Raw genomic sequence first — 57084 nt, forward strand, 5'->3', positions numbered from 1 at the left:
CCCGGCGTCGTCGGTCCACCTGCTGGTGAACACGCCCTCGGCGACCGGGGCCGACCGCGGCGCCGACCTCGACCGCTTCGTCGCCCAGGCCGCGGACCTGCTGGGCCAGGGCAAGAGCGTGATCGTGGACGACCCGGTCATCGTCAACAAGGCCGACCACGACCTGGTCACCCGGATGCAGGACCGCCTGCCCCTGCTCGACCTGCTCGGCTACTCCGGCTGGAACACCGGCGGCAACTCCCTCGGCCTCGCGCTGGCCGAAGGCCTGTCCCGGTACGCCTTCCTGGAGGCGACCCGCCAGCCGCTGCGCCACGGCATCACCCCCGCCATCGCGCTGACGGCCGCCGACGCGCACGTCGAGTACCTGCTGAAGCGCTTCGTCATCGACGACCGGTGGAAGAACGACGTGCAGCCGGCGGCCATCGCGTACGGGCAGTCGCAGGGCTGGAACACCAACAGCCTGACCGACGAGCAGTACACGCCGATGAACCAGTGGGTGGTAGACCACCTGACGCCGACCACCCAGGACTACTACGACCGCTACTTCGGCGGCCGCCGGGTCCTGGTCGGCTACCTGCTCGGCCACCCGGTCACCGCCCGCGTCGCGAGCCTGGACTCGGTGACGGTGCACCTGCCGTGGCCGCGCCTGTTCGAGACGGAACTCCAGGTCTCGACGAGCCTGAAACTGATCTGAACCGTACGGTTCAACCGCTCCCGAGCAGGGTCGCCGCCGTTCCTGGTGGCGGCCCTGCTCGGCCATCGCCGATCTCCGGAGTGGGACGGGCGCAGCGAGACAGAGTTCAGCGAGGCTCGGACAGCCCGATCGGCGGGCCGGTGAAGTCCAGCCAGTTCGCCCGTCCGAGATCGGCGATTCCCTCCGGGCCAACCGGTCCGGCCGCCTCGGCGAACTGCTCGAAGAACCGCTCGATGCCGGCCGGAGTAGTGACGATCAGCAGCCGGCCCGGCTCGTCGCCGACATTCTGGAAGGCGTGCGGGAGGCCCCGGGGGCCGAAGGCCAGACCACCTGCGGACGCGTACAGCATCTCGTCGCCTGCCTTGAACCGGAACTCGCCCGCGAGCACGTACCACAGCTCGTCTTCGCGCAGGTGGCTGTGCAGGCCGGGACCGGCCTCGGGTGGAACGAGGAATTCGAGCACCGTCATCGAGCCGTTGGTCCGCGGCGTGTCGGCCTTGATCGTCACCTCCCCGCCGATCGGCGCGGGCAGTGTCACGCCGTCGCCCGCAGCCACAGCGAACGCCCTGGTCATGAAATCAGGTTAACCGCAGGCCCCGCCGGAATGTGCGGGTGTTCGTCCATGAAGCGGCTACCCGTGGGAGCGGCCTTCGACCGGCAACAAGCTGGGCTGTGTCAGCCTGCCAGCCGGGCGAGAGCCAACGCGTACGCCTGGTCGAGTGCCTCAGCGGCAGCGCAGGGGACGTCCGGCTGCACACCGATGCCTTCCCAGTTCGCGCCCGAGACGGGGTTGACGGCTCGGCCCGTGGGGACGGTGACTTCCAGGTGCGGGTGCACGGTCCAGCCTCTGCACGGATGTGCGCCGCCGCGGGTAGGCTCGCCGACCACAACGGCGCGGCCGAGCTGCTGCAGGTCGTACGCCAGTTCCTCAGCGGCGGAGAAGGTGCTCTCGCTGGACAGCAAGTACAGGGGCTTGCTGCCGCCGAAGCGCGCGCCGGGAACGTGCGGCAGGCTCCAGGACTGCTCGCTGCGCTCGCCCGCGCGCCAGTACATGGTGTTGAGGTGGGTACGCTCGTCCAGGAGGTAGCTGCAGACGAAGGCAACCGTGTCCGGGTCGCCGCCCCGGTTGGCGCGGAGGTCCACGATCAGCGCCCGGGCGCTGGAGGCCAGCGTGAGCGCAGCACTCACCGGCTCGGCGGCCCACTCCAGCGGAAACAGCATCGGCGCCAGCTCCACCACGGCGACCCCACCGTCGAGCAGCTCCACCCGCGGCGCACCGCCCAGCGAGGTGTCGAAGTCCCGGCGCATGGACGCCAGGGTCGCCGCGCCCTGCTCGGGGGACACCGGGTCGGCGTGGTACTTCAGTCTCAGGTGCCTGTCCTCGTTGACGGACTGCAGGTCCGCGGTGACCAGACCAGCGAGCTCCTCAGGACCGTCGACGTCGTAGGCGCCTGCGGCGAGGCGTCGTTGCAGCAGGTCGGCGAGCTGCTCGGCGACCTCGGGGAAGACGTATTGCCCGGTCAGCAGCCGGGCCGTCTCCTCGATGACAGCGGCAGACTGTAGCTTCGTCAAGATCGTCACGGCAGGGAGTAGAACACTGCCTGAGGAAAAGGTCAAAAGCGTGGAACCTGCCGGCCTTCCTCCGACGGAACGGTCGCCGCCGTGCGGAGCAGGCTATGACGCGCGAACCGTTGGTCCCGGTCCAGGACGCTGCCGGCCGGCAAGGCGGCACGAAGCACCACATCGAGCACCCGATCAGGATCAGCCTGGTAGCAATCCACTGGCCCAGGCCGCGTTCGCCTCGATGACGGCCCACCCGTCGGCGGTGTCGCCGATGTCGATGACCACCGCGCTGGGAAGGCTCGCACCGACCTCGGCCAAGAGTTCCATACCGAAGGCGAGCGCATCAGCAGGCGCATCGGCGATGTGCAGGCGACCGTTCTCGGCGTACTGGCTGGCCGCGTGGATCTGCCCGTCGAGGACGAACAGCCGGTATTCGCTGGATAGATCGATCAGGTCGCTGACCAGCACCACGGTGTCCGCATCCACAGCGTCGGAGCCGGGCAGCCGGGTCCCGTCGCTGTAGATCATCGCCTTGATGCTCTTGTCGTTGGGCGACTTGATGAAGGCGGGCGAGCGTAGCTGCCACGCGCGGCTGATCGGCACCGCCTCGACTCGGCGGCGGACCAACGGGCGCGGCAGCCGGGCCAACCAGTCCATCGGCGCTTCCAGCAACGCGATACCCAGCTTGCCGGCGACGGCATCGGCGAAACCTGGTCCGGCGTGCACATGCTCAGCGGTCAAGCCAGCTGGAACGGCGAACGTCGGCAGCTGCACGGTCGCCAGGCCACGCTGTTGCGCAGCCGCTCGGATCGCGCCCGCAGATGCGGTCAGCCGGGGCGGAAACACCAAGGTCACCAGCCGCATCATGCCCAATCGGCGGCGTACTCACCAGGGAATTGATCAACTATCTTGTAGACATGAGCGGCGAAGTCCAATCCGTCGAGGTGACTAGACTTGACGCCGCCTGGAACAGCTCGTGGCCAGGCTCTCCGCCTGCGGCCGACCCGCTGCGCTACCAGTTCGCAGGGCAATGGGTTCGATTCCACACCCTCCCGAATGCGAAGCGGTACGCAACTTCGGCGGCCGAGCACGCCGAAATCTTGCGCCGCCATCACACATTGCTGGAAGCGCTCCTCGGCGACGCCATGCCCGGCGCCGGAACACTGGTAGCGGTCACCTGCTCGTGGTCGTCGACTTCGTCACCGACTCCGCGAGATCCGGCAGTCGCCGCGACCACCCCGGACGCCGTCCATTGGCGAAGCGACGACTTGGCAACAGAACCAGGCTTCCAGTCGTGGCAGCACCATTACGCCACCCCGCTCACCATGGCTGATCCCGCGCTTGACCGGCTTCTTTTGTGCGTGGCCGACGACATGACCGACGGCGTCATCCTGACCAACACCACCTGTGACTGGGTCTTCCACCCTTATGACGGCGGTGCAGACATTTTCACCAACAGCACCGAGGACCGTGACCGGCTCTCGGCCGCGTATGCCGATTGGCTGCCACCGAGCCCGTCAGGTGCATGATTCAGGAAAGTCCACTCTGAATATCCCTACGCCGAGGTGAGTCCAGGGCGGACCGGCGGCGACGGAGGCGCGACCGACCGCGGGTCGTAGCTGACACAGCCGGCCGTACCTGTGGCGAACAGCAGCGCGACGACCGTCCCCCGTACCTTCACGTGGCGAGCATAGGTGCCACGGCCCTCCTGCGGACCCACCGGTGCCGCGCCATGGTGACAAGGTCTGCGCGTGACCGCGAACTGGCCGGAAGCCGCAGTGCTTCCCACACGATCATGCGTGCCCCATGGAAGGATCACTGCATGGGCGAAAATCGGCGTCGCTGGGTGAACACCACGCACGACTGGTCCGCGCTGGTTGATCACGGGCATCTCGCCGATGTCCGGGTTCACCGTGAGCGGTACGCGCCCGGCGGTCTCGTCCACCTCGTTCTTGAGGTCGTTGCCTACGCCAATGACGAGGCCGAAGCGTCCGGCCGCACGGGTCGATGCGCGGTGACGCTGTTCCGCGACGGATCGGTGGCGGTGGCCGACGACGGCCGCGGTACCGAAACCCGCCTGGATGAGGACGGCAGGCCCGTCAGGAAACCGGTGATGGCCACCAAGGATCTGCGCTTCTTCGACGGCCCGCCGTCCGCCCACCTGCCGAACGGTGCGCCGCGGCGGGGAATGTCCATTGTGGCTGCGCTCAGCGAGTGGCTCACCCACACCAATCGGCGCCGGGCCGGGTCATGGACGCAGCGCTACGCGAACGGAGTTCCCGTGACCGGGCTGGTCACCATCGGCGAGGACGGAACAACGGGAACGACCGTGCGCTTTCTGCCCTGCGCCGCCGCGCGTCCCCGCAAGCCGGTGACGCCCGCCGAGCTCCGTGGCTTCGCAGCTGGCTTCCCGCATGTCGACGTCCTGTTCGTGACTGCTTGACCGGCCGCCCGCTTGATCATGTTTGACCCGCCCCGGGCTGACGCTTCGGTGGCCGCGTTAGTTGTCAAAACTGTGGATGCAGAGCACCATCGCCCGCGAACGGCTCAGTATGCTTGCGTGCGCGGCATTACATCGCGCAGTCCCTCCGCCGCGTAGTGAAACGCCGTAACAGCTTTGTGGACGGCGTGGAACGCTTTGTTCGCAGGTGACGGGATGTCCCAGGCCTGGAGCGTGGAATTGATCAGAAGTTCCCGTTTGCCCGCCAGCGTGACCTCGCTGACCCGAAACCTCGTGCTCCATCCGATGCCGTCCGGATCCACCAGGTCCGCTCGATAGATGTTCGGCTCTTCGCACTCGATCCTACGGATCTCCCACACGGCAACCTCCGGGTACTAGTTTGGCCCAGTTGGAGATCTTCGTACTCATGATCGTGGTGAGTTTTGGCCCCGGTCTTCGTGGACTGGCGGACCGTCCCACACCAGCCGATCTGGTCGTTCTCGGGGCGGAGTTCGTCCGGTAGCGGAAGAACGCCGGGCGCGCATCAGCTGCGGTCCTCGAAGCTGATTTCGATGAGTCCGTCGTCCGCCCACCGCCTGAGCAGCATAGCCAAGAGGTGCCAGAATGCCTCAATCGCCTGTCGGATCCGATCCAGTATGTCGTTCACCAAGTCGTCACGAACGACACTTTCGATCGCCTTTGCAGCGTCGACCTGCTCTAGGAACTGGCTGACTCCGGCCCGCAGATACTCAAGATCTTGAACTATCGCTGCGGCGAAAGCGGCTTCCCCTCCTGTGCCGGATGGGCGTACGAGCCTCCCGCGCAGAGAAGATGCGGTGATCCGCATCTTCTCTGCTATCTGGTCCATCTGGGCCCGGACGAGGTCGTCCCGGATGCCGTGAAAGCAGGTCGCAAGCTCGGCTACGCCGGCTTCCGCATAACCCAACGACGTCCCCATCTTGCCGATCAGTCGGTTGGACTGCGGCGAAGCCAGCGAACGGTCGTGGGAGCCGTGGTGTTCGTTTCTCATGGCCAACATCTTTAGCCATGTGGCCGCGCTCGAACATCCGCACATCGGCAATCCTCGAGGTCGTCGAGGTCCCAGCTGATGCCAACCGGAGGACTCAGCGATGGTACCGGGCCGTCGTACCAGCGGCCGGTCATCGGCAGATCCGAATAGGCGAAGCGTTGGTCAGAGCGTGATCGACCCTGGCCGTCGTGCGATGCGGCAGTCACTCTCACTCGGGTACCAGCAGGCACGAAAGGGGCCGGCGCGCATAAGCTCGGCCCGGACCGGCGGAATCGCGCGACCCGGAGGGCAGGGCATGGACCAGGGCACCCGTGACGAGATGCTCTACTGCCTGGCGGAGGCTGTCGAAGCCGTCTCGGTCGCGCACCCCACCCGGGTCGCCGTCGACGGACCGCCCGCCGCCGGCAAGACCACCCTCGCCGACGAACTGGCCAGCATCCTGCGTGCGCAGGGCCGCGAGGTCATCCGCGCGACGATCGACGACTTCCTCTTCCCTCGGGCGCAGCGCTATCCACGCGGCGAGTACTCGGCCGAAGGCTGCTACTACGACACCCACGACTACAACGCGCTGAACAAGGTTCTCCTCGATCCGCTCGGCCCGGGCGGGGATCGACGCTTCCAACCGGCGATCTACGACCACGACGCCGATACTGTCCTGTCCCCGCCGGTCACTACCGTCCCGGCCGACGCCGTGCTGCTCTTCGACGGCGTCTTCCTCCTGCGCCCGGAACTGCTCGATCGGTGGGAGCTGCGCGTGTTCGTGTCGACGGCACTGGAGGACACCGTGGACCGAGCCGTGATCCGGGAACGCGAAGTGTCCTCCCGGGCCGACGTCGAACGGCGCTGGCGCGAGCGTTACATCCCGTCCCAACAGCTCTACCTCGCCACGGCCCAGCCGACCCGGCACGCCGACATCGTCGTCCACAACGATGAACCCCGCCGGCCGCGCTGGGAGATCCGAACACGCTGACGTACGCGACCGTCCAGCCGACGGCCCGTGCTCAGCGGAAGTCGGACACGTGGTCGGCCGCCCACTGGGCGAACGTTCGCGCCGGCCGGCCGAGGACCACCGCCACGTCGTCGGTCACCGGTTCCGGTGTCTCGATCAGCGTGGCCCACGAACGCAGGGCCAGGTCCGCGAACGCCGGGCTGCCCATCGCGGCGGCCAGCATCGGGCGTAGCTCGTCGGCGGTGATCTCCTCCCAGCGCAGGTCGCGGCCGATCGACTCGCCGATGAGGCGTACCTGGTCGGCCTGGGTGACCGTCTCCGGTCCACTGAGGACGTAGGTGCGCTTGTCGTGGCCGTCCGAGGTCAGGGCCTCGACGGCCACGGCCGCGATGTCGTCCTCGTGCACCATCGACCGGGCCGCCGCGCCGTACGGCCACCGCACCACGCCCTCGGCCCGGATCTGCGCCGCCCAGCCGAGCGCGTTGGTCGCGATGCCGGTGGGGCGCAGCATCGTCCACGGCAGACCGGCGTCGTCGACGGCCCGCTCCACCAACGCCCAGAACGACTGCGGATCCGCCTCGGCGGAAGCGGCCGACACGTACGCCACGTGCGGCGAACCCGCCTCGGCAAGCACTTCGGCCACCCGCGGGGCGAGCTCGGCCGTGGTCGCCGGGTCGACGAACGGCCAGACCAGGAACACCCCGTCGACGTCCGCCAGGTGCGGCCGCAGCGAGGCTGGATCGGCCAGGTCCGCCGCGACCACTTCCACCCCTGCGGGCAGCTTCGCCCGGCTCGGATGGCGGGTCACCGCGCGTACGCCGTGGCCCGCGGCCGCCAGCCGCTCCACGACCCGCCGCCCGACGTTGCCGGTCGCTCCGGTCACGAGAATCATGGTCTCCTCCAGGGAATTCGGGTGAACTCGATGCAGTCGACGCTAGAACTTCAACATTTGTTGAAGTCAACGGAGCGCGGGCATACTCGGAGCGTGAAGCTCGACACGTCCTTCGACTGGCACGAGCCCGGCCTGACCATCGGCGAGGTGTCCCGCCGCAGCGGCGTCGCCACGTCGGCCATCCGGTTCTACGAGGCCAACGGGCTGCTCAGCAGCGACCGCACGGCCGGCAACCAGCGCCGCTACCACGGTGACGTGATGTGCCGGCTCGCGATGATCGAGGCCTGCCAGCGCGTCGGCCTCACCCTCGCCGAGGTACGCGACGCGCTCGCCCCCCTCCCGCCCCGGCACGCCCCGACCCCGGAGGACTGGAAGGTGCTCGCCGAACGGCTGCGTACCGAGGCGCAGTCCCGGATCGACCAGCTGAGCCAGGTGCTGCGGGAGCTCGCTCCGCAGTAGCCCGGCCTGCCGTGATGTCGGTGAGATGTTGCGCGCGTTGTCGTGGCGTGGCGGCCTGCGAAGGTCGACCATGTGGTGATGACCTCTTCGCCTCGCCGGCCGGACGGCGGCCGACTGGATCCGACCGGCGCGCCGACACCGCCTGGCGGGGAGTCCACACCCGACCGCGGCTATCTGCTGGACAACGCGCGCACCGAGGCGGGCGAGCGGTTCGCGTGGCTGGCCGAGCTGTTCGACGGCGTGACGCGTACGCATGTCGAACGGCTGGGGATCGGAGCCGGCTCGCGCTGCTGGGAGGTCGGCGCCGGGGGCCGCAGCATCCCGGCGGCGCTCGCGGCGGCCGTCGGCCCGACCGGGTACGTGCTGGCCACGGACATCGACGTGTCGTGGCTGGCGGAAGGCGACGGGTACGAGGTGCGCCGGCACGACGTCGCCGCCGATCCGCCCCCGGAGCCGGGGACGTTCGATCTGGTGCACGCCAGGCTCGTGCTCATCCATCTGCCGGACCGGGCCCGGGCGCTGGCCACGATGGCGGCGGCGCTACGGCCCGGCGGTTGGCTGCTGGTCGAGGACGCCGACACCGCTCTGCAGCCATTGGCGTGCCTGGACGCCGTCGGCCCCGCCCAGCTGCGGGCCAACCGGATGCGCGCCGCGGTCCGGGAGTTGCTGACGCGCCGCGGCGCGGACCTGCGCTTCGGCCGGACGCTGCCGCGGGTGTTGCGGGCGGCGGGTCTGGTGGACGTCGCCGCGGCGGGCTCGTTCCCCGTCGGCGGTCTGGCCTGCGACCGGTTGGAGGCGGCGACCCTGCGGCACGTGCGCGGCGAGCTGCTCGCGGCCGGGCTGGCCGACGAAGCCGAGATCGACGCGCACCTGGCCGCCATCGACGCCGGCGAGCTCGACCTGACCCTCGCGCCGCTGATCTCGGCCTGGGGACGCCGCCCGGCCTGACAGCGCAGGATCTGCGGCACACGCGCGCCGGCCGCTGCGCTGTGACAGGACTGTGAACTGGGCGGCGCATCCTCTGCGGACGGGCACTAATCGAGTGCGGCAGAGGAGGTGAGCTGCTCATGGTGATCGTCATCACGAAGGTCGAGGACATCGAGGCAACCGCAATCCACCAGCGGGACACCGACCTGGCCTGAGCCACGCGCGGGGCGGCCCGCGGCCGCCCCGCCTGCCGAGGATGAGAGGGGAAGCGCTGTGACCGCCCGGCCCATGCTCAAGGGCATCATGGTTCATCGCGGCGAGGGCCAGGTGGTGCTCTGGCCGCGGGCTCTGCGACGGATGTACCTCCAGGACCACGACGGCAGCCTCGCCGTCCTGCTCGGACTGCTCGCCGAGGCCCGGCCCCGCCACGAACTCCGGGCGGCACTGGCCGAGCACGGGTTCGACGTCAGCGACGAGCAGCTGGCCGCGGTGCTCACGAGCCTCGACGAGATGGGCGTCCTGCTCGACGCGGACGGCGACGACGCCCTCGACGAGGCGACCCGGGAACGCCACCAGAGCAACCTGCGCTTCTACGACCTGTTCGCGGGCCTGGAGCGCACCAGCGCGAGCATGCACGCGGCCGCCCAGCGGTCGCGGGTGCTGCTCCTCGGCGCCGGCGGCATCGGCACCGGCATCCTCCAGTCCCTCGTCGGGCTGGGAGTGGGCCAGGTGACCGTCGTCGACCAGGACCGGGTGGAGACCAAGAACCTGGCGCGGCAGTTCGTCTACGGCCTCGCGGAGGTCGGCCGGCCGAAGGTGTACGCCGCGCAGGACTGGGCGAAGGCGTACTCGGCCGGGACTTCGGTCGTTCCCGTCCACGCGCGGGTGACCGATGTGGCGACCGTGCTGGAGCTCGGTGCCGACGCCGACATCGTCGTGTGCGCGATCGACTCGCCGGAGGACATCCGGCTCATCGTCAACGAAGCGTGCTTCGCGCTCGGCGTACCGTTCGTGGCCGGCGGGCTGAACTACTCCACGCTGTCCTACTGGTCCGTCGAGCCCGGCCGATCGCCGTGCTGGCAATGCCTCGCCCTGCACCGCACCGCCGAGGCGGCCGCCCTCCCCGAGGTTCTCCGCCAGGACGCCTATCTCGCGCCGCCGTCGGTCAACCGCGCCACCGGCCCGATGGCCCAGCTGATGTGCGGGCTGATGACGATGGAGATCATGCGGTACCTCACCCGCAGCGATCCGCCCGTCGCGGCCGCCACCTACCAGGTCATCGAGGTCGCCGACCGGCTGGCGATGAGCAGCGCCGCCTGGCAGCGGCACCCGGACTGTCCGATGTGCGGGGCCGTCCGATGACGTACGCCGTGACGAACCGGTACGCCGACCTGAGCCTGGTACGCGACGGCGACGGATACGTCATCGGCAGCCGGGGCAGCCGCACGTTCGTGGCGGTGCCCGAGATCGGCGGCACCGTCGTGGAGTGGCTGCAGGACGGCTGCACCGTCGAGGAATGCGCCGAACGGGCTGCGCAGCTGATGGGCGAGCCCGTCGACGTTGCCGGCTTCGTGGACGGGCTCACCGCCGCGGGTCTCCTGTCGGCGGCGGCCTCCGTGCCGGACGGCCCGGCGGTGTGGACCCGGCGCGTGGGGCGGGTCCTGTTCGGGCGTACCGGGCTGATCGTCCAGGGCGTGCTGGCCGCCGCCGGCGGGGTGGCGCTGATCGCCCGGCCGGAACTGCGGCCGCACTACACCGACGTCATCGTCGGTCACGTGGCGCTGCTGAGCATGGTGGCCGTCGCCGCCCTCGCCACCGCCTCCGGCCTGATCCACGAATGCGCGCACGTCCTCGCCGCCGCCGCGCGCGGCGTTCCGTCGCGGGTGTCGATCAGCCGTCGGATGATCACCATCGTCTACCAGACCGACCTGACCCGGCTGTGGTCGGTGCCCCGCCGCCAGCGCATCGCCCCGCTGGCCGCCGGCCCGCTGTCGGACGCCGCCACGCTCGGCCTGCTGCTGGCCGCCGAGCCGGCGATTCCGCCCGGCGTGGCGCTGTCCCTGGTCCGGGCGCTGGTCCTCATCAAGATCTCCGGCATAGCGTTCCAGTTCGAGGTGTTCATGCGGACGGACTTCTACGCCCTGTTCGTCGTCGTGACCGGCTGCCGCAACCTCTGGGGCGCGAAGGGCGCGGTGGCGCGCCGCGCGATCCGCCGGGCCACCGCCGACGACCTCAGCCTGCTGGCCTCGGTACGCCCCCGCGAAATCCGCTGGGCCTGGTTCTACCTGTTCCTGTACGTCCCCGGAGTGGCGTGGACCGCCTGGTACTTCTTCACCTTCGCCCTGCCCGCCACGATCAGGCTGGCCCGCATGTCCGTCGACGCCATCGGCAGCCACGGCGTGGCGAGCGTTCTCGGTCTGGCCGCGGTCGCGGCATTGGCGATCACCGCGACCACGACCGCGTTCATCCTGCGCGGTGTGGCACGCACGGCGGCGAGGCTGGTGAGAGACATCCGGCCCGCGGCCGCCCGATGACAGTCGCGACAAAGGTCAGGGGTGAAGGGTGAAACCGCGACCGAACCGCGGTGAATGATGCTTCGCCCCGGAGACCTGGCAGTGGAGTCCCCGGAGCGCAGCGACAGGGGCGGAACGGTCTCCCGCGTGAGGAGCGGAGGTGAGATCGACGGACCCGGGACAAAGTGATCTTGATCTTGAGCGTCAACCCACCGCGACCGGGCTTTCCTTTCCGGTACGCGTCTCGGCGGTCACGGGCACCCGTCGCCGGGCGAGCACCGTGGCGGCGATCAGCACGAGCAGTCCGGCGAAGCTCATCCCCGCCCCGGCCCAGAGCGTCGAGGCGTACCCGAGACCGGCGGTGATCGTGACGCCGCCCAGCCACGCCCCGAGCGCGTTGCCGACGTTGAACGCCGCGATGTTCGAGCCGGACGCCAGCGTGGGCGCCTGGCCGGCGTACTGCATGACGCGCATCTGCAGGGCGGGTGCGGTGGCGAAGCCGAACGCGCCCATCAGGATCAGCGAGGCCACGGCGAACGCCTGGTGCGCGGCGGTGAGCGCGAAGAGGACCAGGACCACCGTCAGCCCGGCGAGCACCACCCCGAGCGTGCGCGGAATCGACCGGTCGGCGGCGCGGCCGCCGAGCGCGTTGCCGATGAACAGGCCCACCCCGAACAGGACGAGCAGCCACGGGACCGTACTGGTCGCGAAGCCGCTCACGTCGGTCAGCGTGTACGCGATGTAGGTGAACGCGCCGAACATGCCGCCGAACCCGAGGACGGTCATCAGCAGCGAGAACCAGACCTGCGGCTCGGCGAAGGCGCGTACCTCCTGGCGGAGGCTGACGGCGCGGTTCGCACCGGTCCCGGCGGGGACGAGGGTGATCATGCCGATCAGCGCCGCGACACCGATGGCGGTGATCACCCAGAAGGTGGCCCGCCAGCCGTACTCCTGGCCGATGAAGGTGCCGAACGGTACGCCGAGCACGTTCGCGGCGGTCAGCCCGGTGAACATCATGGCGATGGCGGCGGCCTGCCGGGACGGCGCGACCAGGCCGGCGGCGACGACCGAGCCGATGCCGAAGAACGCGCCGTGGCTGAGCGCGGCCACGATCCGGCCCGCCAGCATCGCCTCGTAGGACCCGGCCAGGGCGGAGGTGAGGTTGCCCGCGATGAACAGCACCATCAGGCCGATCAGGACGTGCTTGCGTTCGAAGCGGGTGACCGCGGCGGTCAGCCCGACCGCGCCGACCGCCACCGCCAGGGCGTATCCGGAGATGAGCCAGCCCGCGACCGGCTCGGTGACGCCGAAGTCGGTGGCGACCTCCGGCAGGAGGCCCATGATGACGAACTCGGTCAGGCCGATGCCGAAGCCCCCGACAGCGAGGGCGAGCAGGCCGAATGGCGTCTTGCGCGACATGACCAGATAGTTGCACGCGCGCTATATACGCGCAAGCGTGCTCTTGCTCACCGCGTTACACTAGGCCGCATGAGCATCGGCGACGACGCGGTCGAGATCCGCGCGGAAGGCTGGCGGACGCTGGCCGCCCTCCACGCGCTCATCGAGACCGCGATGGAGAAGGCGCTACAGGCGGAGCACTCCCTGTCGGTCGTCGAGTTCACCGTGCTCGACGCCCTGTCCCGCCAGCACGGCTGGCACATGCGCATGCAGCAGCTCGCCCGGGCCGCCGCCCTGTCCAGCAGCGCCACGACCCGGCTCGTGAACCGGCTCGAAGACCGGGGGCTGCTGACCCGGGTGCTCTGCAAGGACGACCGCCGGGGCATCTACACCGAACTCACCGCCGCCGGATCGGCCCTGCTTCAGAGCGCGCGCCCGACCCACGACGACATCCTCGCGCGTACGCTCGCCGAGGCCGAGACGCTGCCGGAACTGGCACCGCTGGTGGACGCCCTTCACGCGCTGCCCGCCCGCACGGTCGCGTAGGGCGCATCAGCACGGCGTACCCACGACGCGAAATACTCGTGCCCGCGGGTCAACAGGATGCGCAGAGGTGGCGTTTCCTCCTGCGTGCTGACAACATCCGCCGAGATGAACGTGCTCGACTTCGACGACTTCGTACGCGACCGCGGCCCGGCCCTCATCCGGCTCGCCCGGCTGCTGACCGGCGATCCGCACCGGGCCGAGGACCTGGTGCAGGACACACTGGCCCAGGCGTACCCCCGTTGGAAGCGGATCGCACGGACCGAACGCCCGGACCTGTACGTGCGCCGCATCCTGGTCAACCTCAACATCTCCTGGTGGCGGCGCCAGACCAACTGGAACTTCCGCGGCGGCGGCCCTGGTGACCGGCCCGATCCCGCCGACGCGATCCGGCACACGGCCGACCGGCTGACGTTGTGGGAGGAGGTCGCCGCGTTGCCGCCCCGGCAGCGGGCCGTCGTGGCGCTGCGCTACTACGAGGATCTCGACGACAACCAGATCGCCGAGATCCTGGGCTGTTCGCCGGTGACCGTGCGTACGCACGCGATGCGCGGGCTCGCGGCCATCCGGTCCCGGCTGGACGACGGCGATCTGCCGGTCACGACCGACACCGGCCGGCTGGCGACCGCGGCCGCCCGGGACGGCCGCCGCCGGCAGCGCACGCGCCGCGCCACGCTCGCCGCCTTCGTGGCCACCGTGATGGCGGCGACCGCCGTCGTGGTCTGGGGCAGCACCGATGTGCCCCCACCCGTTCCGCTTCAGCCGAGCCCCGACCCGGCCCTGGTCGCGTTCGCGCCGCCCGCCGCCGGTCGCACCGCCGCCGAGGATCCCGCCGTGATCGGTTCCGATCCGACGCTGCTGCACATCGCGGTCGGCTCGCTACCAGGACCGCAAGGAACCCTGATCTGGACCACCGGCCCGGGACAGGAGACGGTCGACTTCCTCCTCCGGCCGGCGAATCGCGACGACCCGGGCATGGACACCGCCCGGCTGCAGGTCAGCGCCGCAACGACCGTGTCCCAGACGGGCCAGCGCGTACGGCTGCCCGGCGGGCAGACCGGATGGGCCGTCGTCGGCGGCGACCACACGACATTGTCATGGGCACCCACGTCCGGCACGGTCGCCCGATTGACCACGCCCGGACCGCCCGACCCGTCCGGACAGCCCGCCACCATGAGCCTCGCCCGCCTGCTCACGGTCGCCGGCACGATCAACCTCGACCACAACCACCGCTGCTCGGCGCCCTTCCGGCTCACCAGCCCCGCCGTCCGGCTCCGCTCGTGCGCCTTCACCCAGCGAACGACCGCTCCCCCGATTCCCGGCCTCCCGTCCGTGCGGTTCTTCACCGACCTCACCCTCGCCGCCGGCCACCACGAGCTGACCATGCAGTGCTCCGCCACCGCCGCGACCAGTCCGGAGCCCGGCGATGTCACCACCGACCACGACGTCGCGTACGCCGTCCGCACGGACGAGACAGCCCGGCAGATCGGGTTGCGGGCTCAGATCCGGCGCCCGTTCACCTGCGACATCAGCGCACCGGCAGCGGTCTCGACCACGGACCTCGTGACGTTCGTGAACGGGGTGGTGCCGGTGGGCCGAGCCGACGATCCGCAGACCTGGCCGGTGGACCCGAGCCGCTGACCAGATCGCAGCGGAACGGGACCGACCGCTCATGGCCGGACATCGATCCAGCGCATAGCTCCTAAGTAGCCGAAGACGGCGTTGTCCGAGGCGGCGTACGGCGCTGAGGAGCTCGGTCGGTCTGCCCGGGATGGCCTGCTCGTGCACGGGCAGTCCCTGACGACATCGGCTCAGGCCGGGGCGGGCAGCTGGATCGCGGCGAGTTTGGCCGGGTCGACGACGATGTGGATACCCGTGATCCGGCCGTCGGTGACGGTGAAGGCGATGACTGAGAGCGGCGTTCCGTCGGCGCGCCAGGACATGTGGCCGCGGACGCCGTTGACCAGCACGGGTCGGTGGCGGGCGACCTCGCCGGAGAACATGCGGGCGCCGGCGGCGACCTTGGTGGCGCCGAGGGTGACGACCACGCCGTCCGCGGTGTCGACGGTCAGCTTCACGTCCGGGTCGAGGACACGCAGGAGCGCGTCGAAGTCGCCGTTGAGGGCCGCGGCGCGGAATGCCTGGACGACCTCGCGGTGCTCGCGGCCCGGGCCCGCCGGCCGGTCCGTGGCTCGGACCTTGCGGCGGGCGCGGCTGGCGATCATCTTGGTGGCGTCGGCGGACTTGCCCAGGATCGGGCCGATCTCGTGGAACGGGACCGCGAACATGTCGTGCAGGACGAACGCCAGGCGCTCGCTCGGGGTGAGCGAGTCGAGCACGACGAGCAGGGCCAGGCCGACCGATTCGGCCAGCGCCGCCTGCTCGTCCGGCGCCGGTTCGTCGTCGGGCGTCACCACGAGGCCCGCGAACTCCTGCCCGTAGGCGGTTTCGGGGTGGGCTTGGCGCGATCTCAGGAGGTCCAGGCTGATGCGGCCGACCACGGTGGTCAGCCAGCCCGCCAGGTTGCCGATGGCCGCCTCGTCCTGGCGGACGAGGCGCATCCAGGCTTCCTGGACCACGTCCTCGGCGTCGGCGTGCGAGCCCAGCACGCGGTACGCGACGGCGCGCAGCCGGTCGCGCTGGGCTTCGAACGCCTCGGTCACGAGGCCGGACGGGTCGGTGGTCACGGCTTTCGCTGCTGGCGGAGCGAGATCCGGTTGCCGTCCGGGTCCACAGCCTCGATGCGGACCCCGAACGGATAGTTCTCGGGTTCGGACCCTTCGAAGGTGACCCCACGTTCGCGGAGGATCGCGAAGTCCTTGCGCAGATCGTCGGATTCGAGGATCAGCGGACCGGGCGCGGCCTGCCGGCCCGCATCGCCCGGCTGTCCCGCGGCCGCCGCATGCGACCACAGGATGATCTGCACCGGGCTGTCGGGAACGCCAACCGTGAGGAACCGTCCGTCTGGCCCCGGGTAGTCGATCCGCTTCTCCAGGCCGAGTCCCTCGGTGTAGAACTTCAGCGCGCGGTCCTGATCGGTGACGTAGACCGTCACGTACATGATGTTGGTCAGCATCCTGCTCTCGATTCACTCGTGGGTGCGGCGACCGTTCGTCTTCGGTCGTCGCCCCTATGACGAGTGCCTGCGGGAGAAGGTAACAGGACCGTTCCGGGTCGCCGCGAGCCGTTGCAGAGCCGCGGCAGCCGGTGGCGCCCAGCTGGCTTTGCCGCCCGGCCGGCCGTGGATTCCGTTGTCGCCGATGAGGAGGCAGGCGAGCGCCTTCATCAGCGCGCAGCCGCGGGCGCGGCGCATGGTCGCCGCATCGGCCGCCGGCAGGTAGCCGCGCTGGAAACGGTCGACGGCACCGTCGGGCAGGAGCAGCCAGGCGCCGGCGAGGTCGTAGGCGGGATTCCCGGCGCACAGATCGCCGAAATCGACCACCCCGCAGAGATTGCCGTCGCCGGTCAGTACGTTCGCCGGGTGCAGATCGCCGTGCAGCCAGACCGGCGGGCCGTTCCACGCGGGGGCGGTCACCGCGTCGTCCCAGACTTCGCGAAGAGCTTGCGGGTCGGCGATCAGTCCCCGTTCGGTCGTCGCCGCGATCATGTCGGCGATGCCGTTGTCCAGCGCGGCAAGCGGGCCGCCTCGGCGGTGCCGGCCCACCGGCGCGCCGTCGGGCGCGGGCTGGTGCAGCGCGGTCAGAAAGGCCGCCAGCAGGTCGGCCGACTCGGCGCCGCGCGTCACCGGCGCGCGGTCGGCGGGCTCACCGGCGACCCAGGTCGTGACGATCCAGGGGCGCGGGAACCGATCCGAGGGCCGGCCCAGACGCTGCGGGACGGGAATCGGCAGCGGCAGGCGCGGCGCCATGCCCGGCAGCAGGGTGTACTCCTTGACGAGCAGCTCCTCTTCGTCCCGCGTGTGCCAGGCCAGCCGGACCGCCAGGTCGTCGCCGAGCCGCCACAGCTGGTTGTCCCAGCCGACGGCTCCGAATTTCAGCGGCAGCCCGGCGAGGTCAGGGTGCTGGTCGTGGAGCAGTTCGGCGATCAGGTCGGCGGTGATCTCGACGTCGGGGCTCGTCATCGGAGCGACTGTACCCCCGACGATCGGGTCAAGATCAACCGGCGGCGAGGGGCAATCGCCGGCTCAGGTGGCCACAGCAGTCCGGCCGTCACGGGCCGGCTGCCGAAACCGGCTGGCTCACCGCCAGCGCCGGCCGGTACCGTGCTCCGGCCAGGACGAAGGAGGCGGCGATGCCGGAGACGACGACCCTGTGGCGGCCGACCGGCCCGCAGGAGCTGGAGCTGGTGCGCGCCTCCGGCTGGCGGGCGTGGCCGCCGCGGCTGCCGGATCAGCCGATCTTCTACCCCGTCCTGAACGAGCAGTACGCGGTCATGATCGCCCGGGACTGGAACGTGCCCGCTTCCGGCGTCGGCTACGTCACCCGGTTCGAGGTCGACCGGGAGTTCGCGTCCCGCTATCCGGTGCGGCAGGTGGGCGGGCGCGACATCCTCGAACTCTGGGTGCCGGCCGAGGAACTCGACGATTTCAACCAGCACATCGTCGGGCTGATCGAGGTCGTCCACGAGTTCCGGCCGGACGGCGCCGCGACAAGCTGAGTGGCGCCGGTCGTCATCGAGCGGCGGGCGCGGGCGCGCCACTTGACTTCGAGCACACTCCAGCTCCTACGCTCGGTCTCGCTCATGATGATCGACAACAGGGGGAACGGCATGCGCTACCGACCGCTCGGCGGCACCGGCATGGAGGTCAGCGTCTACTGCCTGGGCGCCATGATGTTCGGCGCGATCGGCAACGCCGACCACGACGACAGCATCCGGATCATTCACACGGCGCTCGACGCGGGCGTCAACTTCATTGATACGGCCGACATGTACTCGGCCGGAGAGTCCGAGACCATCGTGGGCAAGGCGCTGAAGGGCCGGCGCGACGAGGTCGTCCTGGCCACGAAGGTGCACTTCCCGATGGGTGAGGGCCGCAACCGCGGCGGCAACTCGCGGCGCTGGATCATGATGGAGGTCGAGGAGAGCCTGCGGCGGCTCGGCACCGACTGGATCGACCTGTACCAGATCCACCGGCCCGACCTGACCACCGACATCGAGGAAACCCTGTCGGCCCTGACCGACCTGCAGCGCCAGGGCAAGATCCGGGCGTTCGGCAGCTCGACCTTCCGGCCCGAGGACATCGTGGACGCCCACCACGTCAGCGAGCGCCGGGGCCTGGGCCGGTTCCGCACCGAGCAGCCGCCGTACTCGATCCTGGCCCGCTGGATCGAGTCGTCGACGCTGCCGCTGGCGCAGAAGTACGGCATGGGCGTCATGACGTGGAGCCCGCTGGCGTTCGGCTTCCTCACCGGCCGCTACCGCAAGGGGCAACCGGTCGACCTGACCGCCGGCCGGGCCGGGCTGGCCCCGTCGCGGTTCGACCCGGCGCTGCCGGACAACCAGGTCAAGCTCGACGCGGTCGAGCGCCTCGTGGAGGTCGCCGACCAGGCCGGCCTGACGCTGCCCGAGCTGGCGATGGCCTTCCCGCTGGCCCATCCGGCCGTCACCTCGGTCATCCTCGGCCCGCGTACGCTCGACCAGCTGACCGGACTGCTCAAGGGCGTGTCGGTGACGCTCGACGACGCGACGCTGGACCGGATCGACGAGATCGTCCCGCCGGGCACGAACCTGGTCAAGGAGCACGGGCCGTGGACGCCGCCGACCCTCGCCGACGCCGGTACGCGACGCCGCCCGGTCGGGGACCGTTCCGCTGCCTGATCAGGGGCATCCGCCGTCGCGCCGACCGCGCGACGGCGGGCCCTCGGTCGGGTGACTTCCCGCCCCTGTCGGCTGACGTCCTGTTCGGCCGGTGACAACCGATCGCGTGGTCCGTCGGCACCTATGGGTCGAGGAGGTGCCGATGCGCAGCGGAGATGGGCAAGCCCAGCAGGAGTTTCGCGAGTACTTCGCGGCTCGCCGCCGCGCTGGACCGAGTGCGGCGCGGATCTGTCCATTCCGGACCCGGCGAAGCCCGTCGATCCCTACGACAACTGCCTGCTCGTCGCGGTCGACCCGGCCACCGCACGGGCGACCGTCCTGGCCCACCAGCCGGAACTGGACCTCCCGTCCCTGGTCCCCGCGCCCACCGCGGTCGGGATCTGGGTGACCGGCCGGTCCCGCGGCCAGAACGCGTACGCGGCCGCGGCTGTGAGTCACGACCGTGGCCGGACCTGGTCGGTGAGTACGCTCGGCGCCGGCGAGACGGTCTCCGCGACCGCGTCCGACTGGGGCGAAACCGGAGTGCTCACCGTCGAGGGGACCGCCGCGTACGCGCTCGTCACGATGCCGGTGACGGCGGACCTGGGATCGCGTACCGGTGACGGCCGGCGCTGGATCCGCAGCGTCATCCGCGTACACCGGTAGTTCCTCCGGGGTGCAGGCCCGCGTACGTCAGACGATGTACGCGGGCCGGCTATTCGGCGGCGGCGGACAGGACGCCGGCCAGCTCGGACCGCGAGCTCACGCCGAGCTTCGGGTAGATGCGGTAGAGGTGGGTGCTGACCGTGCGGGGCGACAGGAACAGGCGCCCGCCGATCTCCCGGTTGCTCAGCCCGACCGCGGCCAGTTCGGCGATCTGGACCTCCTGCGGTGTCAGCCGGTCGCGGGCGTCGTCCGGACGGCGCAGCGTCTCGCCGGACGCCCGCAGTTCCCGCCGGGCGGACTCGGCCCACGGGGCGGCCCCGAGGGCCTGGAACGCGGTGGCCGCCGCGCGCAGGTGCGAGCGCGACTCGGCCGGCCGGCGCTGGCGGCGCAGCCAGGCACCGTACGCGTGTTGGAGCCGGGCCCGTTCGAACACCCACCCGGCCGGGGCGTCGGCCAGTGCCGTCCGGAACAGCTCCTCTGCTTCGTCCTCGTCGGCCAGCATCGCCGCGGCGTACGCGAGCGCCACCCGCAGGACCGGTGAGCCGGACTGCGCCGCGATGGGCGTCATCTGCTCGACCAGGGCCCGCACGGCGTCGTGGCGTCCACAGCGGACACCGGCCTCGACCAGCGGCGCCAGCGTGACGAAGCGCATGTAGGGGTGGTACGCGACGTCGGCCGGGTCGAAGACGCGGCTGAGGTGGTCGAACGCCTCCTCGTGGCGGCCGGCGCCCAGCGCCGCGACCCCGCGTGCCTGCATCACCAGGGAGAGCTGCGGATGCGCCCCCGCGGAGAGCAGCACGCGTTCGCCCTGCTCGGTCAGCGCGGCCGTGGTCGCCGTGTCGCCGCGCAGCGCGGCGACGTAGGCCTGGGCCAGGCCGGCGACCGGGATCCACAGCGGCTGGCTGGTCTCGCGGGCCAGCGCGGCCGCCTCCGCCGCCGCGGTCAGGCCGAGCCCGGTGTCGCCCAGCCAGGCGGCGTTCCACGCCTGGGTCACCAGGGCCTGGGCGAGGCCGGGCAGCCGGCCCTGGTCGCGCAGGCCTGCCATCGATTCGGCGAGGAACAGCGCGGCCAGGTCGAGTGCGCCGAGCATCGAAGCCCCGCTCCCGAGCTCGTGCAGGTCGCCGGGATCGATCCCGAGCCGGGTGCTCAGCTGCGCCAGGCTGCCCAGGACCAGCCGGCCCTGCCCGATCGGGTCGACAAGCGCCAGCATCGCCACCAGCCGGGGGTCCAGCGGCGGCCGGTCGAGCCGGCCGGCGGCGGTGACGAACGCCTGCCGGAGATGATCCTCCGGGTTGGACCACGCACAGCGCAGGCTGATCTGGGCCAGCATGTCCAGCGCCAGCTCCGGATCGCCGTCCCGGCCGGCCTGCTCGGCGATCTCGATCGACGCCAGCAGCCGGGACGAGCCCGACCAGCCGGCGCCGCCGTACACCTCGCGCAGCCAGGCCGCGTAATTGCGGTCGCCGGGCCGCATCTCCTGCTCCTCGGCACTGCGCAGGAGGCGTACCACGGCCGCGTAGTCGCCCACCTCCGACGCCGCCACGGCGGCCGACACCAGCCGGCCCGCACGGTCGAGGCCCGGCTCGGTCAGCTGAGCCGCACGCTCCCACGCCGTCACCGCGGTGGCCGGGGCGCCTCGCCGCCGCGCCCGGCGGGCCAGCTCGTCCACCTGCCGGGCCAGCTCCTCGTCCCGGCCGAAGGTCGCCGCCGCACGATGCAGCACCCGCCGCTCCGGGTCGCCGACCACATCGGCCAGAGCCGCGTGTACGCGTCCCCGCTGGGACAGGCCGGCAGCCTGCCGGACGGCCGAACGGACCAGCGGGTGGCGGAACCGGACCCGCAGCGTACCGTCGACTTCGAGGACGCCGGCCGCGATCGCCGGTTCGGCTTCGGCCACCGTGACCTCGCCCGCCTCGATCGCCGCGCCGGCCGCCAGCATCTCGTCCAGCCCGTCGCCGTCGTTGAACGCCGCCACCAGCAGCAGCGACCGGGTCGGCGCGGGCAGGCCGGCGACCAGGTCGCCGAAGGTCCGTTCGAGACGGGTGGACAGCGGCAGCCATGCGGGCAGCAGCCCCTGCTCGCCGAACCGGGCCGCGACACCGGCCAGCTCCCGCAGTCCCAACGGGTTGCCGGCCGCCTCGGCCAGCACCCGCGCCCGCAGGTCGGCCGCCAGGGCCGGCGCCTGCGCGTCCAGCAGCGCCGCGGCATCCGCCTCGGCCAGCGGACCCACCGCCAGCTCGCGCAGTCCCGCGCGGGCCACCCGTTCGTCGGCCTCCTCGCCGTCGCGTACGCCCAGCAGCATGACGACGGCCTCCGCGTCGAGCCGGCGCCCGCCGAACGCCAGCACGTCCCAGCTCGACCGGTCCAGCCACTGTGCGTCGTCGATCACGATCAGCATCGGTCGTTGCGCCGAGACGGCCGACAGCAGCCCGACCATCGCCAGAGCCACCTGGTACGCCGCGGTCGAGCCGGAGCCGGTGCCGTCCGCGACGGCCAGCAGATCCTCGCCCAGGGGGCGCAGCAGCACCTGCAATCCGCTGAACGGCACGTCGAACTCGGTCTGCACCGCGGTCGTCCGCAGCACCGTCACATCCGCCGCGGTCGCCTGGGCGACGGCCGCTGCCAGCAGCGCCGACTTGCCCACACCGGCGGCACCCCGCACGACGAGCGCGCCGCCGCGATCGGGCAGGCCGTCCAGCAGGCCGCGCAGGTGTCGCAGTTCGGGTTCCCGGCCCCACAGTTCCGCCATGACGCTCCCCCGACCGGTCCGCGCCGGGCGTGGCCGACCCGGCGCGGCCAGTGTCCCCCTGATCCACCTGTCGATCTCCGCTGGCCCCCGGCGGTACCGGCAGCCGGACGCCCGACGACGGCGAGCTCCACCGGCAAGGACGGTCAACCGCGCGATGCCCAGGAGGGATTACTGCGCCGCATCCTCGGTCACGCTGAACGAGCAGGTGGGAATCCATAGGCTGGCTCGTCGATGCCAGGCGAGAAGACCGATGCTCGCTGCTGCCCGCTCGGAGGGATCGCCCCGTCGCCGGCATGCTCACCGGTCGGAGGGCGTCGCGAGCCCGCGGTCGGTCGCCGCGGCGGCGAGTTCGGTCCGGTTGGTCGTGTGCAACTTGGCGAAGATGTGCGACAGGTGCGTCTTGACGGTGCCCCTGCTGATGAAGAGCCGCGCGCCGATCTCCGGATTGGTGAGGCCCTCCGCGACGAGGCGTACGACATCGAGTTCCGTCGGGGTCAGGCTCGACCATCCGGTGGCGGGCCGTCCGCGCCGCCCGCGGGCGCGCCGCACGTAGGCGACCGCCTGGTCGAGCGCGAGGTTTCGCCCCTCCGCCGCGGCCGCGTCGAAGTCGGGCTCGCCCAGCGCCTCACGCAGGTCGGTCACGGCGATGTCGAAGACCTTTTGCTGGTACGCCGTGCGGGGCAGCCTCATCGCCGTACGTGCTGATTCGGCGGCGTACAGGGTGCGGACGTCGTCGAGGGTCGGTTGGATCGTCGCACCGTGCCGGGCGAGCGCTTCGAGACTGTCGAGTTGAGACGATCGGAGTCGATGCTCGACGCGGATGGTCAGCGCCGCATGGTGGAGGTCGACGGCGCGGGCGAGTCCGTCGGGGTCGGCCGCGGCCAGCTCGCCTTGGGCGGCGTACACGTCTGCCAGTGCGCTGGGTAGCTGCAGGCGTTGCGCGACGGCGAGACCCGTGTCCAGTGTGGACCGCGCTTCGTCGCACCTGCCGGTTACGGCCAGGGCCGCGCCGAGTTCGGGTAGGGCCTGGCCGGCGATCCAGGTCGCGACACCGCGGTCGGTCGAGGTGGCGGCTGCCCGCAGCCGGGTGATCGCGGCCGCATCGTTGCCGCGGCGCGTCTCCAGGACTGCCACGGCCTGGTCGAGGAAGGGTATGAACACACCATCGGCGAAGCGCAGCATCGGGTCGATCAGCTCGCTCGCGGCGTCGAGGTCGCCGGTCAGCGCGCTGATCCGGGCAAGCACCGAGCGTGCCATGCCGACGCGCAAGTGGTCGCCGAGCGGTTCGGCGACGTGCAGCGCCTCGGCGGCGAGGGCGTGGGCGCGGGCGGGATCGCCCGTCGCCAGGGCGCCGTTCGCCTGGTACAAGAGCACCGTCGACAGTACGCCGCGGTGGTGTCGGAGGTGCCGGCGTACGCTGCCGTCCACGATCGCCTCGGCGTCGGCGTGACGGTCGCGCAGGTGCAAGATGATCGCCTGGAGCGCCCGTGCCGCGCCGAGCCCGAAGGCGTCGCCGCCGGCCGTTGCCGCCGCATGGGCTTGCTCGCAGAGTTGCCAGGCTGTGTCGAAGTCCGTGTAGAAGGCCCCGACCGCCGACAGGTTCAGGCACAGTGCGCGCAGCCCCTCGTCGCCGACCTCGGTGGCCAGGTCGAGCGCCCGCGTGGAGGCGGCGTACTCGACGTCGAGTGGGTCGGCGGTGTCGGCCACCAGCGCGACCCCGGTCAGCAGCCGCGCCTGGAGCCGGGAGCGGTCGGTCGGGGCGCGGTCGACCGCGCGGCGCAGGTAGCCGAGTCCTTCCTGACCACGCTGGCCGAGGTGCCACAGCCAGGCGAGCGACGCGGCCAGCCGTCGTCCGGCGTCGGGGTCGTCGGCCGCCAGCCCCCGGTCCAGCGCGGCGCGCAGGTTCTCGTACTCCGTCAGCAGCGCCTGCCGCCACCGGTCGGTGTCCTGCTCGCGATCGGTCTCGGCGGCCTCGACGAACCCGAGGTACCAGTCGAGATGCCGGTCGCGCCGGTCTTGTTCCTCGCCGGCCTCGACCAGCCGGGCAGCCGCGTACGCCCGGATCGTCTCTAAAAGATGGAAGCGCAGCTCGCCGGGATGTTCCTCGGCGACCACCAGCGACTTGTCGACCAGCCGCCCGAGGGCGGGCAGAACCTCGGCGGACGCGACGGCGCCGGAGGCGGCCAGCGCCTGCGCCGCGGGCAGCCCGAATGATCCGGCGAAGACCGCGAGCCGGCGGAAGACCACGCGCTCGACCTCGTCGAGCAGCGCGTGGCTCCAGTCGATCGACCCGGCGAGCGTGCGTTGCCGCCGCTGCGCGCCGCGCGGACCGCGCACGAGCAGCGCGAACCGGTCGTCCAGGCCGGCCTCGATCTGCTGCGGGGTGAGGGTACGCACCCAGGCCGCGGCGAGTTCGAGGGCGAGCGGGATCCCGTCCAGATGCGCCGCGATCGACCGGACGGCGGCTTCGCTGGACTCGTCGAGCGCGAACGAGTGCTTCGCCAGTCGCGCGCGGTCGGTGAACAGCGCGAACGCGTCGTCGTCCGACAGCGGCGGTACGCCCAGGACCGCCTCCCCCGGCACCCCCAGCGGTTCCCGGCTGGTGACCAGGATCGTGACCGCCGGACAGCCGCGCAGGACCGCCGCCACCGTGTCCGCGACCGCGTCGATCAGGTGTTCGGCGTTGTCGAGGCACAGCAGCACCCGCCGGTCGGCCACGTGTGCGATGAGCGCCGGCAGCGGCCCGCCGAGGACCGGTACCCCCGCCGCCACAGCCGCCGCTTCCGCCACAGCCGTCCCGTCGTTGAGCGGTGCCAGATCGATCCACCAGATGCCGTCGGGGTAGCGGTCGCGCTGCCCGGCGGCCACCTGAGCGGCCAGCCGGGTCTTGCCCGCGCCGCCCGGTCCGGTCAGCGTCACCAGCCGGTGACCGGCCAGCAGCTCGCCGGCGAGCGTGCTTTCCGCGCCGCGCCCGACGAACGACGTGAGCTGGCCCGGCGGGGCGGATGATCGGACCGGCATGGCTACCACAATGCCAGGTACGGCCGAGGCATCGGCCAGGTGGCAGATGTTTCCCGGCACCGGGACGCGCAGGCTGACCCCATGACGTCGATGCGACAGCCCGCTGACGGGCCCTTGATGGTCTCGGACCGGAATCCGCGCTACTTCACCCCGGCACGCGGGCCCGGCGCCGGACGCGCGGTCTACCTGACCGGCTCGCACATCTGGAACAACCTGCACGACGGGATGGGCCCGGGTCCCGGCGTCGCGGACGAACCGGAGCGGATGGACTACGAGGCCTACCTGCGGTTCCTGACCGAGCGCGGGCACAACTTCATCCGCCTGTGGCGCTGGGAGCAGGTCCTGTCGCAGGCCGCCGGCGGCAACTACCACCTCAACATGACGCCCCAGCCGTGGGCGCGGACCGGATCGGGCCCGGCGAAGGACGGCAAGCCGCGGTTCGACCTGGAGCGGTTCGACGACGCCTTCTTCGACCGGCTCCGTGATCGTGTCACCCTGGCCGGCGCAGCGGGCATCTACGTGGGCGTCATGCTGTTCGACGGCTGGGCGCTGCACCTGAGCCCGCCGCCGGACCATATCGAGGGACACCCGTTCCATGCCGGCAACAACATCAACGGCATCTCCGCGACCTCCATCAACGACCTGCAGGTGCTGCCGCTGGATCCGCGGGTCGAAGCGCTTCAGGACGCGTACCTGCGCAAGGTCGTCGACACCCTCCACGACCTTCCGAACGTGCTGTGGGAGGTGGCCAACGAGTCCTCCGGCGACGGCACGGTGACCAAGGAGTTCGCCGCCTACCTCGGCATGGACGAGGCGCCGGTCTGGGGCGACTCGACCGAGTGGCAATATCGCGTCATCGACGTCGTCCAGCGGCACGAGTCCGAGCGCGGCTACGACGCGCACCCGATCGGCATCACCATGCAGTTCCCGGTCGCCGATCAGACCAGGGTCAACGAACCGCTGCTGCGCAGCCGCGCCGCATGGATCTCACCCGGCTACGACGATGAGCTGTTCACCGGCGGCCGCCACCCCATGGCCCCGGGTTCACCGCCGTCCCGGTGGTACGCCGATCCGCCCGTCGCGGACGGCACCAAGGTGGTCATCAGCGACACCGACCACTACGCGCCCGGACACGGCGACGCGTTGTGGGCCTGGAAGTCGTTCCTGCGCGGCCATCACCCGATCCTCATGGACTTCGGGCTGATCGCCGGTCTGCAGCCGACCGGCGAGGCGGCCGCCGACACCGGTGTCCCGCCGTTCGAGTTCTACGAACCGGCGCGCTGGGCCATGGGCGACACCCGCAAGTACGCCGAGCGCATCGACCTGGTGCACATGCAGCCGCGCAGTGACGTCGGTTCCACCGGGTACGCCCTGGCGAACCCGGGCTCGGAGTACCTCATCCTGGAACCCGAAGGCGACGGCCGATCGATGACCGTCGAGGTGCCCGCGGGCGCGTACATGGTCGAATGGTTCGACCTGTCATCCCGCGAAACGGAGTCGGCCGGCGAGCTGAAGGTGGAAGAAGCCGGACCCGCGGAGTTCTCGTCGCCGTTCCCGCACGGTCCCGCAGTCCTCTATCTCCGCCGGATCTCCTGAACCGGCCCGGTACGCCCCGTCCGCCTGGCAACCTCTGGTGGACAACCCTTGATACGCCACGTCGACAAGGAACCGAAACGATGTCCTCGACCGTGCTCTACATGTCCATGTCCCTCGACGGATTCGTCACCGGGCCCAACGACGGCCCGACGAACGGGCTCGGCGACGGCGGCGAACAACTGCACGAGTGGATCTTCCAAGGCACCGGCGACCATCCAAGGGACGCCGTCGGCGGCCTGGGTGGCGTCAACCGCCAGGTCGTCGACGAGTTCATGACCACGGGCGCCGTGATCGCCGGCCGGGGCACCTTCGAGCCCGCCGAAGGCTGGGGCGGCGACCACCACGACGGCGTACCCGTCTTCATCTTCAGCCGGAACCCGGCCCCGGCCTGGGCGGCCGCGTGGCCCACGGTGCGCTACACGAACGATCTTGACGCAGCGGTACGCGAAGCCAAGCACGCTGCCGGCGACAAGAACGTCCTCGTCCACGGAGCGGGCACCATCGTGCGGCACGCCCTGGCCGCAGGACTCCTCGACGAGATCCAGATCCACCTGGTGCCGATCCTCCTCAACGACGGCCGGCGGTTGTTCGAGGGCGGCATCGACCAGCGTCGACTCGAACGGATCCAGGTTCTCGAAGGCGAGGACGGCGTCACCCACATTCGCTACCGCGTACGCCGCTGATGTCGGATCACCGCACTGCACGATGCAGCCGGCACAACACGAAGAGGAGGACTGATGGCAGGCGACGAGGCACGGCCGGAACCCGCCGGCGCACCGACCCCGGTGGCGGCGCACGAGGCCGCTCAGCAGACGATCCGAACGTCGATGTGGGCCACCGTGCCGCGCCTGCTCGCCCGACATCGGTACCTCGTCCTCGGCACCGCCGACGGCGAGGGTCGCCCTTGGGCCACCCCGGTGTTCTACGCACCCGACGGCGACCACCGAGTCCTGTGGGTTTCCGCACCCGACAGCCGGCACTCCCGCAACATCGCCAGCCGTCCGGACGTGGCGATCACCATCTTCGACAGCAACGCGCCCATCGGCGGGGCCGAAGCGCTCTACCTGGAGGCGACCGCCGAGCCGGTCGCCGATGACGCTCAGACCGCGGCCCTCGCCGTACTCAACTCCAGGCTGCCGGCCGGTCACCAATTGGGCCTGGAAGACCTGAGACCGGCTGGGTCGATGCGGATCTACCAGGCCACGGTCGCCCAGCACCATGTGCTCATCCGCGGCGGTGACGCCCGGTTCGACAACGTCACCGACGGCCGGCTCCCTGTCACCCCGGCCTGATCCGAATACCGCTGCGACCCAGACCAGGCCTGCCATGCGTCGCCGAGGTGCCTCGACGCCTCGGCCTCGCCGTGCCGATCACCCACCTCGCGGAACAGATCCAGCGCCTGAGGGAGTCGCTGAGCCAATGGGCTACCGCGTTCGACGACGTGCCCACTCGCCGTCACCGCGGCGACCTCGACCGGCTCGACTTTGAAGGTCCCCTATTCGATGAAACCCCCCGGAGCGCTCAGGCGGACGTGCCGCTCCGATATCCGGGCGTTCGGGAACGTCTCCGCCAGCCGTCTGCAGGTCTCCGACCAGGACGGTTGTTCCCGCCCCGCGTCTCCAGAGTCGGGCAGGCTCTGATCTCGCGTGGTGTACCAGGTCAGGCCGGTTCGAAGCGTCATACGGACGAGCGCATAGCTGTGCCACTCGCCCAGCTCGCCGGGGCGCTCATTGAGGTATGAGCCCGAGGTGCTCACCAGGCGGATCCTCCTGACGCGTGCCGGGTTCAGCGTCCGCGCCGCGCCGTCAACGCGACGCAGCAGCACGACACGCGGCCGGCTGGGATCGGTCCAGACGCGCAGGATCTCCCGGCGACGCGTCTTCAGCAGGTGCAAGAGCACCAACCCGGTTCCGGCGAACAACGCGAGGCCGAAGAGTCCATCGAGGGCAGACGGCCGAGCGCGGACGACTGTCCAAACCAGAGCAACGATGAGCAGCGCCAGACCCGTCAGAAGGAGCCGAGGCCGCCCCGGCGGCGGGATGTCGGTGTAGTGGCTCCACAGCACGTGCTCCCCATCGGTCGGCATGGGCTCCATTATCGACGGCCGCCACTCGTTGCGCCGCATCCTCACGGTCCTGGGTCAAGAGCTTCGTCGTCCACGGCGTGATCACCTGCGCCTGCGCGGTCGAGCCCGGCGGTCAGCGTCGAGGTCTGGCTGTCGGGATATGGCGGACACTACAGTGATAGCGCCGCACCGCGCTTCACCACGGTCGCGGAAGGTTGATTCGGGCGGGGTGCGTAGCGAGGAGGACCCAGACGTGTGGGGGACCATTGCGCTGATCATCTGTGGTCCCGTCATCTGGTGGACGTTTCGTGGGACCGCTGCTCCCCGTACTGCGGCATCGGCCGTCCTCAGCTCGTGGGTGATGCGCCTGAGCTTGCTGCTGTACGTGGTGGCCGACGTGATCCTGTTGCTGTCCGATGTGTACAGCACGGCCAACACCGTCGGCGCGGTGATCTGGGTCATCGCGGGAGTCCTTGCCTTCTGGGCGACGACGCGGTGGCGCTACGGGCTTCCGGCCGTCGTCGACCGCGTGTCAGCCAAGCATGAAGCAGCCTGGCAGGTCGACGCCGAAGCCGGGAACCCGCAGGCGGCACACATGTTGGGGACCAGTCTCAAGGTGCGCGGCGAGCTGGAGACTGCGCGCCGGTGGCTGCAGACGGCGGCCGAGGCCGGGTTGGCCGACGCGCAGTGGGACCTGGCACGCCTCATCGACCAGATGGAGGGCGCTGCCGCGGCGAGGCCATGGTTCGAGGCCGCAGCGGCCGGCGGGCACCCCGGCGCGCGGCACCTGCTGCGGCCCGGCGGGGCGTACGAAGTCACCGAAGACGCGGGCTGACCCGGAGACGACCTCACCGCTCGTCCTTCCTCATTTCACCATCGCCCTGTACGCCTGGAGCCCGAACGGGACCGGGAATACGTAGCGCCGTCAAACGGCGTTCGCGTCCTCGATCGCGTCGCGATGGAGGATCGGCTCGGTGGTGTACGGCTGCCCGGACAGCGGAAACAGCAGCACGCCGCACATCTTCGTGTCGGCCCAGACGCACACTCCCGAACCGTCCTCCTCACGGATGCCGCAGCGCGCGTACATCGGCAAGCGGTTGGCGGACACCGGCGACGAGAGGGCGCGCTGCCAGGTGTCGGCGTACTGGGGTCCGGAGTAGTGCCGCTCGACGGACGTCACCCAGGCTGTCGCGTCGGGCATGGCGACGCCGAAGACGACGACCTCCACGACGTTGTCGTTCGCTTCGTCACCGTACGCACCGGACACCGACGGGACGCCCTTCGGCAACATGGTGGCGGCCCAGGTCAGTTCGGTGTGCGCGGCGGCGGCGTAGGTCGCGGGCGCCTTGGGCCGCCCGACCAGGCGGTCCGGCAGAATGAGCCGGTCGCCCACGATCATGTGCGGTGAAGGCGACGGTTGCAGCGGCAACGACGACTCCGTCGGCATCGGCGGGTAGTCACCGGGCAGTCCGATCGGCTGGGCGCCGGTGCCCCGGTGCGACCAGGCGATCAGGCCCGCCCCGCAGCCGAACACGACCGCGAGGGCCATCACTACGCCGGCGATCGTGACGGGAATCCAGATCCGTGACTTCGGCGCGGCCGGCCGGGCCGCAGGCCGCATCGGCACCGGGGCACCGTACGCGGGAGGCGCCGCATACGGTTGCGGCGCAACGGGTTCCGGCCGATCGTCCGGTGGCTGCCATGGCCCGGCCATAAAACGCTCCTCGGTTGAGGAAGCCGATCCTAACGGTCGCGGGCAACTTCCACGGGGTCAGTAGAGCAGGTACGGCCGCCGTCGCAGCTCGAACGCCGCCAGTTCCCCGGCCCACGCACCTACGACCTCGTCGACCTCGGCCCCTGCGTCGATCATGGTACGCAGCCGGTCCGAGCCGGTGAGCTTGTCGACCCAGTACGGCCGGACAGGATCGTACGAGTCGGCGCGCCAGGCGAACGCCGGATACCGGCGCGCTTCCACGAGCATCGCGACCGCGGTGCGGATGGGGTCGTACGCCGCCCGGTCCACCACCTTGATCTCGACACCGGCGCACAGCCGATTGAGCATGGGCGGGTGCTGGCCGGCGACCGCGGGGACGAAGTACGCCTCCCGGAACCGCACGCCGGGCAGGTCGCGGTCGTTGAGCCGGTCACACCAGCGGTGGTCGAAGTCCGTGGCCAGACCGCCGATCAGCTCGAAGGGACGGGTGGTGCCACGGCCGTCGGTGATCGAGGCGACCCCCTCGAACAGCCCGGTACCCGGGTAGACCAGGGCCGTGTCCGGAGTCGGCATGTTCGGGCTGGGCATGACCCACGGCAGGTCGATGTCGGCGGCGAACATGGTGCGCTCCCAGCCGCGTACGGTCACCACCTCCAGCTCGACCGGGCGCCCGGCCTCGGCCGGGAGGAACTCCGCGTTGAAGTAGCGCGCCAGCTCCCCGACGGTCATGCCGTGCTGCTGGACGATCGCCTTCAGGCCGACCGCGGAGGCGTACGGCGCGGTCAGCATCGGCCCGTACGCCGTCCCGCCGATCGGGTTGGGCCGGTCGAGAACGACGTAGCGCAGGCCGAGCCGGGCCGCCGCGACCATGGAGACGTACATGGTCCAGATGTAGGTGTAGAAGCGGACGCCCACGTCCTGGATGTCGAAGACGACGGTGTCGGCCCCGGCCGCGGCCAGCAGCTGTTCCCATCGGGCGCCGGATGCCTCGTACGCGTCGTAGACGGTGATGCCGGTACGGCGGTCGACGGAGGTTCCTTCGCTGCCGCCGTCCTGCGCCGAACCCCGGAAGCCGTGCTCGGCTCCGAAGACGGCGACGACATTCACCTTCCCGGACGCGTGCATGAGGTCGACCAGATGCCGGTACTGTGCGTCGACGCCGGTCGGGTTGGACACCACCCCCACCTTCCGGCCCGCCAGGAGCGCGAAGTCGTCGGCGACGAGCCGATCCAGTCCGGTGTCCACGCGACGGGCGGTTGGCCGCGGGTGCCTGTCGTGCAAGAGCGTTCTCCTACCGGGTGGGGCGGGACGTGCGGCCCGCCGGGCGACAAGAAACCTATCTTCCGGCCGGTCCCAGCGTTGCTGAGGCCTCGGCAACGATGCTCAGGCGGCCGATCAGAGTTCGATCATGGGCCGCTCGTTTACCGCGGGCGGTGGCCAACGCGTGTTGGAGGTAGGAGGTGGGTGTGGATACCGACGATTTCGCGGAGTTCGTCGCGAGCAGGTCGGCGACGCTGCTGCGGGCGGCGTGGTTGCTGACCGGTGATGCGGGCAAGGCCGAAGACCTGCTTCAGACCGCGCTGATGGCGACCTGGCGGCGGTGGGCACGCGTCGCGGCGGGCGGCGATCCGGAGCCTTACGTGCGCCGAGTGCTGTTCTCCACGTATGTGAGCTGGTGGCGGCGCCGGTGGCGAGCCGAAGTGCCCACCCAGGTCCTGCCGGACGGCATGAGGCCCGACGATGTCGCCCAAAGCCAGGCCGAGCGGGACGTGGTGCGGCGCGCGCTGAACAAACTGACGCGTCAGCAACGGGCGATCGTCGTCCTGCGCTACGTCGAGGACCTGTCCGTCGCCCAGACGGCGGAGATCCTTCAGACCTCGCCCGACACGGTGAAAGTCCAGGCAAGTAAGGCATTGGCGAAGTTGCGATCTGATCCGCAGCTACGCATGGCCGAGATGGGAGCAATGGGAAATGTCCGATGAGGAGCATCTACGGGCGATACTGCTCGACGCCGTGCCGCCCTTGACCGGGCCGCAGGACTGGTCCACCGTCGTGGCCCGGCGTGTTCGGCGGACCCGCCGCCGCGTCGCGCTGGCCGCGGCCGTCAGCACGGTGGTCGCGATGATCGGCAGCAGCATGACCGTCCAGTTGATCGGCAACACCGCCACGCCACCCCACCGGCCGGCACTGACGTGCCCCGAGGTGCCGGCGGACTGGCTGCAGACCGTACCCGACAGCGATACGCCGGGTAGGTTCATCGACCCTTCCGGTGTCGCGTCGGTGTCGATGTGCCTCAAAACCGTGAGCGGGCCGCCGCGCGAGGAGACCGTCTGGACGCTGGACACCCGTCTCCCGCAGATGCTGGACGTGTTCAACGCCATGCCGACCAAGGCGAACTTCAACGAACAGCGCAAGCGGAACCACCCCGACGCGAACATCCCCTCCGAGTGGATGTGCGACGCCGTCGGCTACTTCCAGGAATTCGCCTTCGCGGTCACCTACACCGACGGCCGGGTCGTCACCGTCCTGACCGATCGCAACTGCGGCCTGGCCTACCTCGACGGGCACCTGCGAGTCATGCAGCCGTCGCCGGTGAACACCTTCAAACAGCTCTACCTCGGCCAGCAGATCAGCCGCACCGACCCCGCCACGGTCGCGACCCCGTCGTGCCCGTCGACCACGTCGGGCGCCGGTGAGTTCATCGACCAGATCAGCGCGATGCGCATCGCGACCCTGACGTCCGACGACCCGTTCCTGCCCACCCCGCTGGTGGCCGTCGCATTGTGCCGCTACGCCGACAACGGAACCGGACTGCGCCTGACCGCACACTACGAGGCGCGAACAACCGGCGACCCGCGACTGCCTGGTCCTGTCGACACCTGGCGACAGCGGATCAACGCCGCGACCGCACGCCGCGAGGGCGCGGCCGGCTGCCACGGCGCCTCAGACCTCGCCAACGCCACCGCGCTCGACGTGATGTGGGCGGCTGACGAGAGCGGAGCAGTCTCCGCCGTCCCCGTCGAATGGGGACCGTGCCGTCAGGTCGTCGCCCGGAACGCGACCATCCCCCCGTCCGAGAGCTTGAAGGAATACCTGGACCAGGTACTCGCTACCAGATGACCGCACCGATCGGCATCGCCTGGTGACGACCGAGCACCAGGCGATGCCGCGCGCCGACGTTGCAGTGTCGGCGCGTCCGCGAGCGAATCCGCGTTGCCCACGTCGGCAAAGACTCGCGTGTGGCGGGTGTGGTTGCACGGACCCCACCCGCCAGGGACGATCACCCGACCGAGAGCCGGTCGAAGTTGGGATTGCCGTCCGCTCCGGTGGCGGTGACCCGGATCAGGTTCGAGCCGGTCGTCAGAGTGGCGGTGAAGCTGACCGTCGCCCACGTGTCCCAGTTGCCGGTGGTCGGGAACGAGAGGCCGGGCAGGGTCACGCCGTTGACGCTGACGTCCGCCGTGCGGGTCGCGGCCGTGCCGTTCGCGTACCGGATGGTGATGGTCGTTGCGGCCGTGCTCGCCGAGCTGACCGACCACTGGACGTAGGGGCCGGCGAGGTTGTCGCCGTTGACGAAGCCGGTGCCGAAGAAGCCGGTGTGGTTGGACTCGACCACGCCCTGCACGATCGTGGCGTCCTCGGCCTCATAGTTGGCCACGGGGGTCGTCGCGGTGGTGACGTCGAGGTAGTCGAGGTTGGCCACGCCACCCGCACCGGTCGCGGTCAGCCGGATCAGATTCGTGCCCGCTACCAGGTTGACCGTCGCGACCTGCGTCTTCCACAGCGACCATGCCCCGGTCGGCGGGAACGCGAGCGTCGTGGCGCCGGAACCGTTGACGGTCAGCGTCGAGGGCCGGTCTGCCGTGCCGCCGTTGCCGTAGTCGAGGGTCAGCCGGGCCTGCCCGGCCGCCGCTGCCGTGACCGCGAACTCGACGTAGCTGCCGGCGGCGTTGGCGGTGTTGACGAAGCCGGTGCCGGAGAAGCCGGACCAGTTGGCATCCACCGTGGAGCCAGTGCTGGTCGCCGCCTGCTCGGCCTCGAAGCGCGTCGTCGTGCCCGCCCGCGACACCCGGTAGACGACGGTCGCGTGCCCACCGACCGAGGCGCTGATCGCACCGCTGCTCGTGGTGACGGCCTTGGACCACAGGTCCTTCAGCGTGTAGGAGGCTGATCCGCCGATTCCCGCCGCGGCGGCGGTCGTGCTGATCGTTGCGCTCGTGGTGGTCTCGTTCGACAGCGCCACGGCCCGGTCGCCGTTGGCGAGGGTCTTGACGTACGCGACGTGGCCCGCGCCGTCGTTGCTCAGCACGGTGCCCTGGCGGCCCAGCGGGTCCTGGTCGACCGCGATGACGTCGGCGTTCTTCAGGATCGTGAGCGTGTCGGCCGAGGCCGTACGCAGATCGGAGCCGATGAGCAGGGGCGCGGCCATCATCGCCCAGAGGCTGAAGTGGCTGCGGTACTCGGTGGCGGTCATCCCGCCGTTGCCCACTTCCAGCATGTCGGGGTCGTTCCAGTGGCCGGGGCCGGCGTACTGGGCGAGGTCGCGGTCGATCTGCGCCTTGCCGATCATGCTGGTCCAGCTGTCGCTGATGTCGCCGGTGGTACGCCACAGGTTGCCGACCGGGCCGCCCCAGGTCCACACCTTCGGGTCGGTACGCCCCCATTCGCAGATCGAGTAGACGATGGGCCGCCCGGTCGCCGCCAGCGCGTCGCGCATGGTCGTGTACCGCTGCTGCGCGTCGACGTTCTGGTTGTTGCAGTTGTCGTACTTCAGGTAGTCCACGCCCCAGGAGGCGAAGGTGGCGGCGTCGGTCGTCTCGTGGCCGAGGCCGCCGGAGAAGCCGAGGGTGTTGCACGTCTTGGTCCCGGCGCTGGTGTAGACGCCGAGTTTGAGACCCCGGGCGTGGGCGTAGTCCGCGAGGTACTTGATGCCGTGCGGGAACCGGGTCGGGTCGGGGATGAGAACGCCGTTGGCGTCGCGGGAGTTGGGTGCCGGCACGGCCCAGCAGTCGTCGAGGTTGACGTACTTGTAACCGGCGTCGCGCAGGCCCTGGTTGACGAAGATGTCCATGATCCCGAGGACCATCGACTCGTTGAACTCGGCCCGGCAGCCGGTGGAGTTCCAGTTGTTGAAGCCCATCGGTGGCGTACGGGCGAGGCCGTTGTCCAGCGCCAGCGCCGGTTGCGGGCTCGCCGCGACGATCGCGACGAGGGTGGCGGCGGCGGTGCCGACCAGTGCCAGGGTTGCGCGGAGGGTGCGAGCGGTACGCACAGCGTCTCCTTAGCTGAGGGTGATCTTGTCGAGGTTGGGGCCGCCGTTGGCGGTGGTCGCGGTCAGGCGGACCGTGTGCGTACCGGCGGGCAGGGACACCGTCTTCGTCGTGGTGGCCCAGGTGGTCCAGGCCCCGGTCGGGGGGAGGCTCACCGTGCCGAGGGATGTGCCGTCGACGGTGAGGGTCATCGGGCGGTCGACGGTGGTGCCGTTGGCGTACCGGATCGCGATGGCGGTGGCCTGGCCGACGGCGGTGAACTGCACGTAGGCGCCGGAGATGTTGTCGGTGTCGACGTATCCCGACCCGGTGAACCCGGCGTGATCGGACTCGACGGCCCCCTGCGAGATCGTCGCGTCCTCGGCCTGGTAGTCCGCCGGACCGGACACCAGCTGGACTTCGAGGTTGTCGAGGTTCGGGCCGCCGGACGAGCCGGTGGACGTGGCCCGGATCGCGTTGGCGCCGGGCCGCAGCCGCACGCCGGCCAGGGCGCGGGTGTCCCAGTCCTCCCATCCGTCGGTCGGCGCGAAGGCGAGCTCGTCGGCGGCGAGCGTGCCGTTGACCGTGACGTCCAGGGGACGGGCGGCGGTGGTTCCGTTGGCGTACCGGAAACTCAGCGTCGCGATGCTCGCCGTGGCCGCGTTCACGGTCCACTGCACGTAGGAACCGGCGACGTTGTCGAGGTTGACGAAGCCGGTGCCCGTGTAGCCGGCGTGGTTGTTCTCGGCCGCGCCCTGGGAGATGAGGGCGTCTTCGGCCTCGTATCGGGTACCGACGGGTGGTGGTTCCGCCCCGCCCCACTTGTACGCGCGCAGCGTGTTGACGAGCAGGTAGCAGTCCTGCAGCGAACCGGACGTGTCGCCCAGTGAGCGGTAGATGCCCCACTTCGGCCGCACCCGGTCCTGCAGGAAGGTGTCGACGCCGCTGCGGGTGACGTCGATGACGGTGGTGGCGCCGTCGCGCAGCACCCAGCGCACCCGGCCGGTCGGCGCGTCGCCGATGACCATCTCCAGTTCGACGTCGATCCACTTGTTGCGCAGCGGCACCAGGTCGACGTTGCCGACGGTGACGCCGCTGACGACCAGTTCGACCTTCTCCACCCCGCTATAGCGGCGCAGCGACATGGTGATCATCGGCAGTGTGTCGGTGCCGGGCGCCTTGGTCTGCATGATGTGGGTGAAGGTGGTGGTCGCCTTCAGCGAGCCGGGGATGAACATCCGATGGGTGAGCCGCCACGTCTCGCCGGGCAGCAGGATCAGGTCGGCGCCGCCCCACACCATGCCCCGGACCTCCTGGCGCTGCCGGTCGGTCATGGTGTCGCGGTCGACCATGTGCATGTTGAAGCGGTAGTCGTTGCCGGAGACGAAGATGTGCGGCTGCCCGGCCGGGTGCGAGTTCGCCCGGTCGTCTTCCACTCCTTCGAACGCGGCGAGGCCGTGCGTACCGGCCTCGGGCGCCCAGCGCAGCTGCCAGGCGTCGGCGGCCTGGGCCGCACCCGGCCGCAGGCGCGCTGCGCCCGCGGTCGCGCCGACGACTGCGGCGCTCGCGAGCAGCATCTTCCTTCTGTTCATGAACGGCTCCTGGGGGGTGAGGGTCAGGTCCGCGGACGCCACGGCCCGCGCCGGCTCCCGGCGCCCGCGGACCTGAGTTCGGGGTCAGCCGACCGTGATCCGGTCCAGGTTGGGTCCGCCGTTGGCGGTGGTCGCGGTCAGCCGGACGAGGTGCGTTCCGGAAGAGATCGAGATGGGTACGCCGACCGAGCCCCATACCGTCCAGTCCCCGTTGCCGGCGAAGACCGGTGTCGCGACAGTGGACCCGTCGACGGCGACGGTCATCGGGCGGTCGGTCGTGGTGCCGTTCGCGTACCGGATGGTGACCGCCGTCGCGGGTCCGGTGACGGCGCACTCCAGGTAGGCGCCGACGGCGTTGTCGCCGTTGACGAAACCGGTGCCGGTGTATCCGGCGTGGTTGGATTCGACGACGCCGCCGGAGATGGTGCAGTTCTCGGCCTGGTAGTCGACCGGCGGCGGGCCGCCGGCGGCGAGGTTGAGGTAGTCGAGGTTCGCCGCGCCGCCGGCGGTGGTGCCGGTCACCCGGATCGTGTGGACGCCCGCGGTGAGGGTGGTGTTGAGGCCGGTGGTGGCCCAGGTGGTCCACGCTCCGGTCGGGGCGAAGGCGGGTGTGGCGACCGTGGTGCCGTCGACGGCCACCGTGGACGTGCGGTCGGCCGTGGTGCCGTTGGCGAAGCGGAAGGTCAGCGCGTAGGTTCCGGCGGCCGGCACGTCGACCTGCCATTCGGCGTACGCGCCGGCGGCGTTGGCGGTGTTGCAGAAGCCGCTGCCCGAGTACCCCGCCTGGTTGCTGTCGATGGTGCCGTCGCAGAGTGCGGGCGGGGTTTCCGCTTCCAGCAGGCCGGGACCGGGCACGGCGACGCTGCCCGGCGTGGCGTAGTCGGAGCCGATCCATGCCTCGTCGACCCGGAGCTGGTCCGCGCCCTGGGTGCTGGTCTTCTCCAGCCGCACGTACCGGGTCGTCACCTTGGTCAGGTCGATGATCTGTACGCCACGGGCGTTGGGCAGGGTTCCGGACTTCACCTGGGTCCAGGTCGACCCGTCCGGTGACGTGTAGACCTTGTAGCCGTTGATCCGCGCGGATCCGCTCGCCGGATACACGGTCGAGTCCTCCCGCTGGTTGATCCCGATGTACTGCACCGCCTTGGCCGAGCCGAGGTCGAAGCGCAGCGAGACGGTGGTGGCGCCGGTCGCGTCCCAGTAGGTCGTGTAGTCGCCGTCGGCCGCGGCCGAGGCGGGGTGCCCGCTGGCCGACGCGCTGGCGCTCATGGTGTAGCCACCGGGCGCGATGATCCCCGCCCGGCCGCTGGTGACGACCTTGAAGACGGTGTCGTACTGGTCCCAGTTCGACAGCCCGGTGAGGGTCAGCCAGCCGCCGCTCTGGGTGAAGCTCACCGGCGCCCCGGTGCGCAGGTTGGTGACCTGGGCGATGCGGTACGCGTTGTCGCGCAGCTTCAGCGTGCTGGTGGTGGGCGCCGTGAGGACGTGGATGTAGTGCAGGTTCGGGTTGGTCTTGCTGATCGTGGTGACGCCGTGCGCGCCGTCGTTCCAGAAGCCCGGGTCGAGCCCGCCGTACATGTATCCCCCGCCCTCTGTGCCCCCGATCGATTCCCAGACGGCGTTGAGATAGGTGTTGGCGAAGTTGTTGAAGGCTGCCTGCGCGGCGGGGAACTTGCCGTTCACCATGGCCGTCTCGGCCATCAGGGCCTTGATGGATGATCCGGCGTTGGTGACGAGCCGGCCGAGGGTGAGCTGGTAGTCCACGGCGTTGTCGGTGCCCGTGTACCACCAGGACCCGTTCGTCGGCAGCTTGAAGTCGGCCTCGATCAGCCGGGGCGCGGCGGTGTAGACCGCCTGCGGGTAGTCGTAGGCCGGCGTCATGCCGGTCTTCTGCTCGTTGCTGATCATGTCCATGATCGGCGTGTCTTCGTTGTTGTTGCTGATCGTGTAGTTCGGCCGCTGGGCATAGATCTGCTGGTAGAGGTTGTGGTCGAGCCAGTACTGGTTGTCGTTGTCGATCCAGAAGCCGCCGAGGTCCGGGTACCGGTTCATGACCTCGAAGAAGTTGTCGTAGCTGAACTCGCCGAACCCGTCGCGGGTGGTCAGGTCGACCGTGTGCCCCTTGTAGGCCGAGTACGCCGACGAGTTGAGCCAGCTCTGCCCGGACGGCAGGCCCTCGGCGTTCCACTGCGGATCGTCGGTCATGTAGAGGATGGTCTTCATCCCGGCGGCGTTGGTGGCCGCGATGAGATCGCCCAGGAAGTCGTGGCCGGACAGGTCGCAGCTGCCCGGGATCGCGGACGGCCAGGGACGGGCGTACCCGAGGCGGCTGTGGAAGGTGGCCAGCACGATGTACTGCGTGTGCAGCTTCTTCGCCTCGGCGACCCAGTAGTTCGGGTCCCAGCCGCCGGCGACGACGGCGTTCTCCCAGGCGCTGCAGCTGGTGTAGCCGGGCGACGTACGCATTCCCCAGTGCAGGAAGAGACCGCCGGTCGCGGCGCGCAGGAAGTCCTGCCGGGGGTTCTGCAGATCGGCGTGGGCGGCCGGCGCGCCGGCGCCGACGAGGACTCCGGCGGCGAGCAGCGCCGCCGCGCACCACGCGCCGAGTCGGGTGCGGAGGCTGGGAGCCATGGTGGAACCTCCGGTCAGTCCGAGGCTTAAATAGCCAGGATTCTTAACTGTTATGGGCGCACGGGCCGCGCCATTGACGCATCTTTACATGGAAACTTGACGCGCGCTAGATATACATCCTATGTTTTGCCCGGCCGCCGAATCAGGCCAGAACGCCACATCGCCTGCACTCCAAGTATTTTCAGACCTCAAACTATGTAAGTTAGATGAACTAACAATCGTGCTGACCTGGCGAAAGATTGTTCGCAGCGCCGCGGCGTCCAATTCATCGGGTGACTTGGCAGGAGGATCTTCCGCATGCACACCGCTCACCGCCGGCTCGCGACGCTCGTCGCCCCGGCCCTGCTCGCCGGACTGCTCATACCGATCACCGGGGTCTCCCCCGCCGCCGCCGCGCCGCTACGCCTCGAGGCCGAGCAGGCCGTCATCTCCCAGGGCGCCGTCGAGTCCAACCACCTCGGCTTCTCCGGCACCGGGTTCGTCAACTACGACAACGTCACCGGCTCCTTCGTGGAATGGAACGTCAGCGCCGGCGCGGCGGCGAGCATCACGCTGCTGCTGCGCTACTCCAACGGGACGACCGCCGACCGTCCGATGGCCCTCACCGTCGACGGCGCCGCCGTCGCCACGCCGGCGTTCGCTCCGACCGCCGGCTGGGACACCTGGGCCTCGTTCACGCAGACGGTGAGCCTGGCCCCGGGCGTCCACACGATCCGGGCCACGGCGACGACGGCCAACGGCGGCCCGAACGTCGACTACCTCGACCTCGATGCCGGCGCGGCACCACAGCTGCTGGAGGCCGAGACGGCCGGCTTCGTCGGCTCCTGCGCGGTGGAGAGCAACTGGCCCGGCTACACCGGCACCGGCTTCGCCAACTGCGACAACGCGATCGGCGCCGGGCTGCAGTGGTCGGTCTCGGCCACCCTCGCCGGGCCGGCGAACCTCTCCTTCCGGTACGCCAACGGCGCCACCACCGGCCGCCCGGCCAGCCTGGAGGTCAACGGGGCGGTGGTCGCCACGTTGCCGTTCGCGCCGACCGGTTCCTGGTCGACGTGGCAGTCGGCCACCTTCTCAGCGCCGCTCACCGCTGGAACGAACGCGGTCCGGCTGCTCGCCACGACGGCCGGCGGCCTGCCCAATGTCGACTCGCTGACCGTCGGCGGCCCGGGCGGCGGCACCGGCGGCACCGACTGGGGAGTGGCGATGGTCGAGTCCACCATGGCCCGCTACACCCCGGCCACGATCGGCGGCTGGAGCTACCCCGTCGCGCTCTACATGTACGGGCAGTACCTCGTCTACCAGCGCACCGGGGACCGGCGGTACCTCGACTACATCAAGGCGTGGATGGACCGGTTCGTCGACAGCAAGGGCAACGTGTCGCAGAGCTTCGACAGCCTCGACAGCATGCTCCCGGGCCGGGTGCTCCTCGTCCTCTACCGGGAGACCGGGCTCGCCAGGTACCGCATCGCCGCGCAGAAGATCCACGACCGGTTCGCCACCTATCCGCGTACCTCCGACGGGGGGTTCTGGCACGCGACGACCGCCAGCCGGGCCGGGCAGCTCTGGGCCGACGGAGCGTTCATGTCGATGCCGTTCCTCGCCGAGTACGGCCAGGTCGTCGGGGACAGCACGTACGCCTGGGACGAGGCGACGAAACAGCTCGTGATCTACGCCGGCCACCTGCAGCAGGCGAGCGGGCTGCTCAAGCACGCCTATGACGAGCCGCGCGACGAGACCTGGTCCGACAACACGACCGGGCTGTCGCCGGAGTACTGGTGCCGCGCGATCGGCTGGTTCGGCATGGCGACGACGCAGATCCTCGACATCATCCCGGCCGACCACCCGCGCCGGGCGCAGCTGATCACGATCGAGCAGAACATGGTCCGCGGCTTCGCGGCGTACCAGGACCCGGCGTCGGGTCGCTGGTTCCAGGTCGTCGACAAGGGCGGCCGCTCGGACGACTGGACCGAGACCTCGTGCTCCAGCATGTACGCGTACACCATCGACAGGGCCGTCGAGAAGGGTTACGTGCCGACCTCCTACCAGGCCGACGCCGACCGGGGTTTCGCCGGGGTGCTGGACCGGATCTCGCTGGGGCCGGACGGGCGTACCAATCTGACCGACATCTCGGTCGGCACGAACGTCGGCGACTACGCGTACTACGTGGGCCGCGACCGCGCGACGAACGACTTCCACGGCCTCGGCGCGTTCCTGATCATGTACGAGCAGCTGCGGCGCTGACGCGGTCGCGCATCCCGCGTCAGAGGGCTTTGCGCAGCCACTGCTCGACGCCCGCGACGTGGACGGCGGCCCAGTTGCGAGCGACGTCGGCCTCACGCGCGAGCAGGGCCGCGTGGATCGCGCGGTGCTGCTCGCGGGTGCGGTCGGCGGCGCCGGCCTGGGTCAGGCCGCGCCACGCCCGCGCCCGCAGCGTCGGGGCCGACAGACTCTCGATGAGCGAGGCGAGCACCGGATTGCCGCAGCTCGCCGCGATGCGGCGGTGGAACTCGAGGTCGCCGGCGATGAGTTCGTTGATGTCGGAGGCCTGCTCCATGGCGTCGAGGAGGGTCGCGAGCTCGGCGAGTTCGTCCTCGGTGATGTGCCGGGCGGCCATCGCGGTCGCCTCCGCCTCGAGTACGCGCCGCACCTCCAGCAGGTGCAGCACGCTGTCGTCGCGGTGGAAGTCGAGGATGAACCCGACCGTGTCGAGCAGCACCTCGGGCTGCAGGCTGGTGACGTAGGTGCCGTCGCCCTGCCGCACGTCGAGTACGCGGATCAGCGACAGCGCCTTGACCGCCTCGCGCAGGGAATTGCGTGACAGTCCCAGCCGTTCGGCGAGATCGGCCTCCTTGGGCAGTCGGCCGCCCGGTTGCAGCTCACCAGAAACGATCATTTCCTTGATGCGTTCGATCGCTTCGTCGGTCAGCGCCATGCGCCCCAGGATAGAGCACGCCCACGACGAAGACATCGGATGTCCGTCCCACAGGGGCGCCAAGGAGTCCGATAAAGCGGGGAATCACGCCAGCAGACATCGGATGTCGACCGGCGAGCGCAGGCATCGACCCGCTTGACTTAACACCCGATCAATCCTACGGTTTGAACGCCGCATATCGCGCCATGCGGGAAGTCCGCCCTGCACCAGGGGCAATACCTCCTATGTATCGGACTCTCCTGAGGAGACTCGGCGATGCGCATCCGACGGCTGACCGCCACCGTCCTCACGGTGGCCACCGGAATCCTGACCATCGGCAGCGCGGGCATGCCCGCGTACGCCGCGACCTTCAACGTGCGCAACTACGGCGCCACCGGCAACGGCTCCACCAACGACTCCGCCGCGATCCAGGCCGCGATCGACGCCGCCGCCAGCGCCGGAGGCGGGATTGTGCAGTTCCCCGCCGGCACGTACAAGTCGGCCAACACGATCCACCTCAAGAGCAACATCACCGTCCAGCTCGACGCCGGCTCGACCGTCGTCGGCTCCAGCGCCGACACCTACGATCCGCCCGAGGCCAACCCCTACGACGCCTACCAGGACTACGGGCACAGCCACTTCCACGACGCCATGTTCTACGGCGACCGGCTGACCAACCTCGCCTTCACCGGCTCGGGCACCCTCGACGGCGGCGGCAACCTCATCACCGGGAACCCCGCCAGCGGCGAGGCCGACAAGATCCTGTCGCTGACCCGGTGTACCGGCCTGACCCTCAACGGCATCACGCTGCGCCGCGGCGGGCACTTCGCGATCCTCACCAACAACTGCAACGACATCACCTCCGACCAGTTGAAGATCTTCACCTCCAGCGACCGCGACGCGTGGAACATCATCAGCGCCACCAACGTGACGATCACCAACGCCGACATCAACGGCAACGACGACGCGATCGTCTTCAAGAGCGACTACGCGCTCGGCGCCAAGCTGCCCAACGGACATGTCCGCGTCTCCGACTCGCACGTGAGCGCGGGCTGCTGCAACGCGGTGATGTTCGGCTCGGAGACCTGCGGCGACTTCACCGACTACGTCTTCGAGCGGCTGAACATCACCAGCGCCGACAAGTCCGGCCTCGGGATGGTCTCCATGGACGGGGCGAACATCTCCGACGTGCACTACCGCGACATCACCATGACCGGTGTGGCGTCACCCATCATGCAGAAGATCGGCACCCGCAAACGCTGCGGCAACAGTCCCGGCGTGGGCCACATCAGCAACGTCACGTACGAGAACATCACCGCCACCGGCAAGTCCAGCCCGCAGTTCGCCCCGACCCTGTGGGGCGAGGCCGGCTCGAACCAGATCACGAACGTCAGCTTCACCAACGTGCACATCACCGTGCCCGGCGGCAGCTCGGCGGTGTCGACCGCGGTGCCCACCAACGACCCGACGAACTACAATCCCAACAGCATCGGCACCCGGCCCGCCTACGGCTGGTACATCCACAACGCCGCCAACGTCACCTTCACCGACAGCTCCGTCGAGTTCGCCGCCAACGACAACCGCCCGGCGGTCATCGCCAACACCGGCAGCAGCGTACGGTTCACCAACTTCACCGCCGAGAAGGGCAGCGGCTCGGCGTCCGACGCCCTGTTCCAGACGGTCGCCGGATACTGCGTCACCGGGCAGAACACCACCGGCGGCGCGTTGCGGGTCAGCGCCTCCGGCTCCACCGTCAGCTGCCCGCCGCCGGTGATCGAGACGCACGCCCTGGAGGCCGAGTCCGGCACCGTCACCGCCCCGATGCAGATCGGCACCGACCCGGCCGCGTGGGGCAGCCGCTACGTCGCCGCGGCCGCCGGCAGCAACAGCACCGCCGGCGCCCCCACGTCGGGATGGGCCACGGTACCGTTCAGCGTCACGCACGCCGGGACCTACAAGATCATGGGCCGCGTCATCGCTCCCACCACCTCGGACGATTCTTTCTGGGTACGCGTCGACAACGGCCCGTGGACCGACTGGAACGACATCGACCCCGGCGCCGCCTGGCACTGGGCCGACGTGACCGACGACGCCAACGCCAACGCGCTCGTCACCCGGAGTCTGACGGCCGGCGCGCACACACTGACCATCGCCTACCGGGAGGACGGAGCCAAGCTGGACCGGCTGCTGGTCACCAACGACCTCGCCCTGGTGCCGGCCAACGATCCGCCGCCCGCGGGCACCCGCTACGAGGCCGAGGACGCCGTCCTCTCCCAGGGCGCAGTCGAGGCCAACCACCTCGGCTTCTCAGGCACGGGATTCGTCAACACCGACAACGTCGCCGGCGCCTACGTCGAATGGACCGTGACCGCCTCGACGGCCGGCCCGGCCACGGTACGCATCGCGTACGCCAACGGCACCACCACCGCGCGCCCGTCGGACGTCACCGTCAACGGCACGCTCGTCGCCGGCCCGACGTTCGACCCGACGGCGAACTGGGACACCTGGGCCAGTGTGGCGATACCAGTCACGCTCTCCGCCGGATCCAACACCATCCGGATCACCGCCAGCACCGCGGGCGGCTGCCCGAACCTCGACTACGCCGAGATCTGACCGGCGCACGGCCGCTCGGTGGTGGGCAGCCACCGGGCGGTCCGTGCAGCTCAACCCTCCAGTGCGCTGCCGTCCATCCTTTGAGGAAATGTCAGTCCCCTCGGGCACACTGACGCCATGACGCTGACGACTCGCCTGCTGACCCCCGAGACCTGGGACGACTTCGCCGTGCTCGTCGAGGCCAACAACGGCGTGTGGGGCGGATGCTGGTGCATGGGCTTCCATCCGGAGGCGTTCAGCGCCGGTTCCCCCGAGGGCAACCGGGAGGCGAAGCAGCGGCACGTGGTCAACGGAACCGTCCATCAGGTGCTCGTCTACGACGGTGACCGCTGCGTCGGCTGGTGCCAGTTCGGCCCCCCGGCGGAGCTGCCGAACATCAAGAACCGCGCCGCCTACGACAAGGGCGTCGAAGATCCGCCGGACTGGCGTATCGGCTGCATCTTCACCAACGCCAAGGACCGCGGCCGGGGCGTCGCCGCCGCGGCGGTGGCAGCAGCGCTCGACGAGATCAAGCGGGCCGGCGGCGGTGTCGTCGAGGCGTACCCGGAGCAGACGGAAGAGCGGCCGCCGCAGCGGGGCGCCTACCTGCACACCGGGCCCGAAGAGCTGTACGCGCGATTCGGCTTCGTCCGCGTACGCAAGACCGCCAAGTGGCGCTGGGTCATGCGGGCAACCCTCTGACCCTGCGGCACGCTTCAGCGGCGCGGATCGAAGTCCGACCGGGCCGCGTCGATCTCGGCGATGTGCTCCTCGGCCCACACCGTGACCGCCGCCATGACCGGCAGCAGACTCTCCCCCAACGCCGTCAGCCGGTACGCGACGCCGGCCGGGCTGCCCGCGACCGCCGACCGGCCGACCAGCCCGTCGCGCTCCAGACCGCGCAGCGTCTCGGTCAGCATCTTCTGCGTCGCGCCCGGCACCGCCCGGGTCAGCTCGCCGTTGCGGCGCGGCCCGAGGGCGAGCTCCTTCAGCACGAGGCTGACCCAGCGCCCGCCGAGCCGGCCGAGGACCCGATGGGTCGGGCAGCCGGCCACCGCGTCCAGGTGCACCGCCCGCGCGGCCGACCGCCGTTCGGGCGCTTTGATCGTCGGCATCCGCTCCTCCTGCCCAGGCACTCTGAAGTGCGTACTGTCGCACCGGATCAGGATCACTCTACGGTCGGCGTATGAGCGTGATCGCCCTCCTCGGCGCCGGGAACGTCGCCCGCGCCCTGGCGCCGGCCTGGTCGGCCGCCGGCCACGAAGTCCTCATCGGTACCCGCGACCGGCTCGGTCCGGCCGCCGCGACCGCCGAGATCGTGGTGAACGCCCTGCCGGGCGCCGCCTCGGTCGAGGTGCTCGGCCGCCTCGCGCCGCAACTGCGGGGCAAGGTGCTCCTCGACCTCGCGAACGCCGTCGAGCTGGGACCGGACGGCTTCGCCACCCGACTGCTGTACGCCAACCTCGCCGAGCGCCTGCAACAGGAGCTGCCCGAGACCCGGGTGGTCAAAGCGCTGAACACGGTCGGACCCGCGGCTCTGATGGCCGACCCGGGCAGTCTCGCGGCGCCGCCCGCGACATTCCTCTGTGGAGACGACGCCGACGCCAAACGGGTCGTCACCGGTCTGCTCGCGGACCTCGGCTGGCCGGACGGCAGCATCATCGATCTCGGCGGCGTCGCGTACGCGTGGTGGCCGGAGTCCTTCGTCCTCGTCGTCCGGCCACTGATCGCCGCCCTGGGACCGGTGCCGTTCGCGTTGTCGGTCGCCCGCTGAGGAAGCGTCGCCGGCCGCCCACCGAGGGCGAATCGCCTCTTCCGGCGCTTGACGTGGCGCCCGCGGCTCAGCGACGGTCGAGTTGGTGAAGCCGTTCGGGCTCGACGCCGGCTTCGCGCAGGCACGCACCGCAGACACCGTCCCGGGAGACGAGCGGGAATCCGTCGGGGAGCAGGAAGGCCACCAACCGCCGTTCATCGCCGGTACGCACCGGCGCGAGCGTCGTCAAGCTGAGCCGGACGTGATACGCCGAATCGTTGGGCTGCAACGGATCGGTGTGACCGGGACGGCGGAAGACGCCGTCGCGCAGCGGCCCGTCGAGGAGCACGTCGGTCTGCCGTTCCCACATCTGCCGGGCGTCGGCGCTGCGGGCGCAGATCTTCTCGACCATGGCCGCGTAGTCGGCGCTGCGGGATGAGCGCAGCATCCGCGCCCGCAACCGCGCCATGATCATGGCCGCCTCGGCATGCCAATCGACCAGGACGTGCCGCGAATGCGGATCGAGGAAGAACCAGTGCAGGATGGTCTGCTCACCGGCCGGCCGCTGCGTGAAGTCGCAGATCCATGTGGCGAACGCGGAGTTCTGCACCTCGACCTGCCAGAACGCATCGGTCAGATACGCCGGGTGCGGATCGAGCGCGAGCACGGTACGCCTCAGCGCGGGATCGGTCTCGATGACGTCGTCGACGGCGGGCGGCAGCGAGCCGGTCGCGAGGTACCACAGGATGCTGCGCTCGTCAGTGGACAGCCGCAGCGCGGCCGCGATCGCCTCCAGCAGCTCGGGGGTCGGCCGGTGTTCGGCCCCTTGTTCCAGCGCGCTGATGGTGCGCACGGAGTAGCCCGTCAGCCGGGCCAGGTCCTCCTGGGTCAGGGTGCCGCGCCGGCGCCGGTGGCCGATCGCGCCGATCTCGTCGAGCTCGCGGCGGCCGCGGCGTTCACGCAGGAACCGGCCCAACATGTCCTCGTTCAGCGCCAACCCCCTCGCCCGTGACCGGCAACGCCGGGCCGTGGCCGGCAACGGCTTCGCCGGTAACGGTATCGCCCGGCAGATGATCTCGGGAATCCCGTTCGCTGGCGATCACCTTCTCTGGTGTGGCCACGGCGCGCTGCCCATCATCGACATGATTGTCCTCCGACGTGAAAGGCAGATCATCGTGACCGACACCGCGATCCGTCCCACCGGCGTACGCCCGGCCGAACGACGGCCGGCGCTCAACGCCGGAGCCGCCGCCGGCCCGCTCTTCCTGGCCGTCGCCATCCTCCAGGCCGTCACCCGTCCGGGATTCGACCTGCTGCGGCACCCGGTCAGTCTGCTGAGCCTGGGCGATCTGGGCTGGCTCCAGATCGCCAACTTCATCGCCACCGGGCTGCTGTTCCTGGCCGGCGCGGTCGGCCTGCGCCGGTCGCTGGGGGCCGGTCCCGCCTCCCGGTGGGCACCGATCCTCGTGGGTACGCTCGGCGTCGCCCTGGTCGTCGGCGGCGTCTTCACGCCCGACCCGGCTCTCGCCTTCCCACCCGGTACGCCCGACGGCCGCCCCGCGACGATGAGCTTCCACGGAACCGTGCACGCCATCGCGCCCGCGGTCGGTTTCGTGGCGCTGGCCGTCGCCTGCTTCGTCATGGCCCGGCGGTTCTCCGCCGACGGCCGCCGCGCGACGGCCGTCACCTCGTGGATCGTCGGCGCCGTCGTCTTCGTCCTCTCGGGAGCGTCCAACGTCACCGGTCAGATGGGGCTGCTGTGGCTGGCGCTCGTCGTAGGGCTGGGCTGGTCGGCGGTCATGCTCGCCCGACCGGCAGCCACGGTCAGCGGTTCGGGGAGATGAACCCCGACTCGTACGCGATGATCACCGCCTGCACACGGTCGCGCGCGCCGAGTTTGGTCAGCACGTTGCCGACATGGGTCTTGACGGTCTCCACACCGATGAACAGCCGCTCGGCGATCTCGGCGTTGCTGCGCCCCTCGCCGATCAGCCGGAGGACGTCCGCTTCCCGTCCGGTCAGCGATCGCAGGGCGGTGCCGTCGCGGCGGTTGCCGAAGGCCGCGGCCAACCGGCGTACGGAGGCGGGGAACAGCAGCGAGTCGCCGTGTGCCACCGTGCGCAGGGCCTGCAGCAGTTCGTCCGGCCGCGCGCGCTTCAGCAGGAATCCGCTCGCTCCGGCCTGGAGGGCGGCGAAGACGTGCTCGTCGTTCTCGAAGGTGGTGATCACGACGATCTTCGGCGGCTCGGGGACGCGCGCGATGATCGCACTCGTCGCCTGAAGGCCGTCGACGCCGGGCATGCGTACGTCCATCAGGATCAGGTGCGGGCGCAGGGCCCTGGTCCGCGACAGCGCCTCGGCTCCGTCGGCCGCTTCGCCGACGACGGTCAGATCCGGCTCGGCGTCGATGAGCACGCGCAGCCCGGCCCGGATCAGCGGCTCGTCGTCGGCGATCAGCACGCCCACCGTCATGGCTTCTCCTCGTAGGGGAACACGGCGTGCAGCCGCCAGCGCCCCTGCGACGCCCCGGCCTCGACCCGGCCGCCGAGGGACGCCGCCCGCTCGCGTACGCCCAGCAGGCCGCGGCCGCCGTCGCGACGCGTCCGGGACGGCGGCTCGTCGGGCATCGGGTTCTCCACGGTCAGGGTCGCGTGCGCTGCGCGTACCACCAGATGGAGGGTGACCGGGCCACGGCCGTGACGGATGGCGTTGGTCAGGGCTTCGCGTGCGACCTGCTGGAGTTCGTGCGCGGTGGGGGCGGGAACGCGGCTCTCGTCGCCGTCGACCTCGGCGACCACCTCGACACCCGAGCGCCGGGCGGACTCCACCAGATGGACCACGCGGGGGGTGTCGCGCAGGAGGCCCAGGACATGGTCCAGCTCCGCCTGGGCGGCGCGGGCCGCTTCCTCGATGTGCCCCAGCGCGGTACGCGTGAACGCCGGATCGGTGTCGAGCACCCGCGCCGCCGCCCCGGCCTGGACCATGACGACGCTGAGCGTGTGCCCGACCGAGTCGTGCAAGTCACGGGCGAGCCGGTTGCGGTCGGCCAGCTGCTCGGTGGTGCGCCGCAGCGCCGCGATCCGGTCGGCCGGCGACGGGCCCAGCAGTACCGGGGCCAGCCGGGCGAGCAGCGCGCCCACCCCGACCGCGGCGCCGACGAGCAGGGCGGCCAGGGCGATACCGGCGAGCGGCCGGGCCGGGCCGAGGGCGGCGATCCACTCCGGCCGGACGGACCGGCCGAGATCGCCGGTGAGGGGCGACAGGACGAGCAGGACGACGGCGGGCGGTACGGCCAGGGTCATTCCCGCGACGATGCTGCCCAGCAGCAGATGAACAAGCCAGAACAGTGCTGTGCGGGCACGGCTGCCGCGCGCGGCCGGATCGATGCCCTGGGCGGGACCACCGAGCAGGGCCCGCGCGGTCGGGAGCTCGATCGCGCGGATGACCGGCAGGAAGCCGGTGACCGCGACGAGGGGCAGCGCGGCGCCGTAGACGATCGGGTCCGGGTTGAGGACGCCCCGCACCAGCGAGCCGTTGACTTCCAGTACCACCTGCATCAGGAGGACGTACGGCATGATCAGCGCGCCGCCGATGATCTGGTGAAGCCAGCGCCGCCCCACGAGTCTCACCCGCCCAGCCTCTCATCCGCCCCGGTACGCGCGGCGGCCACGGCCGGTTCCGGGGCGCCGGACGGATCTGGTGCCGCCCGCCGGGTCGTCAGTGCGACCGCGGCGAGCATGCCGACCACCGTCCCGCTCATCAGGCGGAACAAGGAGACCAGGCCGAGCAGGCCGAGCCGGGAGCCGCCACCGAGGGGCGAATCGACGACCATGTTCAGGATCAGCCACAGCCCCCAGGCGAAGTCTGCGCCCGCACCCACCCAGATCAGCGCGAACGTCCGCCAGGTGAAGCCGCGGCGCGTACGGGCCAGACCGACGGCCGCGCCGATCGACAGCAGGCCGAAGACCGCCTGCAGAAACCGCCCGGTGAAGCCGTCCGCCCCGTCCGGCAGCCCGGCCGTGCCACCGAAACCCCAGTACAGGCAGATCACGCCGGTCGCGGCCTGCAGGACCACCATGAATGCCGCCAACAGGCGCAGCTCGGCCGGCAGCGGCTGGGCGGGCAGCCGCGGCCAGCGCTCCCTGGCGTACAGGGTGAAGGCGGTCAGAAGCGCGAGCCCCTGGACGATGAAGCCCGCGTAGACCATCTCGTACACCCACGGCTCGACGATGCCGCCGCCCGCGGTGAAGACGTTCACTCCGCGCGCGGCGCCGATCAGGACGGCGGGCACCACGGCCAGCACGATCGGCCCGAGAAAGCCGGTGCCGACCCACATCGGGAACAGCACCGGCGCAGCCGCCAGCCGGCGACCCCATCGGCTGACGAACGCCAGCGCGAGCAGGATGGCCGTCGCGTCCATGAGCATCGTCACCGCGTTGAGCGTGTCGAGCATCGCCCCGTCGGGAGTGGACGCTTTCACGCCCACGGTGCCGCCCGCCAGCCACACGGCCTTCAGGACCAGGTAGGGCAGGGCAGCCACGACGGCCGCGTACGCCGCCAGGTGTTTCGCTCTCGTCATGGGTCAAGGGTCGTCGCCGGGAAGGGACGGCGACTCCCGCGTGGAGGGGAGGTGCTCCCCCTCGCGAGGGAGCACAGCAGATCCAGCAGCGTTTCCATCCGTGTGGCCGGGATCAGGTCCATGGCGCCTTCGACGCCACGGGAGCCGGTCGGCGGACCATGACTGCGGTGGTCAGAGCGGTGCCGAGGACGAACGACGCGGCGACGGCGAAGGCCGGGTCGACCGTCGCGGGGTCGCGTAGGTACATGCCGCCGAGGACCATCGTGCCCACCGTGGCGCCGAGTTGCTGGACGGCGTTGAGGAGTCCCGAGGCCGAGCCGATCTGCTGCGCGTCGAGGTCGCTCAGGGCGGTGGTGAAGAACGACGGCGTGAACAGTCCCGCCCCGACCCCGATGACGGCCAGCGCGTACGGGAGGACGGCGGGATGCTGGCGGTAGGCGTACACGGCGATCGTTATTCCACAGAGGACGAGCGCGAGCGAGCCGAGGAGAGTGCGGCGTGGACGGGCGGACAGCAGGCGACCGCCCGCGGCGAGTGAGGCGGCGGCCATGCCGAGGGTCCACGGCAGCAGGGTGAGGGCCGCGCCGATGGTGTCGGCGCCGGCCGCGAGCTGGGCGTGCAGGACGACGACCAGGGTGAGGCCGGTGGTCAGGGCGAACAGCAGGCCGCAGGTGACCAGGGCGGCCGGGAACGCGGGCCGGCGCAGCAGGCTGACCTCCAGCAGGCTGTACCAGCGCGGCCGGTCGGGGGCGCGGTCCTGCGGCAGGGGCCGGGCGAGGAGGAGGACGGCCAGGCAGACGGGCAGGTTCACGAGGAACGCCGCGCGCCACGACCAGGCGTGCGCGAGAACGCCGCCGAGGATCGGCCCGCTGATGGCGGCCAGTCCCATGACCGGTCCGATGGTGCCCAGCGCCCGGGTCACCTCCCGCCCGCGGAACATCGCCTTGATCAGGCCGACGGTCTGCGGGACGATCGCCGCCGCGGCGGCGCCCTGAACGGCGCGGGCGGCCAGCAGCAGCCCCATCGTCGGGGCCAGGGCGCAGGCGAGCGAGGCGGCCGCGAACGCCACGACTCCACCGAGGAAGACACGCCGGCGCCCGACGATGTCGCCCAGTCGGCCGCCGGGCAGGAGCAGTAGCGCGAACGGCAGCGTGTACGCGCTGGTCACCCACTTCACCGAGGACAGCGGACCACCGAGGTCGGCGTGGATGACGGGCGCCACGATCTGCGCGATCGTGGCGTCGAGCAGGTTCGCGGCTTCGGCGGCCAGCAGCGCGACGAGGCCGATCCACCGGTGGCGGTACGCCGCGGGCGCGGCCCGGGTCTCCAGAAGGGTCATGCCGCAACGATGCGCACCGGCCGGGCTGGTGCTCCAGCTACCGGCCGACATCCGGCGGAATCTTCCAACACTATGGTCTAGCCTGCGGAATATGCTCATCCTCGACGAGGTCGACCGGCAACTCGCCCACGCCCTGCATCTCGACGCCCGGGCGCCGCTCGCGAAGCTCGCCGAGGTCATCGGCACCTCGCCGCAGACCGTCGCCCGCCGGTATCAGCGCCTGCGCGAACACGCCGGCCTGCGGGTGGTCGGCCTGGCCGATCCCGGGCACACCCAACGCCAGCGGTGGCTCGTGCGATTCACGGCCGCGCCCCAGGCCGTGCAGGAGATCGCGTACGCGCTGGCCCGCCGCGGCGACACGTCCTGGATCCGGCTGACCTCGGGCGGCACCGAGATCGTGGCGGTCGTCGAGACAGCCGACCCCGCGGCGGGCGCCGATCCGCATGCGCTGCTGCTGCGGGACGTTCCCCGGACGGCCAGCATCACGGCGGTGTCGGCACACTACCTGCTGCATCTGTACGTGGGCGGCCCGATCGCCTGGCGCGGCCGGATGAACGCGCTCGACGCCGGTCAGGAGGCACGACTGCGCCCGGACACCCCGGTCTCCCCCACCGGGACCGTCATCACCTTCAGCCCGGCGGATCGCCGTCTGCTGGCCGCACTCCGGCGCGACGGCCGGGCGACCTATGCCGAACTCGCGACCGCGACCGGCTGGTCGGCGTCGACCGTCACCCGCCGGGTCGACGAACTCCGCGAACGCGGCGCGCTCTTCTTCGACGTCGAGATCGACGACTCACTGCTGGGCATCGGGGCCGCGGCGATGCTCTGGCTGTCGGTGCCACCGGTGCACCTCGACCGCGTCGCGACCACGCTGGCCGGCCACCCCGAACTGGCCGTCGTGGCCGCGACCACCGGCCGGACCAACCTGTTCGCCAATGTCCTGACCGCCGATCCCCGGCAGCTGCACCATTATCTGACGACACGGCTCGCGCTGCCGGAGATCACGGCGGTGGAGACGGCGCCGGTTCTGCGTACGCTCAAGGGCGTGGCGTAGCCGGGCGGCGGTAGCGTGTCGGCCACCTCGTCTGCGTCGTCCACGTGCACAGCGGTCGCGAGATCTTCGAGGCGTACGCCAAGACCTGGCCGTGACCGGCCTGATCCCGTCTCCGGCCGCGGTCGGCGCGGCTACCCCAGCCAGGAAATGTACGAGATCGAGTACGGGTCGATCGGACCCATACGGCAACGGAGGGTGTCGCCGAGAGCTCCGACTGATCGGCCGGTCCTCCGCCTCGGTTCAGATCCGTGGGCGACGACATGCGTGCGGCGCACCGGACGGCATGGTGCTGTCCTATAGCCGCCTGAGCGATTGTCCGCGACCGATCAGTTGTGATCTGTTTGTCACTGGACACTCCACTCACGACGCAGGAGCAGCACTCGTGGCCTTCGATCCCAACGCCTATGAGGAGGGGGTCATCCGTCCCCTGCGGGGCGTGCACGGCAGCCTGCCGGCGGGCGATCTGTGGGTCCGGTACGCGATAGCCGGCGACCTGCCCGGCGAGCAGCTGGCGTCCCATCTGGCCGCGGTGCGCCGGTACTGGCGTGAACGGGCGGAGGAGGGCGGTCACGCGGCCGAGGTGTGCCGGCTGCTGCTGGCCGAGGACGAGCGGCTGAGGCACCAGTACGGTGACGCCCTGATGCAGCCGTCGTGGTGGCGCGAGCGGCGTTCCGGTCCCGGCCCGGCGGAACCGACGGTCCCCGAAACGGCTGCGCCGGTCGGCGTACCGGCGACCGATCTCGTCGACACGCATTGGCACGGCGAGGCGCTCGCGCACATCCGCGGCTGGTTGACCGGGCCGCGGGGGGTCGGTCCCCTCGACGGCCTCGGCGGGCGCCCAGCTCAGGACCTCCGGCCGCCGCCCCGCGCGCATCCGGTCCCGCTGGTTCCCACCGTCGACGACTTCACCGTCGTCGTACGCTCGACCGACGGCGACCGCTGCATGCTCGAATTCTCCTGGACGACGCCCTCGGGCCAGCGGGTGGAGGTGCTGCGCTGTCCCGGCGTGCCGCGGTGGCCCGCGGGAACGGTGGTGCCCGAGTCGGCGCTGGCGGCCATGGGCGTCCCCGTCGCCGGTACGCGTGGCGGCGCGGCCGGGCACCCCACGATGGTCGCCGAGGAACCGGTCGGCTACCTGGTCTACGTCCCGGTGGGGCTGCGCGACGGCCGGGCCACGATCGGCCATCCCGCCGCCGTCGCGGTGGCCGGGCCCGTACGCCGACTGCGCATCCGCCGGATGGGCCGCGACGCGGTCGTCACCTGGGTCTGGCCGGACACCGCCAGCTCCGTGGAGATCGACTGGCGTACCCGCGCCGGGGCCGGCAGGCGGATCGTGACCGTGGACGAATTCACCGACGACGCCCGGTGCGTGCTGCCGGTCGGCCGCGACGGAGTCGACATCTCCGTACGCGCGACCCTGCTGCTGCACGGCACCCGGGTGAAGTCGCCGCCGCGTACCGCCGTCCTGGGTCCGGCGCCGGCCCGGGTCGGCTACGAGGTACGGCACAGCCGCTCCACCGGCCAGTCCCCGCGTTCGGTGACCGTCGAGTTCTCCTCGGCGGACGAGTGCCCGCCGTTCGACGCGGTCGTCGTCCTCGCGCACGGCGACATCATGCCGTTCGACGCCTCGATGGGCCGGGTTCTCGGTCGCGTACGGGTGGGCCTGCACGGCAGCACCCCCTCGGCGTACTCCTTCGTACTTGCGGCCGAGGACACCGCTCGGCGTCCCTATTGGATCCGCTGTTTCGCCGAACCGGTCGACGTCGTCTCGATGGTCGATCCGCCGGTCGATCGCCTGAAGGTGGTGTGATGAGCCAAGGTCGGGACCCCTCATGCCCGTTCTGCTACAACGAGATCGTCGGCGGAGCCCTGTGGTTCGTGTGCGGCGGGGTGGGCTCGCCGGGCCGCAACGGCTGCGCGTTCGGCCCGGACGCCGAACGCGAGCGGCTGACGGGCCTGAACTTCCAGTCGCGGCCGGCGTTCAAGGCGCCGCCGACCAGGCGCCTCGGCAAGGCGCTCATGCGGGCGTCGTGCCCGCACTGCGGGGGCGCGACCGGCCAGCGGTGCTGCCCGCACTGCCACTGCCCGCTGTCGAGCCACTTCGGCACCTCGACCAGCCCGCTCATCGCCATGGTCGGCGCCAAGGGCACCGGCAAGACCGTCTACCTGACGGTTCTGGCCAGAGAGCTGCTCACCAAGTTGTGGCGCCAGTTCAAGGCCGACATCCGGCTCAGCGGCGACTCCCAGGGCGCGCAGGGCACGCGCCAGTGGCTCGACCGCAACATCAACCACGTGTACGCCGACCGGCGGCTGTTCCCGAAGACCCCACGGGCCGAGCGCGGGCGCAAGCAGCCGGTGGTGTTCGAGTGGCGGCAGGAGGGCGACGGATTCCGCTTCAAGCGGGAGAA

General features: G+C 70.7%; 52 protein-coding genes and 1 pseudogene (2 of these 53 running past the window's edge). 27 read left to right on the top strand and 26 right to left on the bottom strand.

The window, feature by feature from the left end:
* On the top strand, positions 1 to 694 hold the 3' portion of the coding sequence (locus G401_RS0121240) for a DUF4127 family protein (protein ID WP_034592510.1). The gene continues 1004 nt to the left of window position 1, outside the view; only the last 694 of its 1698 coding nucleotides appear in the window; its start codon lies beyond the left edge, outside the window; the stop codon is at positions 692 to 694.
* Between the two features lie 106 nt (positions 695 to 800).
* On the opposite strand, the gene G401_RS53055 is transcribed toward G401_RS0121240, so the two are convergent.
* The 3 genes from G401_RS53055 to G401_RS47280 all read right to left on the bottom strand — a co-directional run bounded on the left by G401_RS53055 (position 801) and on the right by G401_RS47280 (position 3112).
* Positions 801 to 1268 carry a cupin domain-containing protein gene (locus tag G401_RS53055; protein WP_051366942.1) on the bottom strand — a complete coding sequence of 156 codons (468 nt, stop codon included), beginning with the start codon at positions 1266 to 1268 and terminating at the stop codon, positions 801 to 803.
* Between the two features lie 101 nt (positions 1269 to 1369).
* Positions 1370 to 2266 (bottom strand): S41 family peptidase, encoded by an 897-nt coding sequence (locus tag G401_RS0121250; RefSeq protein WP_211240794.1) that lies wholly within the window; start codon positions 2264 to 2266, stop codon positions 1370 to 1372.
* A gap of 189 nt (positions 2267 to 2455) precedes the next feature.
* Positions 2456 to 3112 (bottom strand): ATP-grasp domain-containing protein, encoded by a 657-nt coding sequence (locus G401_RS47280; RefSeq protein WP_211240795.1) that lies wholly within the window; start codon positions 3110 to 3112, stop codon positions 2456 to 2458.
* Between the two features lie 62 nt (positions 3113 to 3174).
* On the opposite strand from G401_RS47280, the gene G401_RS56005 reads away from it, so the two are divergent.
* The gene (locus G401_RS56005; protein ID WP_157546024.1) at positions 3175 to 3786 is read left to right on the top strand and encodes a DUF3885 domain-containing protein; all 612 of its coding nucleotides are present in this window, start codon (positions 3175 to 3177) and stop codon (positions 3784 to 3786) included.
* A 26-nt stretch (positions 3787 to 3812) separates the two neighbouring features.
* Here the strand turns inward: G401_RS56005 and G401_RS58360 are convergent, their stop codons facing one another.
* Positions 3813 to 3938, bottom strand: coding sequence for a hypothetical protein (locus G401_RS58360; RefSeq protein WP_281174199.1), 126 nt, complete (start codon positions 3936 to 3938; stop codon positions 3813 to 3815).
* Positions 3939 to 4079: 141 nt separating this feature from the next.
* On the opposite strand from G401_RS58360, the gene G401_RS47290 reads away from it, so the two are divergent.
* Complete coding sequence (locus G401_RS47290) at positions 4080 to 4700, top strand: hypothetical protein (protein WP_211240796.1); 621 nt, start codon at positions 4080 to 4082, stop codon at positions 4698 to 4700.
* A 104-nt stretch (positions 4701 to 4804) separates the two neighbouring features.
* Here G401_RS47290 and G401_RS0121270 read toward each other — a convergent pair whose 3' ends face one another.
* Positions 4805 to 5077: a hypothetical protein gene (locus G401_RS0121270; protein ID WP_027344093.1), complete on the bottom strand. Its 273-nt coding sequence runs from the start codon at positions 5075 to 5077 to the stop codon at positions 4805 to 4807.
* Positions 5078 to 5241: 164 nt separating this feature from the next.
* Entirely contained in the window at positions 5242 to 5727 is a 486-nt protein-coding gene (locus tag G401_RS0121275) for a hypothetical protein (protein WP_157546027.1), read from the bottom strand.
* Positions 5728 to 6022: 295 nt separating this feature from the next.
* On the opposite strand from G401_RS0121275, the gene G401_RS0121280 reads away from it, so the two are divergent.
* Positions 6023 to 6697: a cytidylate kinase family protein gene (locus tag G401_RS0121280; RefSeq protein WP_027344095.1), complete on the top strand. Its 675-nt coding sequence runs from the start codon at positions 6023 to 6025 to the stop codon at positions 6695 to 6697.
* A gap of 31 nt (positions 6698 to 6728) precedes the next feature.
* On the opposite strand, the gene G401_RS0121285 is transcribed toward G401_RS0121280, so the two are convergent.
* Positions 6729 to 7568, bottom strand: coding sequence for an SDR family oxidoreductase (locus G401_RS0121285; RefSeq protein WP_027344096.1), 840 nt, complete (start codon positions 7566 to 7568; stop codon positions 6729 to 6731).
* Positions 7569 to 7661: 93 nt separating this feature from the next.
* Between G401_RS0121285 and soxR the strand changes: the two genes are divergently transcribed.
* The 4 genes from soxR to G401_RS0121305 all read left to right on the top strand — a co-directional run bounded on the left by soxR (position 7662) and on the right by G401_RS0121305 (position 11488).
* Complete coding sequence (soxR, locus tag G401_RS47295; protein WP_051366943.1) at positions 7662 to 8027, top strand: redox-sensitive transcriptional activator SoxR; 366 nt, start codon at positions 7662 to 7664, stop codon at positions 8025 to 8027.
* Between the two features lie 78 nt (positions 8028 to 8105).
* Positions 8106 to 8975: a methyltransferase domain-containing protein gene (locus G401_RS0121295; RefSeq protein ID WP_084557461.1), complete on the top strand. Its 870-nt coding sequence runs from the start codon at positions 8106 to 8108 to the stop codon at positions 8973 to 8975.
* A 252-nt stretch (positions 8976 to 9227) separates the two neighbouring features.
* Positions 9228 to 10316, top strand: coding sequence for a HesA/MoeB/ThiF family protein (locus G401_RS0121300; RefSeq protein WP_027344098.1), 1089 nt, complete (start codon positions 9228 to 9230; stop codon positions 10314 to 10316).
* Positions 10313 to 11488, top strand: coding sequence for a hypothetical protein (locus G401_RS0121305; RefSeq protein ID WP_157546030.1), 1176 nt, complete (start codon positions 10313 to 10315; stop codon positions 11486 to 11488). The genes G401_RS0121300 and G401_RS0121305 overlap by 4 nt, the downstream gene beginning before the upstream one ends.
* 183 nt (positions 11489 to 11671) lie before the next feature.
* On the opposite strand, the gene G401_RS0121310 is transcribed toward G401_RS0121305, so the two are convergent.
* Positions 11672 to 12886 carry an MFS transporter gene (locus tag G401_RS0121310; protein ID WP_034592514.1) on the bottom strand — a complete coding sequence of 405 codons (1215 nt, stop codon included), beginning with the start codon at positions 12884 to 12886 and terminating at the stop codon, positions 11672 to 11674.
* 69 nt (positions 12887 to 12955) lie between these two features.
* On the opposite strand from G401_RS0121310, the gene G401_RS0121315 reads away from it, so the two are divergent.
* Both G401_RS0121315 and G401_RS58625 read left to right on the top strand, forming a co-directional pair.
* Entirely contained in the window at positions 12956 to 13411 is a 456-nt protein-coding gene (locus tag G401_RS0121315; protein ID WP_027344101.1) for a MarR family winged helix-turn-helix transcriptional regulator, read from the top strand.
* A 105-nt stretch (positions 13412 to 13516) separates the two neighbouring features.
* Positions 13517 to 13984: pseudogene (locus G401_RS58625) on the top strand (SigE family RNA polymerase sigma factor); the annotation flags it as partial.
* Between the two features lie 1235 nt (positions 13985 to 15219).
* Here the strand turns inward: G401_RS58625 and G401_RS0121325 are convergent.
* Genes G401_RS0121325 through G401_RS0121335 form a run of 3 tightly spaced genes read right to left on the bottom strand, consistent with a single transcriptional unit; the run spans position 15220 to position 17489 of the window.
* Positions 15220 to 16095, bottom strand: a complete 876-nt coding sequence (locus tag G401_RS0121325) for a sigma-70 family RNA polymerase sigma factor (RefSeq protein ID WP_027344102.1) — start codon at positions 16093 to 16095, stop codon at positions 15220 to 15222.
* Positions 16092 to 16484, bottom strand: coding sequence for a VOC family protein (locus G401_RS0121330; protein ID WP_027344103.1), 393 nt, complete (start codon positions 16482 to 16484; stop codon positions 16092 to 16094). Before G401_RS0121330 ends, G401_RS0121325 begins: the two co-directional genes overlap by 4 nt.
* 54 nt (positions 16485 to 16538) lie before the next feature.
* Positions 16539 to 17489 carry an aminoglycoside phosphotransferase family protein gene (locus tag G401_RS0121335; protein ID WP_027344104.1) on the bottom strand — a complete coding sequence of 317 codons (951 nt, stop codon included), beginning with the start codon at positions 17487 to 17489 and terminating at the stop codon, positions 16539 to 16541.
* A gap of 170 nt (positions 17490 to 17659) precedes the next feature.
* Here G401_RS0121335 and G401_RS0121340 point away from each other — a divergent pair, with 170 nt between their 5' ends.
* The 3 genes from G401_RS0121340 (at position 17660) to G401_RS0121350 (ending at position 19831) form a co-directional block, all read left to right on the top strand.
* Positions 17660 to 18025, top strand: coding sequence for a hypothetical protein (locus G401_RS0121340; RefSeq protein WP_027344105.1), 366 nt, complete (start codon positions 17660 to 17662; stop codon positions 18023 to 18025).
* Between the two features lie 111 nt (positions 18026 to 18136).
* Positions 18137 to 19186 (top strand): aldo/keto reductase, encoded by a 1050-nt coding sequence (locus tag G401_RS0121345; protein WP_027344106.1) that lies wholly within the window; start codon positions 18137 to 18139, stop codon positions 19184 to 19186.
* A 123-nt stretch (positions 19187 to 19309) separates the two neighbouring features.
* Positions 19310 to 19831: a hypothetical protein gene (locus G401_RS0121350; RefSeq protein ID WP_027344107.1), complete on the top strand. Its 522-nt coding sequence runs from the start codon at positions 19310 to 19312 to the stop codon at positions 19829 to 19831.
* A gap of 49 nt (positions 19832 to 19880) precedes the next feature.
* Here G401_RS0121350 and G401_RS58365 read toward each other — a convergent pair whose 3' ends face one another.
* Both G401_RS58365 and G401_RS47305 read right to left on the bottom strand, forming a co-directional pair.
* Entirely contained in the window at positions 19881 to 22580 is a 2700-nt protein-coding gene (locus tag G401_RS58365) for an AAA family ATPase (RefSeq protein ID WP_027344108.1), read from the bottom strand.
* Positions 22581 to 22877: 297 nt separating this feature from the next.
* The gene (locus G401_RS47305; RefSeq protein ID WP_051366944.1) at positions 22878 to 25601 is read right to left on the bottom strand and encodes a LuxR C-terminal-related transcriptional regulator; all 2724 of its coding nucleotides are present in this window, start codon (positions 25599 to 25601) and stop codon (positions 22878 to 22880) included.
* An 81-nt stretch (positions 25602 to 25682) separates the two neighbouring features.
* Between G401_RS47305 and G401_RS53060 the strand changes: the two genes are divergently transcribed.
* The 3 genes from G401_RS53060 (at position 25683) to G401_RS53065 (ending at position 28489) form a co-directional block, all read left to right on the top strand.
* Positions 25683 to 27197: a hypothetical protein gene (locus G401_RS53060; RefSeq protein WP_169734226.1), complete on the top strand. Its 1515-nt coding sequence runs from the start codon at positions 25683 to 25685 to the stop codon at positions 27195 to 27197.
* A gap of 80 nt (positions 27198 to 27277) precedes the next feature.
* Positions 27278 to 27880, top strand: coding sequence for a dihydrofolate reductase family protein (locus tag G401_RS0121370; RefSeq protein WP_027344110.1), 603 nt, complete (start codon positions 27278 to 27280; stop codon positions 27878 to 27880).
* A gap of 54 nt (positions 27881 to 27934) precedes the next feature.
* Entirely contained in the window at positions 27935 to 28489 is a 555-nt protein-coding gene (locus G401_RS53065) for a pyridoxamine 5'-phosphate oxidase family protein (RefSeq protein WP_051366945.1), read from the top strand.
* Between the two features lie 203 nt (positions 28490 to 28692).
* Here the strand turns inward: G401_RS53065 and G401_RS0121380 are convergent, their stop codons facing one another.
* Complete coding sequence (locus G401_RS0121380) at positions 28693 to 29283, bottom strand: hypothetical protein (RefSeq protein ID WP_157546039.1); 591 nt, start codon at positions 29281 to 29283, stop codon at positions 28693 to 28695.
* Positions 29284 to 29623: 340 nt separating this feature from the next.
* Here G401_RS0121380 and G401_RS53070 point away from each other — a divergent pair, with 340 nt between their 5' ends.
* On the top strand, positions 29624 to 30097 hold the full coding sequence (locus G401_RS53070; RefSeq protein ID WP_157546042.1) for an SEL1-like repeat protein: 474 nt from the start codon (positions 29624 to 29626) through the stop codon (positions 30095 to 30097).
* A gap of 90 nt (positions 30098 to 30187) precedes the next feature.
* Here the strand turns inward: G401_RS53070 and G401_RS0121390 are convergent, their stop codons facing one another.
* Positions 30188 to 30889 carry a hypothetical protein gene (locus G401_RS0121390; protein ID WP_157546045.1) on the bottom strand — a complete coding sequence of 234 codons (702 nt, stop codon included), beginning with the start codon at positions 30887 to 30889 and terminating at the stop codon, positions 30188 to 30190.
* 144 nt (positions 30890 to 31033) lie between these two features.
* A complete protein-coding gene (locus G401_RS0121395) occupies positions 31034 to 32221 on the bottom strand; it encodes an exo-beta-N-acetylmuramidase NamZ family protein (protein WP_245601802.1) in 1188 nt (395 codons plus the stop codon).
* A gap of 221 nt (positions 32222 to 32442) precedes the next feature.
* Between G401_RS0121395 and G401_RS47320 the strand changes: the two genes are divergently transcribed.
* Both G401_RS47320 and G401_RS0121405 read left to right on the top strand, forming a co-directional pair.
* A complete protein-coding gene (locus tag G401_RS47320) occupies positions 32443 to 32958 on the top strand; it encodes a SigE family RNA polymerase sigma factor (RefSeq protein WP_034592517.1) in 516 nt (171 codons plus the stop codon).
* On the top strand, positions 32948 to 34096 hold the full coding sequence (locus G401_RS0121405; protein WP_027344114.1) for a hypothetical protein: 1149 nt from the start codon (positions 32948 to 32950) through the stop codon (positions 34094 to 34096). The genes G401_RS47320 and G401_RS0121405 overlap by 11 nt, the downstream gene beginning before the upstream one ends.
* A gap of 160 nt (positions 34097 to 34256) precedes the next feature.
* On the opposite strand, the gene G401_RS0121410 is transcribed toward G401_RS0121405, so the two are convergent.
* From G401_RS0121410 to G401_RS47330, 3 genes are all read right to left on the bottom strand, one after another.
* Entirely contained in the window at positions 34257 to 36248 is a 1992-nt protein-coding gene (locus G401_RS0121410; protein WP_051366947.1) for a carbohydrate-binding protein, read from the bottom strand.
* Positions 36249 to 36257: 9 nt separating this feature from the next.
* Positions 36258 to 37817, bottom strand: coding sequence for a carbohydrate-binding protein (locus tag G401_RS54155; RefSeq protein ID WP_157546048.1), 1560 nt, complete (start codon positions 37815 to 37817; stop codon positions 36258 to 36260).
* An 84-nt stretch (positions 37818 to 37901) separates the two neighbouring features.
* A complete protein-coding gene (locus tag G401_RS47330; RefSeq protein ID WP_084557445.1) occupies positions 37902 to 40448 on the bottom strand; it encodes a discoidin domain-containing protein in 2547 nt (848 codons plus the stop codon).
* Positions 40449 to 40745: 297 nt separating this feature from the next.
* Here G401_RS47330 and G401_RS54900 point away from each other — a divergent pair, with 297 nt between their 5' ends.
* Positions 40746 to 42689, top strand: a complete 1944-nt coding sequence (locus tag G401_RS54900; RefSeq protein ID WP_084557447.1) for a glycoside hydrolase family 88 protein — start codon at positions 40746 to 40748, stop codon at positions 42687 to 42689.
* 19 nt (positions 42690 to 42708) lie between these two features.
* Here the strand turns inward: G401_RS54900 and G401_RS0121430 are convergent, their stop codons facing one another.
* Positions 42709 to 43380, bottom strand: coding sequence for a FadR/GntR family transcriptional regulator (locus G401_RS0121430; RefSeq protein ID WP_027344117.1), 672 nt, complete (start codon positions 43378 to 43380; stop codon positions 42709 to 42711).
* Positions 43381 to 43635: 255 nt separating this feature from the next.
* Between G401_RS0121430 and G401_RS53075 the strand changes: the two genes are divergently transcribed.
* Positions 43636 to 45972 carry a glycosyl hydrolase family 28 protein gene (locus G401_RS53075; RefSeq protein ID WP_051366948.1) on the top strand — a complete coding sequence of 779 codons (2337 nt, stop codon included), beginning with the start codon at positions 43636 to 43638 and terminating at the stop codon, positions 45970 to 45972.
* A 117-nt stretch (positions 45973 to 46089) separates the two neighbouring features.
* Positions 46090 to 46653: a GNAT family N-acetyltransferase gene (locus G401_RS0121440; RefSeq protein WP_027344118.1), complete on the top strand. Its 564-nt coding sequence runs from the start codon at positions 46090 to 46092 to the stop codon at positions 46651 to 46653.
* Positions 46654 to 46667: 14 nt separating this feature from the next.
* On the opposite strand, the gene G401_RS0121445 is transcribed toward G401_RS0121440, so the two are convergent.
* On the bottom strand, positions 46668 to 47066 hold the full coding sequence (locus tag G401_RS0121445) for a winged helix-turn-helix transcriptional regulator (protein ID WP_027344119.1): 399 nt from the start codon (positions 47064 to 47066) through the stop codon (positions 46668 to 46670).
* Between the two features lie 71 nt (positions 47067 to 47137).
* Between G401_RS0121445 and G401_RS0121450 the strand changes: the two genes are divergently transcribed.
* Positions 47138 to 47725 carry an NADPH-dependent F420 reductase gene (locus G401_RS0121450; protein WP_027344120.1) on the top strand — a complete coding sequence of 196 codons (588 nt, stop codon included), beginning with the start codon at positions 47138 to 47140 and terminating at the stop codon, positions 47723 to 47725.
* Between the two features lie 67 nt (positions 47726 to 47792).
* Here the strand turns inward: G401_RS0121450 and G401_RS53080 are convergent, their stop codons facing one another.
* The gene (locus tag G401_RS53080) at positions 47793 to 48683 is read right to left on the bottom strand and encodes a helix-turn-helix domain-containing protein (RefSeq protein WP_051366949.1); all 891 of its coding nucleotides are present in this window, start codon (positions 48681 to 48683) and stop codon (positions 47793 to 47795) included.
* A 196-nt stretch (positions 48684 to 48879) separates the two neighbouring features.
* Here G401_RS53080 and G401_RS53085 point away from each other — a divergent pair, with 196 nt between their 5' ends.
* The gene (locus G401_RS53085; RefSeq protein WP_169734227.1) at positions 48880 to 49548 is read left to right on the top strand and encodes a DUF998 domain-containing protein; all 669 of its coding nucleotides are present in this window, start codon (positions 48880 to 48882) and stop codon (positions 49546 to 49548) included.
* Here the strand turns inward: G401_RS53085 and G401_RS0121465 are convergent.
* The 4 genes from G401_RS0121465 to G401_RS0121480 form a co-directional block, all read right to left on the bottom strand.
* Positions 49529 to 50176, bottom strand: coding sequence for a response regulator (locus G401_RS0121465; protein ID WP_027344121.1), 648 nt, complete (start codon positions 50174 to 50176; stop codon positions 49529 to 49531). The genes G401_RS53085 and G401_RS0121465 overlap by 20 nt on opposite strands.
* Positions 50173 to 51333, bottom strand: coding sequence for a sensor histidine kinase (locus G401_RS0121470; RefSeq protein WP_027344122.1), 1161 nt, complete (start codon positions 51331 to 51333; stop codon positions 50173 to 50175). The genes G401_RS0121465 and G401_RS0121470 overlap by 4 nt, the downstream gene beginning before the upstream one ends.
* Entirely contained in the window at positions 51330 to 52283 is a 954-nt protein-coding gene (locus tag G401_RS53090; RefSeq protein ID WP_051366952.1) for a hypothetical protein, read from the bottom strand. Before G401_RS53090 ends, G401_RS0121470 begins: the two co-directional genes overlap by 4 nt.
* Before the next feature lie 112 nt (positions 52284 to 52395).
* Positions 52396 to 53622, bottom strand: coding sequence for an MFS transporter (locus tag G401_RS0121480; RefSeq protein WP_051366953.1), 1227 nt, complete (start codon positions 53620 to 53622; stop codon positions 52396 to 52398).
* A 91-nt stretch (positions 53623 to 53713) separates the two neighbouring features.
* Between G401_RS0121480 and G401_RS0121485 the strand changes: the two genes are divergently transcribed.
* The 3 genes from G401_RS0121485 to G401_RS0121495 all read left to right on the top strand — a co-directional run.
* Positions 53714 to 54676: an Lrp/AsnC family transcriptional regulator gene (locus G401_RS0121485; RefSeq protein WP_027344124.1), complete on the top strand. Its 963-nt coding sequence runs from the start codon at positions 53714 to 53716 to the stop codon at positions 54674 to 54676.
* A 382-nt stretch (positions 54677 to 55058) separates the two neighbouring features.
* Positions 55059 to 56486: a hypothetical protein gene (locus G401_RS0121490; RefSeq protein WP_027344125.1), complete on the top strand. Its 1428-nt coding sequence runs from the start codon at positions 55059 to 55061 to the stop codon at positions 56484 to 56486.
* On the top strand, positions 56486 to 57084 hold the beginning of the coding sequence (locus tag G401_RS0121495; protein WP_027344126.1) for a hypothetical protein. It continues 619 nt past the right edge of the window; only the first 599 of its 1218 coding nucleotides appear in the window; it begins with the start codon at positions 56486 to 56488; its stop codon lies off the right edge, out of view. The genes G401_RS0121490 and G401_RS0121495 overlap by 1 nt, the downstream gene beginning before the upstream one ends.

It is taken from the genome of Hamadaea tsunoensis DSM 44101 (assembly GCF_000428945.1).
Lineage (GTDB): Bacteria > Actinomycetota > Actinomycetes > Mycobacteriales > Micromonosporaceae > Hamadaea > Hamadaea tsunoensis.

Coding starts and splice junctions, on each gene's coding strand:
- G401_RS53055 (WP_051366942.1), bottom strand. CDS start 1,268: ATGACCAGGGCGTTCGCTGTGGCTGCGGGCGACGGCGTGACACTGCCC.
- G401_RS56005 (WP_157546024.1), top strand. CDS start 3,175: ATGAGCGGCGAAGTCCAATCCGTCGAGGTGACTAGACTTGACGCCGCC.
- G401_RS47290 (WP_211240796.1), top strand. CDS start 4,080: ATGGGCGAAAATCGGCGTCGCTGGGTGAACACCACGCACGACTGGTCC.
- G401_RS0121275 (WP_157546027.1), bottom strand. CDS start 5,727: ATGAGAAACGAACACCACGGCTCCCACGACCGTTCGCTGGCTTCGCCG.
- G401_RS0121280 (WP_027344095.1), top strand. CDS start 6,023: ATGGACCAGGGCACCCGTGACGAGATGCTCTACTGCCTGGCGGAGGCT.
- G401_RS0121285 (WP_027344096.1), bottom strand. CDS start 7,568: ATGATTCTCGTGACCGGAGCGACCGGCAACGTCGGGCGGCGGGTCGTG.
- G401_RS0121295 (WP_084557461.1), top strand. CDS start 8,106: ATGACCTCTTCGCCTCGCCGGCCGGACGGCGGCCGACTGGATCCGACC.
- G401_RS0121305 (WP_157546030.1), top strand. CDS start 10,313: ATGACGTACGCCGTGACGAACCGGTACGCCGACCTGAGCCTGGTACGC.
- G401_RS0121310 (WP_034592514.1), bottom strand. CDS start 12,886: ATGTCGCGCAAGACGCCATTCGGCCTGCTCGCCCTCGCTGTCGGGGGC.
- G401_RS0121315 (WP_027344101.1), top strand. CDS start 12,956: ATGAGCATCGGCGACGACGCGGTCGAGATCCGCGCGGAAGGCTGGCGG.
- G401_RS0121330 (WP_027344103.1), bottom strand. CDS start 16,484: ATGCTGACCAACATCATGTACGTGACGGTCTACGTCACCGATCAGGAC.
- G401_RS0121335 (WP_027344104.1), bottom strand. CDS start 17,489: ATGACGAGCCCCGACGTCGAGATCACCGCCGACCTGATCGCCGAACTG.
- G401_RS0121340 (WP_027344105.1), top strand. CDS start 17,660: ATGCCGGAGACGACGACCCTGTGGCGGCCGACCGGCCCGCAGGAGCTG.
- G401_RS0121345 (WP_027344106.1), top strand. CDS start 18,137: ATGCGCTACCGACCGCTCGGCGGCACCGGCATGGAGGTCAGCGTCTAC.
- G401_RS0121350 (WP_027344107.1), top strand. CDS start 19,310: ATGGGTCGAGGAGGTGCCGATGCGCAGCGGAGATGGGCAAGCCCAGCA.
- G401_RS58365 (WP_027344108.1), bottom strand. CDS start 22,580: ATGGCGGAACTGTGGGGCCGGGAACCCGAACTGCGACACCTGCGCGGC.
- G401_RS47305 (WP_051366944.1), bottom strand. CDS start 25,601: ATGCCGGTCCGATCATCCGCCCCGCCGGGCCAGCTCACGTCGTTCGTC.
- G401_RS53060 (WP_169734226.1), top strand. CDS start 25,683: ATGACGTCGATGCGACAGCCCGCTGACGGGCCCTTGATGGTCTCGGAC.
- G401_RS0121370 (WP_027344110.1), top strand. CDS start 27,278: ATGTCCTCGACCGTGCTCTACATGTCCATGTCCCTCGACGGATTCGTC.
- G401_RS53065 (WP_051366945.1), top strand. CDS start 27,935: ATGGCAGGCGACGAGGCACGGCCGGAACCCGCCGGCGCACCGACCCCG.
- G401_RS0121380 (WP_157546039.1), bottom strand. CDS start 29,283: ATGCCGACCGATGGGGAGCACGTGCTGTGGAGCCACTACACCGACATC.
- G401_RS53070 (WP_157546042.1), top strand. CDS start 29,624: ATGCGCCTGAGCTTGCTGCTGTACGTGGTGGCCGACGTGATCCTGTTG.
- G401_RS0121405 (WP_027344114.1), top strand. CDS start 32,948: ATGTCCGATGAGGAGCATCTACGGGCGATACTGCTCGACGCCGTGCCG.
- G401_RS54155 (WP_157546048.1), bottom strand. CDS start 37,817: ATGAACAGAAGGAAGATGCTGCTCGCGAGCGCCGCAGTCGTCGGCGCG.
- G401_RS47330 (WP_084557445.1), bottom strand. CDS start 40,448: ATGGCTCCCAGCCTCCGCACCCGACTCGGCGCGTGGTGCGCGGCGGCG.
- G401_RS54900 (WP_084557447.1), top strand. CDS start 40,746: ATGCACACCGCTCACCGCCGGCTCGCGACGCTCGTCGCCCCGGCCCTG.
- G401_RS0121430 (WP_027344117.1), bottom strand. CDS start 43,380: ATGGCGCTGACCGACGAAGCGATCGAACGCATCAAGGAAATGATCGTT.
- G401_RS53075 (WP_051366948.1), top strand. CDS start 43,636: ATGCGCATCCGACGGCTGACCGCCACCGTCCTCACGGTGGCCACCGGA.
- G401_RS0121440 (WP_027344118.1), top strand. CDS start 46,090: ATGACGCTGACGACTCGCCTGCTGACCCCCGAGACCTGGGACGACTTC.
- G401_RS0121445 (WP_027344119.1), bottom strand. CDS start 47,066: ATGCCGACGATCAAAGCGCCCGAACGGCGGTCGGCCGCGCGGGCGGTG.
- G401_RS0121450 (WP_027344120.1), top strand. CDS start 47,138: ATGAGCGTGATCGCCCTCCTCGGCGCCGGGAACGTCGCCCGCGCCCTG.
- G401_RS53080 (WP_051366949.1), bottom strand. CDS start 48,683: ATGTTGGGCCGGTTCCTGCGTGAACGCCGCGGCCGCCGCGAGCTCGAC.
- G401_RS0121465 (WP_027344121.1), bottom strand. CDS start 50,176: ATGACGGTGGGCGTGCTGATCGCCGACGACGAGCCGCTGATCCGGGCC.
- G401_RS53090 (WP_051366952.1), bottom strand. CDS start 52,283: ATGACGAGAGCGAAACACCTGGCGGCGTACGCGGCCGTCGTGGCTGCC.
- G401_RS0121480 (WP_051366953.1), bottom strand. CDS start 53,622: ATGACCCTTCTGGAGACCCGGGCCGCGCCCGCGGCGTACCGCCACCGG.
- G401_RS0121485 (WP_027344124.1), top strand. CDS start 53,714: ATGCTCATCCTCGACGAGGTCGACCGGCAACTCGCCCACGCCCTGCAT.